Annotated in this window: 54 protein-coding genes (1 of these 54 only partly in view); 37 read left to right on the forward strand and 17 right to left on the reverse strand. The window is 66.7% G+C overall.

The window, feature by feature from the left end; translation table 11 throughout:
* The 8 genes from AC1DGP_RS02945 to AC1DGP_RS02980 all read left to right on the forward strand — a co-directional run.
* Positions 1-219: the end of a cupin domain-containing protein gene (locus AC1DGP_RS02945; RefSeq protein ID WP_441504591.1), read on the forward strand. 291 nt of this gene lie to the left of the window's left edge; only the last 219 of its 510 coding nucleotides appear in the window; its start codon lies beyond the left edge, outside the window; the stop codon is at positions 217-219.
* A gap of 253 nt (positions 220-472) precedes the next feature.
* A complete protein-coding gene (locus AC1DGP_RS02950) occupies positions 473-1177 on the forward strand; it encodes a hypothetical protein (RefSeq protein ID WP_441504592.1) in 705 nt (234 codons plus the stop codon).
* A 301-nt stretch (positions 1178-1478) separates the two neighbouring features.
* The gene (locus AC1DGP_RS02955; RefSeq protein ID WP_476831714.1) at positions 1479-3068 is read left to right on the forward strand and encodes an ABC transporter substrate-binding protein; all 1590 of its coding nucleotides are present in this window, start codon (positions 1479-1481) and stop codon (positions 3066-3068) included.
* 76 nt (positions 3069-3144) lie between these two features.
* A complete protein-coding gene (locus AC1DGP_RS02960) occupies positions 3145-4158 on the forward strand; it encodes an ABC transporter permease (RefSeq protein WP_441504594.1) in 1014 nt (337 codons plus the stop codon).
* 14 nt (positions 4159-4172) lie between these two features.
* Positions 4173-5072, forward strand: coding sequence for an ABC transporter permease (locus tag AC1DGP_RS02965; protein ID WP_441504853.1), 900 nt, complete (start codon positions 4173-4175; stop codon positions 5070-5072).
* Positions 5073-5074: 2 nt separating this feature from the next.
* On the forward strand, positions 5075-6808 hold the full coding sequence (locus tag AC1DGP_RS02970) for a dipeptide ABC transporter ATP-binding protein (RefSeq protein WP_476831715.1): 1734 nt from the start codon (positions 5075-5077) through the stop codon (positions 6806-6808).
* A gap of 63 nt (positions 6809-6871) precedes the next feature.
* Positions 6872-7252 (forward strand): oxalurate catabolism protein HpxZ, encoded by a 381-nt coding sequence (gene hpxZ / locus AC1DGP_RS02975; protein WP_441504596.1) that lies wholly within the window; start codon positions 6872-6874, stop codon positions 7250-7252.
* 96 nt (positions 7253-7348) lie between these two features.
* Positions 7349-8032: a GntR family transcriptional regulator gene (locus tag AC1DGP_RS02980; RefSeq protein ID WP_441504597.1), complete on the forward strand. Its 684-nt coding sequence runs from the start codon at positions 7349-7351 to the stop codon at positions 8030-8032.
* Here AC1DGP_RS02980 and atzF read toward each other — a convergent pair.
* The gene (gene atzF, locus AC1DGP_RS02985; RefSeq protein ID WP_441504598.1) at positions 8014-9804 is read right to left on the reverse strand and encodes an allophanate hydrolase; all 1791 of its coding nucleotides are present in this window, start codon (positions 9802-9804) and stop codon (positions 8014-8016) included. The two genes, AC1DGP_RS02980 and atzF, sit on opposite strands and share 19 nt — an antisense overlap.
* 278 nt (positions 9805-10082) lie before the next feature.
* Here atzF and AC1DGP_RS02990 point away from each other — a divergent pair, with 278 nt between their 5' ends.
* From AC1DGP_RS02990 to AC1DGP_RS03005, 4 genes are all read left to right on the forward strand, one after another.
* Positions 10083-10769, forward strand: coding sequence for a cysteine hydrolase family protein (locus AC1DGP_RS02990; RefSeq protein ID WP_441504599.1), 687 nt, complete (start codon positions 10083-10085; stop codon positions 10767-10769).
* A 130-nt stretch (positions 10770-10899) separates the two neighbouring features.
* The gene (locus AC1DGP_RS02995) at positions 10900-12501 is read left to right on the forward strand and encodes a regulator (RefSeq protein ID WP_441504600.1); all 1602 of its coding nucleotides are present in this window, start codon (positions 10900-10902) and stop codon (positions 12499-12501) included.
* A complete protein-coding gene (locus tag AC1DGP_RS03000) occupies positions 12498-12722 on the forward strand; it encodes a DUF4089 domain-containing protein (RefSeq protein ID WP_441504601.1) in 225 nt (74 codons plus the stop codon). Before AC1DGP_RS02995 ends, AC1DGP_RS03000 begins: the two co-directional genes overlap by 4 nt.
* 56 nt (positions 12723-12778) lie before the next feature.
* On the forward strand, positions 12779-14170 hold the full coding sequence (locus AC1DGP_RS03005; RefSeq protein WP_441504854.1) for an AtzE family amidohydrolase: 1392 nt from the start codon (positions 12779-12781) through the stop codon (positions 14168-14170).
* A gap of 61 nt (positions 14171-14231) precedes the next feature.
* Here AC1DGP_RS03005 and AC1DGP_RS03010 read toward each other — a convergent pair whose 3' ends face one another.
* Entirely contained in the window at positions 14232-15098 is an 867-nt protein-coding gene (locus tag AC1DGP_RS03010) for a LysR family transcriptional regulator (RefSeq protein ID WP_441504602.1), read from the reverse strand.
* A 378-nt stretch (positions 15099-15476) separates the two neighbouring features.
* Between AC1DGP_RS03010 and pcaD the strand changes: the two genes are divergently transcribed.
* The 7 genes from pcaD to AC1DGP_RS03045 all read left to right on the forward strand — a co-directional run bounded on the left by pcaD (position 15477) and on the right by AC1DGP_RS03045 (position 22168).
* Positions 15477-16286: a 3-oxoadipate enol-lactonase gene (gene pcaD, locus AC1DGP_RS03015; RefSeq protein WP_441488506.1), complete on the forward strand. Its 810-nt coding sequence runs from the start codon at positions 15477-15479 to the stop codon at positions 16284-16286.
* Between the two features lie 9 nt (positions 16287-16295).
* Positions 16296-17666 (forward strand): MFS transporter, encoded by a 1371-nt coding sequence (locus tag AC1DGP_RS03020; protein WP_441504603.1) that lies wholly within the window; start codon positions 16296-16298, stop codon positions 17664-17666.
* 238 nt (positions 17667-17904) lie between these two features.
* A complete protein-coding gene (locus tag AC1DGP_RS03025) occupies positions 17905-19077 on the forward strand; it encodes a muconate/chloromuconate family cycloisomerase (protein WP_441504604.1) in 1173 nt (390 codons plus the stop codon).
* A gap of 5 nt (positions 19078-19082) precedes the next feature.
* Complete coding sequence (catC, locus tag AC1DGP_RS03030; protein ID WP_043230486.1) at positions 19083-19373, forward strand: muconolactone Delta-isomerase; 291 nt, start codon at positions 19083-19085, stop codon at positions 19371-19373.
* 56 nt (positions 19374-19429) lie between these two features.
* Positions 19430-20359, forward strand: a complete 930-nt coding sequence (locus tag AC1DGP_RS03035) for a dioxygenase family protein (protein ID WP_441504605.1) — start codon at positions 19430-19432, stop codon at positions 20357-20359.
* A 160-nt stretch (positions 20360-20519) separates the two neighbouring features.
* A complete protein-coding gene (gene benD, locus AC1DGP_RS03040) occupies positions 20520-21323 on the forward strand; it encodes a benzoate diol dehydrogenase BenD (RefSeq protein ID WP_441504606.1) in 804 nt (267 codons plus the stop codon).
* A gap of 8 nt (positions 21324-21331) precedes the next feature.
* A complete protein-coding gene (locus tag AC1DGP_RS03045) occupies positions 21332-22168 on the forward strand; it encodes a 3-oxoadipate:acetyl-CoA acetyltransferase (RefSeq protein ID WP_441504607.1) in 837 nt (278 codons plus the stop codon).
* A gap of 42 nt (positions 22169-22210) precedes the next feature.
* Here the strand turns inward: AC1DGP_RS03045 and AC1DGP_RS03050 are convergent, their stop codons facing one another.
* On the reverse strand, positions 22211-22978 hold the full coding sequence (locus AC1DGP_RS03050) for an SDR family oxidoreductase (protein WP_441504608.1): 768 nt from the start codon (positions 22976-22978) through the stop codon (positions 22211-22213).
* A gap of 11 nt (positions 22979-22989) precedes the next feature.
* Positions 22990-24189 carry a mandelate racemase/muconate lactonizing enzyme family protein gene (locus AC1DGP_RS03055; protein WP_476831716.1) on the reverse strand — a complete coding sequence of 400 codons (1200 nt, stop codon included), beginning with the start codon at positions 24187-24189 and terminating at the stop codon, positions 22990-22992.
* Positions 24190-24394: 205 nt separating this feature from the next.
* Here AC1DGP_RS03055 and AC1DGP_RS03060 point away from each other — a divergent pair, with 205 nt between their 5' ends.
* The 6 genes from AC1DGP_RS03060 to AC1DGP_RS03085 all read left to right on the forward strand — a co-directional run bounded on the left by AC1DGP_RS03060 (position 24395) and on the right by AC1DGP_RS03085 (position 29184).
* Positions 24395-25156 carry a GntR family transcriptional regulator gene (locus tag AC1DGP_RS03060; RefSeq protein ID WP_441504610.1) on the forward strand — a complete coding sequence of 254 codons (762 nt, stop codon included), beginning with the start codon at positions 24395-24397 and terminating at the stop codon, positions 25154-25156.
* Positions 25157-25179: 23 nt separating this feature from the next.
* Complete coding sequence (locus AC1DGP_RS03065) at positions 25180-26166, forward strand: 2-hydroxyacid dehydrogenase (protein ID WP_441504611.1); 987 nt, start codon at positions 25180-25182, stop codon at positions 26164-26166.
* Positions 26167-26250: 84 nt separating this feature from the next.
* Positions 26251-27054 (forward strand): transporter substrate-binding domain-containing protein, encoded by an 804-nt coding sequence (locus tag AC1DGP_RS03070; RefSeq protein ID WP_441504612.1) that lies wholly within the window; start codon positions 26251-26253, stop codon positions 27052-27054.
* A 69-nt stretch (positions 27055-27123) separates the two neighbouring features.
* Positions 27124-27819, forward strand: a complete 696-nt coding sequence (locus tag AC1DGP_RS03075) for an amino acid ABC transporter permease (RefSeq protein ID WP_113516339.1) — start codon at positions 27124-27126, stop codon at positions 27817-27819.
* The gene (locus tag AC1DGP_RS03080) at positions 27819-28472 is read left to right on the forward strand and encodes an amino acid ABC transporter permease (RefSeq protein WP_441488518.1); all 654 of its coding nucleotides are present in this window, start codon (positions 27819-27821) and stop codon (positions 28470-28472) included. Before AC1DGP_RS03075 ends, AC1DGP_RS03080 begins: the two co-directional genes overlap by 1 nt.
* Positions 28453-29184, forward strand: a complete 732-nt coding sequence (locus tag AC1DGP_RS03085) for an amino acid ABC transporter ATP-binding protein (RefSeq protein ID WP_441504613.1) — start codon at positions 28453-28455, stop codon at positions 29182-29184. Before AC1DGP_RS03080 ends, AC1DGP_RS03085 begins: the two co-directional genes overlap by 20 nt.
* Positions 29185-29299: 115 nt before the next feature.
* Here AC1DGP_RS03085 and AC1DGP_RS03090 read toward each other — a convergent pair whose 3' ends face one another.
* Together AC1DGP_RS03090 and AC1DGP_RS03095 are read right to left on the reverse strand one after the other, a co-directional pair.
* The gene (locus AC1DGP_RS03090) at positions 29300-30523 is read right to left on the reverse strand and encodes a mandelate racemase/muconate lactonizing enzyme family protein (RefSeq protein ID WP_441504614.1); all 1224 of its coding nucleotides are present in this window, start codon (positions 30521-30523) and stop codon (positions 29300-29302) included.
* A gap of 41 nt (positions 30524-30564) precedes the next feature.
* The gene (locus AC1DGP_RS03095; RefSeq protein WP_441504615.1) at positions 30565-31518 is read right to left on the reverse strand and encodes a dihydrodipicolinate synthase family protein; all 954 of its coding nucleotides are present in this window, start codon (positions 31516-31518) and stop codon (positions 30565-30567) included.
* 112 nt (positions 31519-31630) lie between these two features.
* On the opposite strand from AC1DGP_RS03095, the gene AC1DGP_RS03100 reads away from it, so the two are divergent.
* The 5 genes from AC1DGP_RS03100 to AC1DGP_RS03120 are packed head-to-tail and all read left to right on the forward strand — an operon-like array spanning position 31631 to position 36805.
* Complete coding sequence (locus AC1DGP_RS03100; protein ID WP_441504616.1) at positions 31631-32356, forward strand: FadR/GntR family transcriptional regulator; 726 nt, start codon at positions 31631-31633, stop codon at positions 32354-32356.
* A 12-nt stretch (positions 32357-32368) separates the two neighbouring features.
* On the forward strand, positions 32369-33946 hold the full coding sequence (locus AC1DGP_RS03105) for an ABC transporter substrate-binding protein (protein WP_441504617.1): 1578 nt from the start codon (positions 32369-32371) through the stop codon (positions 33944-33946).
* Between the two features lie 55 nt (positions 33947-34001).
* Entirely contained in the window at positions 34002-34961 is a 960-nt protein-coding gene (locus AC1DGP_RS03110; RefSeq protein WP_441504618.1) for an ABC transporter permease, read from the forward strand.
* On the forward strand, positions 34961-35863 hold the full coding sequence (locus AC1DGP_RS03115; protein ID WP_441504619.1) for an ABC transporter permease: 903 nt from the start codon (positions 34961-34963) through the stop codon (positions 35861-35863). The genes AC1DGP_RS03110 and AC1DGP_RS03115 overlap by 1 nt, the downstream gene beginning before the upstream one ends.
* A gap of 24 nt (positions 35864-35887) precedes the next feature.
* Positions 35888-36805 (forward strand): dihydrodipicolinate synthase family protein, encoded by a 918-nt coding sequence (locus tag AC1DGP_RS03120; RefSeq protein WP_441504620.1) that lies wholly within the window; start codon positions 35888-35890, stop codon positions 36803-36805.
* 154 nt (positions 36806-36959) lie between these two features.
* Here AC1DGP_RS03120 and AC1DGP_RS03125 read toward each other — a convergent pair whose 3' ends face one another.
* Together AC1DGP_RS03125 and AC1DGP_RS03130 are read right to left on the reverse strand one after the other, a co-directional pair.
* Positions 36960-40733, reverse strand: coding sequence for a DUF2339 domain-containing protein (locus tag AC1DGP_RS03125; RefSeq protein ID WP_441504621.1), 3774 nt, complete (start codon positions 40731-40733; stop codon positions 36960-36962).
* A gap of 323 nt (positions 40734-41056) precedes the next feature.
* On the reverse strand, positions 41057-41431 hold the full coding sequence (locus tag AC1DGP_RS03130; protein ID WP_441504622.1) for a hypothetical protein: 375 nt from the start codon (positions 41429-41431) through the stop codon (positions 41057-41059).
* Positions 41432-41635: 204 nt separating this feature from the next.
* On the opposite strand from AC1DGP_RS03130, the gene AC1DGP_RS03135 reads away from it, so the two are divergent.
* Entirely contained in the window at positions 41636-41761 is a 126-nt protein-coding gene (locus AC1DGP_RS03135; RefSeq protein WP_441504623.1) for a hypothetical protein, read from the forward strand.
* A gap of 294 nt (positions 41762-42055) precedes the next feature.
* On the opposite strand, the gene AC1DGP_RS03140 is transcribed toward AC1DGP_RS03135, so the two are convergent.
* A complete protein-coding gene (locus tag AC1DGP_RS03140; protein ID WP_441504624.1) occupies positions 42056-42637 on the reverse strand; it encodes a hypothetical protein in 582 nt (193 codons plus the stop codon).
* A gap of 62 nt (positions 42638-42699) precedes the next feature.
* Here AC1DGP_RS03140 and AC1DGP_RS03145 point away from each other — a divergent pair, with 62 nt between their 5' ends.
* Positions 42700-43239 (forward strand): Crp/Fnr family transcriptional regulator, encoded by a 540-nt coding sequence (locus AC1DGP_RS03145; protein WP_441504625.1) that lies wholly within the window; start codon positions 42700-42702, stop codon positions 43237-43239.
* 127 nt (positions 43240-43366) lie between these two features.
* Here AC1DGP_RS03145 and AC1DGP_RS03150 read toward each other — a convergent pair whose 3' ends face one another.
* Complete coding sequence (locus tag AC1DGP_RS03150; RefSeq protein ID WP_441504626.1) at positions 43367-44725, reverse strand: sensor histidine kinase; 1359 nt, start codon at positions 44723-44725, stop codon at positions 43367-43369.
* On the reverse strand, positions 44722-45411 hold the full coding sequence (locus AC1DGP_RS03155) for a response regulator (protein ID WP_441504627.1): 690 nt from the start codon (positions 45409-45411) through the stop codon (positions 44722-44724). Before AC1DGP_RS03155 ends, AC1DGP_RS03150 begins: the two co-directional genes overlap by 4 nt.
* Before the next feature lie 148 nt (positions 45412-45559).
* On the opposite strand from AC1DGP_RS03155, the gene AC1DGP_RS03160 reads away from it, so the two are divergent.
* The 3 genes from AC1DGP_RS03160 to AC1DGP_RS03170 all read left to right on the forward strand — a co-directional run bounded on the left by AC1DGP_RS03160 (position 45560) and on the right by AC1DGP_RS03170 (position 47178).
* Positions 45560-45835, forward strand: coding sequence for a PepSY domain-containing protein (locus AC1DGP_RS03160; protein WP_441504628.1), 276 nt, complete (start codon positions 45560-45562; stop codon positions 45833-45835).
* A gap of 65 nt (positions 45836-45900) precedes the next feature.
* Positions 45901-46452, forward strand: coding sequence for a cytochrome b (locus tag AC1DGP_RS03165; RefSeq protein WP_441504629.1), 552 nt, complete (start codon positions 45901-45903; stop codon positions 46450-46452).
* A gap of 30 nt (positions 46453-46482) precedes the next feature.
* Positions 46483-47178: a VIT1/CCC1 transporter family protein gene (locus AC1DGP_RS03170; protein WP_441504630.1), complete on the forward strand. Its 696-nt coding sequence runs from the start codon at positions 46483-46485 to the stop codon at positions 47176-47178.
* A gap of 41 nt (positions 47179-47219) precedes the next feature.
* On the opposite strand, the gene AC1DGP_RS03175 is transcribed toward AC1DGP_RS03170, so the two are convergent.
* On the reverse strand, positions 47220-49235 hold the full coding sequence (locus AC1DGP_RS03175) for a heavy metal translocating P-type ATPase (RefSeq protein WP_476831717.1): 2016 nt from the start codon (positions 49233-49235) through the stop codon (positions 47220-47222).
* A gap of 168 nt (positions 49236-49403) precedes the next feature.
* On the opposite strand from AC1DGP_RS03175, the gene AC1DGP_RS03180 reads away from it, so the two are divergent.
* Entirely contained in the window at positions 49404-49730 is a 327-nt protein-coding gene (locus AC1DGP_RS03180; RefSeq protein ID WP_441504632.1) for a hypothetical protein, read from the forward strand.
* A gap of 246 nt (positions 49731-49976) precedes the next feature.
* Here the strand turns inward: AC1DGP_RS03180 and AC1DGP_RS03185 are convergent, their stop codons facing one another.
* The 5 genes from AC1DGP_RS03185 to AC1DGP_RS03205 all read right to left on the reverse strand — a co-directional run bounded on the left by AC1DGP_RS03185 (position 49977) and on the right by AC1DGP_RS03205 (position 55081).
* Positions 49977-50639: a phosphoribosyltransferase gene (locus tag AC1DGP_RS03185; protein ID WP_441504633.1), complete on the reverse strand. Its 663-nt coding sequence runs from the start codon at positions 50637-50639 to the stop codon at positions 49977-49979.
* 177 nt (positions 50640-50816) lie between these two features.
* On the reverse strand, positions 50817-51254 hold the full coding sequence (locus AC1DGP_RS03190; protein WP_441504634.1) for a universal stress protein: 438 nt from the start codon (positions 51252-51254) through the stop codon (positions 50817-50819).
* 247 nt (positions 51255-51501) lie between these two features.
* Entirely contained in the window at positions 51502-52041 is a 540-nt protein-coding gene (locus AC1DGP_RS03195; protein ID WP_441504635.1) for an Hsp20/alpha crystallin family protein, read from the reverse strand.
* A gap of 437 nt (positions 52042-52478) precedes the next feature.
* A complete protein-coding gene (locus AC1DGP_RS03200) occupies positions 52479-53126 on the reverse strand; it encodes a BON domain-containing protein (RefSeq protein ID WP_441504636.1) in 648 nt (215 codons plus the stop codon).
* A 449-nt stretch (positions 53127-53575) separates the two neighbouring features.
* On the reverse strand, positions 53576-55081 hold the full coding sequence (locus tag AC1DGP_RS03205) for a phosphorylase family protein (RefSeq protein WP_441504637.1): 1506 nt from the start codon (positions 55079-55081) through the stop codon (positions 53576-53578).
* A 711-nt stretch (positions 55082-55792) separates the two neighbouring features.
* On the opposite strand from AC1DGP_RS03205, the gene AC1DGP_RS03210 reads away from it, so the two are divergent.
* A complete protein-coding gene (locus AC1DGP_RS03210) occupies positions 55793-55981 on the forward strand; it encodes a hypothetical protein (RefSeq protein WP_441504639.1) in 189 nt (62 codons plus the stop codon).
* The last annotated feature ends 109 nt before the right edge of the window (positions 55982-56090 follow it).

The raw sequence follows: 56090 nt of genomic DNA on the forward strand, positions 1-56090 counted from the left end.
GTCGTCCTGCTGCCGGCGGGAACGGGACATCGATGCTTGCGGGCATCGCAGGACTTACTGGTGATCGGCGCCTATCCCCCGGGGCAGTCGGGGGACATCGTGCGGACCGAAGCAACAGCGCCGATCCGCCGGGCAATCGCCCGCCTGGCGTTTCCGGCGAGCGATCCGGTGGCCGGGTATGATGGCCCGGTTTCGTACCACTGGAGCGAGAGTATGTGAGACCGGAGTTGTTTGTCGTGCCCATTTGCGAATATCGCCCGCTCGCCCTGCCTGTCGCAGGCTCCCGCCCGCGCGCCGGGCGCAACGCTTGACGCAAGCCCTGCTAGCCCTGGCGCGACGGGCATCGAGGCAATCCCTCTTGTGGTCAGCGGGACCGGTGACTGATGGCCAAGGCGCGCAACGAGGCTTTACTTTCCGGCCATGAGCCCGGACGCTGATCGCCCCCGCTCCCGTCGGAAACGCGCTGCCTGCCATGCCCGAGACTGCTTCCGCGCGCCGCGCCATCGGCCTGATCGTTCCCTCCTCCAACCGGGTCGTCGAGCGCGTGGCGGCCCGTCTGCTGGCTGGAACTCCGGAGATAGATTGCTGCATCGCCCGGGTGCCCTATGACGGCATCGTCGCGGCCGCGCCGGCTGCCGGCTACAGGCTCGAACCCTTCGACACCGCTGCGATGCTGCTGGAAGAGGCCCGCGTCGATACGATCTGCTGGAACGCGACGCGGGGCGCGGCGCTGGGCTTTGCCGCCGATCGCGACCTGTGCCGGCGGATCGAGGACAAGACGGGCATCCCGGCGGTCACCACCGCTCTCGCGACCCTTGCGCTCCTCGGGGCAGAGCCGGGCCGGCGCGTCGGCCTGATCACGCAGGGCGACGAAGCGGAATCGCTGCATGTCGCCGGGCAGTTTCGCCGTGGGGATGTCGACATCCGCGAGCATCTCTGGCTCGGCATCACCAATAATCTCGATGCCGCGCATCTTACCGGCGACAGGCTGCTCGCCGAGGCAAGGACCCTGGCCGCGCGATCGCGCCTCGACACCATCCTGGTCTGGAGCACCAATCTATCCGGCTACGCCGCAGGCCTGGCCGCCGATCCGGCATCGGATCCGGCCATCCTCGACGCGGCCGAGATCGGCATCAACGCTGCGCTGATAAGCACAAGTGCGCGGCAGCAGAGATAATTGCCCACTAAATAGCCTGAATACCAGTCATTGCATGCAACATGACGAGGGCGGCTGCCCACGCCGGCATTTTACAAGAGATTTCAATCGCCTAAGTCTTGGCACGCTACGTGCTTGACTGGCGCCCATGTGCGCCTTTGCTGACCCGCATCCAGGACAGAGCACCATCCGAGCCGCGACAGGCGCGGAACGGATTGCCCTCGCGGCCCGGCCGCAGGGCGCTCTGCCCCGCCCGCCGGCCTGTTCCCGGCGGGCCGGCGCGCCGCGACATCCCGACTGGCAAAACAAGGATCTCTCGCCGATGCTCACTCGCCGCACCGCCATCGCAGCCGGCCTTGCTGCCCCCTTCGTCGCGCAGGGCAAGCTCGGGGCACAGACACCCAGCCGGGCCGAGACATTGCTGCTGGTGCAGGAATATGGGCCCAACAGCCTGGACATGCAGGGCATCGGCTCGTCGCAGCCGGTCAATGGCGTCGCGCTGAACTGCTATGACCGGCTGCTGCGCTTCAAGCCGGTGCCGATCCCGGGCGGCGGCGGCAACACGATCGCGATGGGCGAGCTCGAGGGCGAACTGGCCGAGAGCTGGCAGGTCGCCTCGGACGGCATGAGCTGCACCTTCAAGCTGCGCGACGCCACCTTCCATTCCGGCCGCAAGGTCACGGCGGCCGATGTGAAATGGTCGCTCGACCGCGCCTGCACGATCGGGGGGTTCGCCACCACGCAGATGAATGCCGGCTCGCTCGAGAAGCCAGAGCAGTTCGTCGTCGTCGACGACAAGACCTTCCGAGTCGACTTCGTCCGCAAGGACAAGATGACGCTGCCGAACCTCGCGGTCACCATCCCCTTCGTGTTCGACTCCGAGCTCGCGATCAAGAATGGCGGCGGCGATCCCCATGCGAAGGAGTGGCTGAAGAACAACGTCGCCGGCTCCGGCGCCTACAAGGTCGAGAGCTGGAAACCCGGCGTCGAGACGATCTATGTCCGGAACGATGCCTGGACCTCCGGCAAGCTGCCGCAGCTTCGCCGCATCATTGCGCGCGACATCGCCTCGCCTTCGACCCGCCGGGCCCTGATGGAGCGCGGCGATGCCGATGTCTCCTACGGGCTGCCACCGAAGGACTTCAAGGACCTGCTCGATGCCGGCAAGGTCAATGTCGTCGGCGTGCCGATCCCCAACGGTGTCTGGGGCTGCTACCTCAACACGCAGGTCGGGCCGTTCAAGGATGTGCGCCTGCGCCAGGCCGTGGCCTGGGTGATGCCCTATGAGAAGCTGCTGCAGGCCTCGCTGTTCGGCCGCGGCGTCGACATGTCGGGCGGGCCCGAGACGCCCAAGGTCACCTGGCCGCAGCCCTTTCCCTACACATCCAACGTCGCCAAGGCCAAGGCGCTGGTCGATGCAGCCGGCGGCGGCTTCTCGACCACGCTGTATTTCGACGCCGGCAATGCGACGGTCGCCGAACCGATGGCGGTGCTGATCAAGGAGGCGCTCGGCGCGATCGGAATCACCGTCGAGATCAACAAGGTGCCGGGCGCGAATTTCCGTACCGAGATCGCCAAGAAGACCAATCCGATGGTGCTGAACCGCTTCGCCGGCTGGCTCGACTATCCCGATTACYACCTGTTCTGGACGATGCACGGCAATAATTCGATCTTCAACATCGCCGCCTATCAGAACCCGGAACTCGACAAGCTGATCGACGCCGCGCGCTTCGCGCCCGACAAGGCAGCCTATGACGCTAATGTCGTCGACTTCATCAAGCTGGTGAACCGCGAGGTGCCGATGGTGCCGATCGCGCAGCCGACCCATGACGTGGCGCTCCAGAAGGCGATCGGCGGCTATCAGTTCCAGCCCTGCCGCGAGCCCGATTTCCGCTACCTGACCAAGGGCTGAGCGCCCAGCGCACCGCCGCCCCGCACGCAACGGCGGCGGCGGCGACTTCGCCGGATTTCGGCAAGGAGGCTGCACAATGCTTCGCATGATCGGCGGGCGGCTGATGACGACGATCCCGTCGGTCATCGGCGTGATCATCGTCACCTTCCTGCTGACGCGGGTGTTGCCGGGGGACACGGCAGCCTATTTCGCCGGGCCCGCAGCGACGCCGCAGGCCATTGCCGAAATCCGCAGCAAGCTGGGGCTCGACCAGCCCTTGCCGGTGCAGTTCGTCTCCTATGTCACGGCGCTGGCCAAGGGCGATCTCGGCCAGTCCCTGACCACCGGCCAGCCGGTGACGGCCGACCTGGCGGCGCGGCTGCCCGCCTCCGCCGAGCTGACGCTTGCGGGTCTGCTGCTGGCCATGTCGGTCGCCCTGCCGCTCGGCGTACTGGCCGCGGTGAAGCAGGGCTCCTGGATCGACCATCTCTGCCGCGTGGTGGCGACGGCCGGCGTCTCGCTGCCGGTGTTCTTCACCGGGCTCCTGCTGGTCTATGCCTTCTATTTCCTGCTCGGCTGGTCGCCGGCGCCTCTCGGGCGGCTCGATGTCTTCGCCTCGGAACCGCCGCGCATCACCGGGCTGTTCTTGATCGACAGCCTGCTTGCCGGGCATGTCGAAACCTTTCGTGCCGCGCTGGCGCAACTGATCCTGCCGGCGGTCACGCTCGGCATCTTCTCGCTGGCGCCGATCACGCGGATGACCCGCGCCTCGATGCTGGCTGTGCTCGGCGCCGATTTCGTCCGCACCGCGCGCGCCAGCGGGCTGACCAATGCCAAGGTCATCGGCACCTATGCCTTTCGCAACGCCATGCTGCCCGTCGTGACCACGCTCGGCATGGTGTTCTCCTTCCTGCTCGGCGCCAATGTCCTGGTCGAGAAGGTCTTCGCCTGGCCGGGCGTCGGCTCCTATGCGGTCGAGGCGCTGATCGCCTCGGATTACGCGCCGATCCAGGGCTTCGTGCTGACCATGGCGATCCTCTACGTCGTGCTGAACCTGCTGATCGACCTGCTCTACGGCGTCATCGATCCCCGCGTCAGGCTGGAAGGGTGAGGCCCGTGAACGACATGAGCAAGCTCGACCCCGCCGCCACGCCCGCCCTGCGCTTCGAGGCGCCGCCCGCGACGAGCCTGTGGGCCCATGCGCGCCATGTCGTCTCGGAAAACCCGATCACCGGCTTCGCCTTCCTGCTGTTCGGGCTGATCGTGCTCGCGGCGATCTTCGGTCCCTCGCTCGTGCCCTACGACCCGCTGGCGAGCAACACCAATGCGGCACTCCAGGCCCCGAGCGCGGCGCATTGGTTCGGCACCGACCAGCTCGGGCGGGACATCTTCAGCCGGGTCATCGCCGCGACGCGGCTCGATTTCACCATTGCGGTCGCCTCGGTCGCGCTCGTTTTCCTGCTCGGCGGGCTCGCCGGCGTCAGCGCCGGCTTCTTCGGCGGCTGGGTCGACAAGCTGGTCGGTCGCATCGCCGACACGATCATGGCCTTCCCGCTCTTCGTACTGGCGATGGGCATCGTCGCGGCGCTCGGCAACAGCGTCACCAATATCGTGATTGCGACCGCCATCATCAATTTCCCGCTCTATGCGCGGGTGGCGCGGGCCGAGGCGAATGTGCGGCGCGAGGCGGGTTTCGTGCAGGCGGCGCGGCTCTCGGGCAATTCCGACTGGCGGCTGCTCCTCACCCAGATCGTGCCCAACATCATGCCGATCATGGCTGTGCAGATGTCGCTGACCATGGGCTACGCGATCCTGAACGCGGCCGGCCTCTCCTTCATCGGCCTTGGCGTACGCCCGCCGACGCCGGAATGGGGGATCATGGTGGCCGAGGGTGCGAGCTTCATCGTCTCCGGCGAATGGTGGATCGCCTTCTTCCCCGGCCTGGCGCTGATGATCGCGGTGTTCTGCTTCAACCTGCTCGGCGACGGCGTGCGCGATCTCGTCGATCCCCAGCGGAGGAATTGACCTTGGCCACGATCCCGCTGCTCGAGATCCGGAACCTCACCGTCGAATTCGCCACGCGCCGTGGGGCGGTGCAGGCGGTGAAATCGATCGATATCAGCGTCGCCAAGGGCGAGACGGTCGCGATCGTCGGCGAGTCCGGCTCGGGCAAATCGGTGACCTCCTATGCCGTGGTGCGCATTCTCGACCGGGCCGGCCGGGTCGCAGAGGGTTCGATCTCGTTCTCAGGCGTCGATCTCGTCGCCGCCGACGAGGCGCAGATGCGCGACCTGCGCGGGCGCGAGATCTCGATGGTCTTCCAGAACCCGCGCGCCGCGCTCAACCCGATCCGCAAGGTCGGACGGCAGATCGAGGACGTGCTGCTGCAACATGTCCAGGCGACGCGCGCGACCGCCAGGGAGAAGGCGATCGAGGCCCTGACGCGCGTCAGGATCGCAAGGCCCGAAGAGCGCTACGATGCCTACCCGTTCGAGCTTTCGGGCGGCATGTGCCAGCGCGTGGTGATCGCGCTCGCCATCACCTGCCAGCCGCAGCTGCTGATCGCCGACGAGCCGACCACGGGGCTCGACGTCACCACGCAGAAGGCGGTGATGGATCTCATCGTCGAGCTCACCCGCKAGCGCGGCATGTCGACGATCCTGATCACCCATGATCTCGGGCTGGCTGCCGCCTATTGCGACAAGGTCGTGGTCATGGAGAAGGGCCGCGTCGTCGAGACGGCCGCGGCCAGTGAGATCTTCCGCAATCCGCAGCACCCCTATACCCGCCGGCTGATGCAGGCGACGCCGCGCATCGGCATGTCGCTCGCCGATCTGCTGACCGAACCGCCGAAGGCGGAGCCGGTGCCCAAGACAGCGCCCGCCCCCTCGCCTGTCCCCACCTCCTCTGGCGCGGCGCGAGGCGAAGCGGCCCCTGGGCCGCTGCTCAGCGTCGAGGCGCTGGTGAAGGAGTATCCGCGCCCGGCTACGGGGGCGTTCCTCGCCAGGCTGATGGGCAAGGCGGAGCCTGGGAAGCCCGGCTTCCGCGCCGTCGACGGTATCAGCTTCTCAATTGCGCGCGGCGAGACGCTCGGGCTCGTCGGCGAATCCGGCTGCGGCAAGTCGACGACCTCGATGATGATCACGCGGCTGATCGACCCGAGTGGCGGCAGGATCGTCTTTGACGGCAGCGATATCGGCGCGATCCCCGCCCGGCAGTTTGCGGCCTCGCCCCAGCGCCGGCGCATCCAGATGGTGTTCCAGGACCCGACCGACAGCCTCAACCCGCGCTTCACTGCCGAGCGGGCGATTGCCGACCCGATCATGCGGATGGGCGCGATCCGCGGCCGCGATGCGCTGCGGGCGCGCTGCGAGGACCTGGCGCGGCTTGTCGGCCTGCCGGCCGAGCTGATCGACCGGTTCCCGCATCAGCTCTCGGGCGGGCAGAAGGCGCGCGTCGGCATCGGCCGCGCGATCGCGCTCGACCCCGACCTCGTCATCCTGGACGAGCCGACAGCGGCGCTCGACGTTTCCGTCCAGGCGGTCGTCCTGAACCTGCTGGAGGAGTTGAAGGGGCGGCTCGGCATGAGCTATCTCTTCGTCTCGCACGACCTGAATGTGGTGCGGCTGCTCTGCGACCGGGTGATCGTGATGCGCAGCGGCGCGATCGTCGAGGAAGGTACCGCAGAAGAGGTTCTGGGCAACCCGAGAGCCGAGTACACCAGAGAGCTGCTGACCGCGATTCCGCATCCGCCGATGTGACGGTGCAAGATGCCGTTGCGCATGCAGCGCCGAAACCGGCCATGGCCTTTGGAGACGCCTTTCATGAAGATCAACGACCCTGCCGTGCTTGCCGAAGTCGAGGCCGCCTTCGCGACCTATGAAAAGGCGCTGACGAGCAACGACGTGGCCACGCTGGACGCGCTGTTCAGGGACAGCCCGCTGACGCTGCGCTATGGCGTGGCCGAGAACCTCTACGGCCATCATCAGATCGCCGCGTTCCGCTCGGCGCGCTCGCCCGTCGGGATCGAGCGCGCGCTCGAACGCACCGTCATCACCAGCTATGGCGATGCGATGGCGACCGCCAACACGATGTTCCGCCGCGCCAGCATGCAGGGCAAGGTCGGCCGGCAAAGCCAGACCTGGGTCAAGTTTCCCGAAGGCTGGCGGGTCGTCGCCGCCCATGTCAGCGTCATCGCGGAATGAGTCTTTCGCGTCGGGCCATGACCTTGGCCATGACCGTCGCGTCGATGCCTGTCATGCAGGCGCCTGCGCCCCTGCCCGTTCTCCGGTGCTGATGCCATGCCGCCCCGCGCCCTCCCCGTCAGAGCCAAGCCCGCAGCCCCGGCGCCGACGCGCACGGAGGCGCTGCGCCTTCAGATCGCCGACGAGATCGTCTCCGGTGCGCTCGAACCGGGGACGCCGCTCGACGAGCAGGATCTGGCGGCGCGGTTCGGCGTCTCGCGGACACCCGTGCGCGAGGCGATCCGCCAATTGTCCGCCTCGGGCCTCGTCAGCGTCCGGCCGCACCGCGGGGCGGTTGTCGCCTTGCCGACCCCGCGGCAGCTCGACGACATGTTCGAAGCCATGGCCGAGCTGGAGGCGCTCTGCGCCGGGCTCGCCGCCCGCAACATGACCGTGCCCGAACGGCGCGGGCTCGAAGGGCTGCACCAGGCCCTGCGCGCGCTGGTGCATGAGGGCGATCCCGCGCGCTATCACGAGACCAACGAGGCCTTTCACGCCGCGATCTATGCCGGATCGCATAATGGCTATCTGGCGGAGCTGACGCTGATGACGCGCGCCCGGGTCGCGCCGTTCCGCAGGGCGCAGTTCCGGGCGACCGGGCGGCTCGGCGGCTCCTATCGCGAGCACGACCTGATCGTCCAGGCGATCCTGCGCGGCGACCAGCCCGGCGCGAGCGAGGCGATGCGCGCCCATATCGGCATCGTGCGCGATGCGTTCAGGAGCTATGCGGGCGCGCCCTGACGCGCGCCCTGCGCTGCGACATAGGCCCGCCAGCCCCCGAACTCGCTGACGTCGCGCGCCGCCTCGGTCGCGATCTGCTCGCAGAGAAAGCCCTTGACCCGCGTGCCGTCGGCCAGCGCCAGCGTGCCGATGCCGAGCGGCGAAGGAATGCCGGCAACGAAACGGCCAAAGCCTTCGGGAGGCAGCGCCCAGACCTCGAGCGCGATCGGAGTTCCCCCTTGCCCGACCCGGATCAGGCCCGGCCGCGCCGGCGGTCCGCCCGGCAGGGCAAAGAGGCGGTATTCGGCGCTTGTACTCGTCGCGCGCTGGAAGATCGCGCCGAGCGCGGTCAATTCTCCGTTCAGGGGCATGCCCGAGAGATGCGCGCCGACAACGGCGATCTCAAGCATGCCAGGCGCGGCAGTGGCCGGCTCGTTCGCCGGCGGCAGCGGCAGGCCGGTCGCGCCCAGCGTCAGTCCCGACGCCTGATGGAAGGCCCGCCCGAGGCTGGCCAGCGACGCATCCTGGCCGGACGGCGCGATCAAGGTGACGCCGGCTGCGGTGCCGTCCTCCATCAGGCTCACCGGCACGGCGAGCGCGCACATATCGAGCAGGTTGACGAAATTGGTGTAGCGGCCGAGCAGCGAATTCCGGCCGATCGGGTCTGTCGCCATCTCGGCCAGCGTGACCGGCCGCGGCACGGTCGGCACCATCATGGCATCGATGCCCTTCAGAGCGGCCCGGGCGCAGAGAGCAAGCCCGGCCAGCCGGTATTGCGCCGCGAAGGCCTCGGCCGCATCCGGCAGCGGCCGCCCCGTGATGACCTGCCGGATCACCGGCAGGATCGCCTCGGGTTCGGCCATCAGCAGGTCGCGGATGGCGAGATAGCGCTCCGCCACCCAGGGCCCGTCATAGAGCAGCCGGGCGGTCTCGTAGAATGGCGTCATGTCGATGGGGACGATGATCGCGCCCAGCGCTCGCGCCCGTTCGACCGCAAGGGCAAAGCTCGCCGCCGCCGCCGGAGCGCCGTCGAAATCGAGATCGGCTGGGCGCGGGATGGCGAGCCGCGGATGCGGCGCCAGTGCGCCCGGCCGCCCGAACGGTATGGAACGGGAGAACGGGTCGGTCGCATCGGGGCCGGCGATCACCTCCAGGACGGCCGATGCGTCATCGACGGTCAGCGCGAACACCGAAACGCAGTCGAGCGTGCGGCAGGCCGGAACGACGCCCGCCGTCGAGACCAGGCCGAGGCTCGGCTTGAGGCCGACGAGGTTCTGCAGGCCGGCGGGCACCCGGCCCGACCCCGCGGTGTCGGTGCCGAGCGCGACAGGAACGATGCCGGCCGCAACCGCGCAGGCGGAGCCGGAGCTCGAGCCTCCCGGCACGAGATCGGGGCGCAAGGCGTTGCGCGGCACGCCATAGGGCGAACGCGTGCCGTTCAGGCCGGTGGCGAACTGGTCGAGATTGGTCTTGCCGATGATGATCGCGCCCTCTTCCCGCAACCGCGCAACCACGCCGGCATCCGCGACGGGGAGATAGGAGAAAGCCGGACATGCCGCGCTGGTGGCGAGCCCGGCGACATCGATATTGTCCTTGACCGCGATGGGCACGCCCCAGAGCCTGCGACCCCGTGGGCCCTCGGCCTGCAGGCGCGCCGCCTCGGCCAGCGCTTCCGTTTCGAGCCGCAGGCTGATGAAGATCGCTTCGTCGTCATGGTCGCGATAGCGCGCATAGGCTGCCGCAATCGTCTCCGGGATCGTGCGCCGGCCGGCAAGATGATCAGCGAGAAGCATGGTCATTGTGCTCACGAGATAGCCCCTCTTCTTTCCAGCCTATGAAATGAGCAATTGCTTGCGAGATGCATGCGAAGATTATGCATGCCGCCACCTGCATCGGCCGCGCTGCGCAGCCGGACCCGTGCGATCCGCCGATCGCGCCCCTCTGACGCTCAAATTGATCAAGCGATTTCAAATCCTTAGCTGGAACCGCCCGCAACTCCGGGGCCGCAACCCGCGCTCAGGCACAGCCCTTGCAAAGCTTGTTCCGTTCGCCAGCGACGGGAGCGCCTTTCGTGAGCCGGTCCGAGATTGCAGCCCAGCCCTTCCCGATCAGCGTCGATTTCGCGCGAACCGCGCTCGTGATCATCGACATGCAGCGGGATTTCCTGGAGCCGGGCGGCTTTGGCGCCGCGCTCGGCAATGATGTCGCCCTGCTCGGCGCGGCGCTCCTGCCCTGCAAGGCCATGCTCGCAGGAGCCCGCGCCGCCGGCATGCTGGTAATCCACACGCGCGAGGGCCACCGGCCCGATCTCTCGGACGCGCCGCCGGCCAAGGTGCTGCGCGGCGATCCGGCCACACGCATCGGCGCGGCGGGGCCGATGGGGCGTATCCTCGTCCGCGGCGAGGCCGGCCATGACATCGTGCCGGCGCTGGCGCCGCTGCCCGGCGAACCGGTGATCGACAAGCCCGGCAAGGGCGCCTTCTACCAGACCGATCTCGACCTGATGCTGCGCAATCGCGGCATCGAGACGCTGCTCGTCAGTGGCGTGACGACCGAGGTCTGCGTCCACACCACCGTGCGCGAGGCGAATGACCGGGGCTATCGCTGTCTCGTCCTCGGCGACGCCTGCGCCTCGTACTTTCCGGAATTCCACAGAGTGGGCCTGGCGATGATCGCAGCCCAGGGCGGCATTTTCGGCTGGGTCTCGTCCACGGATGCGGTGCTGGCCGCCCTCGCAGCCAAGGACCGGGCTGCCTAGAGCAAGCTGCGGAAAAGCGGCAACGGTTTTTCGCGTTAAGAATGCCCTAAACTATTAGATTTGTTCACGTTTTCCGCGTTTTGACGATTTCTTCCAAACGCAGCGTGATCCAAGCGCGGAGGTGAAGACCATGACGAGCGCGACAAGCAGGCCACAATTGTGGACGCCGGGCGACTGGAACGCCCTGTTCGGTTTCGGTACCAATATCCTAGTCAATCTGCTGGTGCTGACCGGGCTTCTGCAATTCGTGCTGAAGATGCCTGCTGAGATCGTCTTCGGCCGCATCCTGCCCGCGCTTGGTCTGATGATGCTGCTCTCGACCGGTTATTACGCCTGGCTCGCCTACCGGCTCGCCAGGGAAACCGGCCGCGACGATGTCTGCGCCCTGCCCTCGGGCATCAGCGTGCCGCATATGTTCGTCGTCACCTTCGTGATCATGCTGCCGATCGCGAGCATGACCGGCGATCCGATCAAGGGCTGGGAGGCCGGGCTCGTCTGGGTGTTCTTCCAGAGCTTCATCCTGATGGCCGGCGGCTTCATCGCGCCCTATATCCGCAAGGTCACGCCGCGCGCGGCGCTGCTCGGCACGCTGGCCGGCGTCTCGATCGCCTTCATTTCGATGCGCCCGGCACTCGAGATTTTCCTGACACCGGCGATCGGTCTCACCTGCCTTGCGATCATCCTGGTCAGCTGGTTCGGCGGCGTGCGCTATCCCCGCAGCATCCCGGCGGGGCTGGTCGCCATCGCCTTCGGCATGGTCATCGCCTGGGGGTCGGCGCTGCTCGGGCTCGATGTCGGGGGCCTGAGCCTCGCCAAGCTGGGCGCCGCCTTCTCGACCTTCGGTTTCTCGCTGCCGCTGCCGGCAGTCGACCATGTCTTCTCCGGCTTCTCCTATCTCGGCATCATCCTCGTCACGGCGATCCCCTTCGGCATCTATGATCTCGTCGAGGCCATGGACAATGTCGAGAGCGCGGAAGCGGCCGGTGACCATTACCCGACGACGCGGGTACTGACCGCCGACGGCGTCGTCAGCCTGATCGGCTGCCTGATGGGCAACCCCTTCATCAACGCCGTCTATATCGGCCACCCCGGCTGGAAGGCGATGGGCGGGCGCATCGGCTATTCCGCCGCGACCGGGCTGATCGTGATCGTGCTGTGCTGGTTCGGCGTCATCGCCCTGCTGCTGGCGCTGATCCCGCTCGTCGCGATCTCGCCGATCCTGCTCTATATCGGCATGCTGATCGGCGCGCAGGCCTTCCAGACCACGCCGGCAAGCCATGCGCCTGCCATCGTCCTGGCGCTGACGCCGCATCTCGCGGCCTGGGCCAAGGTGCTGATCGACGGGGCACTCGGCGCGGCGGGGACCAATGCGGCCGCTGTCGGCATCGACAAGATGGCCAATATGGGCGTGCTCTATCACGGGCTCGAACTGATGGGCGGTGGCGCGATCCTGTCCGGGCTGGTGCTCGGCGCCATCGCCGTCTTCGTCATCGAGAAGCAGTTCCTCCACGCCGCAGGCTTTGCGGCCGCGGGCGCCGTCCTGACCTATTTCGGCCTGATGCATGGCGAGGCGATCGGCATCGGCAAGGGGTTCGGCGTCACACCCTCGATCAGCCTCGCCTATGCGATCGTCGCGGGCTTCCTCTTCCTCTGCGCGCGCTCGCTCTCCGTCGTGACCGCGGCGAAGACGATGACCACCGAGCCCCGCGGCAAGCTGGAGCCGGCGGAATGAGCGAACCGAAACCCGTCTTCGATGCGGCGCGCCATTGCGATGCGATGGCGCCCGCGCTCGGCCTGGCGATCAGCGAGGAGCAGCGTCCGGTCGTCCTGCAATTCCTGGCAGTGGCGAAGGCCATGTCCGAGATCGTCTTCGCCGCGCCCGTCGACGAGGCCAGCTTCGAGCCGGCCGGCGTGTTCCGCGCCGGGCGCCCGCATGACGGAGAGCCCGCGTGAGCTTCGATGCCTTCGCACCGGCCCACCGTATCGCGGCCGATATCAGGGAGGGCGTGATGACCGCGGAAGCGGTCATCACCGGCTTCCTCCAGCGGATCGAACGCCTGAACCCGGCGATCAATGCCTTCACCGACGTCACCGCCGGGAGGGCCTTGGCGCAGGCACGCGCGACCGATGCCAGCCACGCAGCCGGCGCGCCCCTCGGCCCCCTCGCCGGCGTGCCCTTCGCCGCCAAGAACCTGTTCGACATTGCCGGCCTGCCGACACGGGCCGGCTCGAAGATCAACCGCGAGCGCCCGCCCGCCTCGCGCGATGCCGTGCTGATCGAGCGCCTGACGGAAGCCGGCGCCGTGCTGCTCGGCGGCCTGAACATGGGCGAATACGCCTATGACTTCACCGGCGAGAACGCGCATGACGGCCCCTGCCGCAATCCGCATGACCTCAGCCGCGTGGCCGGAGGTTCATCCTCCGGATCAGGCGCCGCGACGGCCGCGGGGCTCGCCCCGATCTCGCTCGGCTCCGACACGAACGGGTCGATCCGCGTGCCGAGTTCGCTTTGCGGCGTCTTCGGGCTCAAGCCGACCTATGGCCGGCTGCCGCGCACGCGCAGCTTTCCGTTCTGCGACTCGCTCGACCATCTCGGCCCCTTCGCCCGGGACGTGACCGACCTCGCGATGGCCTATGACCTGATGCTGGGCCATGATGCGGGAGATCCGGCCTGTGCGCGACAGGCGGCCGAGGCGACCCTGCCGACGCTGAAGCAGGGCGTCGACGGCCTGCGTATCGCGGTCGCCGGCGGCTATTTCTCGACCGATGGGATGCCCGAAGCGGAAGCTGCCGTCGCCGCAGTCGCGCAGGCGCTGGGTGCGACGCGGGCGCTCGATATCGCCGGAGCGGGCATCGCCCGGGCGGCTGCCTTCCTGATCACCAATGGCGAGAGTTCGGCCTTCCATCTCACGCGGCTGCAGCAGCGCGCCGATGATTTCGACCCGGAGACCCGCGACCGCTTCCTCGCCGGCGCGCTGCAGCCGACGGCCTGGTATCTCCAGGCGCAGCGGGCACGGCGCTGGTTCCATGACGAGATGATGCAGCTGTTTCAAACGGTCGACCTGATCATCGCGCCGGCCACGCCCTGCGTCGCACCGGAAATCGGCAGCAAGACCATGGTGCTGCGGGGCGAGACGGTCGCGCTGCGGCCCAATCTCGGCCTGTTCACCCAACCGATCTCCTGCATCGGCCTGCCGGTCGCAGCCGTGCCGGTCTTCGGGGCCGGCCTGCCGGTCGGCGTGCAGTTGATCGCCCCGCCCTGGCGCGAGGATCTTTGCCTGCGCGCAGCCTATACCGTCGCGCAGGCCGGCGTCGCGACCGCCAGGCAGGCACGGCTGGATGACGCGTGGCGCCCTGAAGCACGAGGATTGAAAGCTGTCTCGGAGGCTCAACCCCTGTGAAGCCAGGAACGCCCGCCCCTCAGGGGGCAGGATGCCGGGCGGATGCGCCTCTCGCGCTCCCTCAGCCCGCCAGTCCGATGATCTGCTGCAGCAGGAGCGAGGTGTCGTTCCGGCGATAGCTGACGATGATGGGGCTGGTGAATCTCTCGTCGAGATCGAGGAACTGGACATCGTCGCGGCCGAAGCGCCGGACCGAGGCCGGAACGACGCAAATCCCGACGCCCGAGGCGACCAGGCCGAGCGCGGTCTGCACGTCCCGGACCTCCATGCCGATGCGCGGCCTGACCCCCGCCTCGCGATAGAAGGACAGGACCTGATCGGCATAGCTCGGCCGGGGCGCCTTCGGATACAGGATCAGAGGTTCCGCCTCGAGATCGGCCAGCTTCGGCTTCCGGCCGCTTGCCAGCAGCGCATGGGCCCCGCCGACCGCCACGCATAATCCTTCCTCGCGTAGCACCTTTCGCACCAGCATGTCGTCATCGAAGCGCAGGCGTCCGAAGCCGACATCGATGCGACCGTCCTTCAGGGCCGAGATCTGCTCCAGCGTCGTCATCTCGAGGAGCTGGACCTCGACATCCGGCACCAGGATGCGAAAATCGCGGATCAGTTGCGGCAGCGTGTCGTAGAGCGTCGAGGCGACGAAGCCGACATTGAACTGCAGCACCAGGCGCTTGCCGATGCGCGTCGTCATGGCGCTCATCTCCTCGACGCGCTGCAGCACCTGTTGCCCCTGCTCGAAGAGATAGCGCCCGGCCTCGGTCATCGTGATCGGCCGGCCACGATCGAGCAGGCGCACGCCAAGCTCCTCCTCCAGCTGCTGAATCTGCCGGCTCAGCGGCGGCTGGGCGATATGGAGCTTCTCGGCGGCGCGGCTGAACGAGCCTTCGGCGGCGACGGTCGTGAAATAGCGCAGATGACGCAGATCCATCGCTGCCTGCTCCTCCCGCTCTCCGATCGATGCAGGGCGGCTGCACCCCGGAGACCGCCATCGCGGCGGTTGTCACATGCTCGCGGGCGACTGCCCGGCTTCCCCACCGCATCGGCAGGGAAGCGGGCTTCCATACCGTAGGGGTATTAATTTACACCAAAACGATCCTGTCCAGCGACACCATGCCTGCCTAGCCTGACAAGCAGGGAAGAAGCGTTCGCGCAGGAGGAACACTCCGCCGCGAACCTGAGCTGGCCGTCAGAGCCGCCGGAGAGCCATGTCTGAGACCGAACCGTTGCGGCCCGCGCCAGCGCGGCTTGCGAAACGCGCGCCGGCTGCCCTGTCGGGGCGCCGCGGCCGAAGCCGGCGAGCCTGATCATGCCCTATCTCGAAACCGGACCGGGCCTGCGCCTGTTCTACACGGTCACCGGGCCGGGCTCCGCGCCGGCCCTGGTCTTCTCGAATTCGCTCGGCACCACGCATCGGATGTGGGACGCCATCGCCAGCGAGCTCTCGGCCGAATATCGCTGCGTGCGTTACGACACGCGCGGCCATGGCGGCTCGAACCACGGCCCCTCGCCCTTCGAGATCGCCGATCTTGCCGATGATCTCGCCGCCCTGCTCGATCATCTCGACCTGACGCGCGCCCATGTCGCCGGCCTCTCGCTTGGCGGGATGATCGGCCAGGCCTTTGCCGCGCGGCACCCGGCGCGTCTGGCCGGCCTGACCCTGATGGCGACGACGGCCTATATGCCGACGCGCGAGGCCTGGGAGGAGCGTGCCGGGCTGGTGCGGCGCGACGGCACGCGAGCGATCCTCGCGGCCACGATGGAGCGCTGGTTCACGCCGGGCTTCCGCGACGCCCATCGCAGCGCCACGGACGCGGTGGCTGGCGAATTCGCCGCCATCGACCGGGACGGCTACGCCGCCTGCTGCGAGGCGATCGGCCGGATGGATCTGCGCCCGCTGCTGCACCGGGTGATTGCTCCCACGACCGTGATCGCCGGCCGCGAGGATCCCGCGACGCCGCTCGCGATGGCTGAAGCCCTGTACACGGGCATCGCCGGCTCACGCCTCGTCGTGCTCTCGCCCGCAGCCCATCTGCTCGCCATCGAGCAGGCCGAGCGCGTCGCTGCCGAGCTACGGCGCGATCTTTCCCGTTCATACCCACAAAAAACACAGATCTGAGGAACGCCCATGTCCAGTCCACCCGCCGGCACACAAGACATCAAGGACATCATCGATGCAGGTTCGATGACGGGCCGCAGATGGGCCGTGGTCGCACTCTGCTTCGTCATCGCCCTGCTCGACGGCTTCGACACCCAGTCGATCGCCTTCATCGGACCCGCGATCGCGCAGGATTTCGGCATGAAGGCCGCCGACCTGACCTGGGTCATCACCGCCAGCACGATCGGCATGACGCTCGGTGCGATCGGCCTCGGCAGCTTCGGGGACCGCTATGGCCGGCGCAAGGCGATCCTGATCGCCATCTTCCTATTCGGGGTGTTCTCCCTGATGGGCGCCTACGCGACATCGCCGACGCAGATCATCGTACTGCGCTTCCTGATCGGCCTCGGCATGGGCGGGGCCACGCCCTCGCTCCTGGCGCTGGCGGGTGAATACAGCCCCGCTTCCCGGCGCGGCACGATGATCACCGGGGTGCTGCTCGGCCTGCCGGCCGGCGCCATGCTCGGCGGCCTGATCGCGGCGAGCTGGCTGCCGATCCTGGGCTGGCGCGGGATTTTCCTGGTCGGAGGCCTCCTGCCGCTCGGGCTGATGGTCATCACCTATTTCCTCCTGCCGGAATCGCCCGCCTATCTCGTCTCGCGCAAGCAGAACGACAGGCAGGACGAGGCCCGCCGCCTGCTCCGGCAGATGACCGGCCAGCCGATCCCCGACCAGATGCGCCTCGTCAGCGCCGGCAGGGTCGTGCATGGCGGCTCCATCGCCGGCCTGTTCGAGGCGGGCTATCGCCGCGTCACCGTCGCGATCTCCGCCATCTACCTGTTCAACTGGATCGCCTGGTTCCTGCTGCTGCTCTGGCTGCCGACCGCGCTCACAACGCTCGGCCTGGAAAAGGCCCAGGCCGCCTATGGTACCGTCGTCGTCAACGCCGCCTTCATCATCATGGCCCTGCCGCTTTCGTCCTTCCTGCCGAAGGTCGACCCGCGAAAGCTCCTGATCGGCATGTTCGCCGTCGGGATCGCGGTTGCGCTCGGGCTGGGCTTCGCGGGCGACCGCTGGCCGCTGGTCTTCTCCCTCATCGCCCTTGCCGGCTTCGGCATCGGTGGCCAGCAACTCGTGCTGAACTATCTGATCTCGAATACCTACCCGACGCAGCTGCGCGCAACGGCCACGGGCTGGGGCATCGGCGTCGGTCGCTCGGGAGCGATCATCGGCTCCGCGATCGGCGGCACATTGCTGACCGGCGTGGGTCCGTCCGGCTACTTCATGACGCTTGCCATTCCGCTGGTGATCGCGGCGCTGGCGACGCTGATGGTTCGGCCGGCAGTCGGCGCCGCCCTCGCCTCGCCCGCACCGGCCGCCGCCGCTCCGGCGATCCGGTGAGCCTCATGCGGCTGCATCAGGCATAGGCGAAGCCGGGAGAACAACCCGGGACGCGACCGCCGAAAGGCCGGTCGCGTCCCTCTTTTTTGTGCCCGATGCGAGGCGCAGGCGGGGCCGCCCCGCTAATCACGCCCTCGCGGGGCTCCATACCCTTCGGGTATCAAAATACACCCAATCGATCCTGTTCCCCGGGAATGGCGCGTTCTAGCCTTTGCTTCAATGAATATGGGAGCGAAACGTGTCTGAAGGTCCGCGGATTCAACAGGTCGAGACGATTCTGGTCGATCTGCCGACCATCCGCCCGCACCAGCTGGCGATGACGACGATGCATCGCCAGACATTGATGATCGTGCGGCTGCATCTGTCGGACGGCGTGGTCGGGATTGGCGAAGGCACCACGATCGGCGGGCTGGCCTATGGTCCCGAGAGCCCGGAGGGCATGCAGCTCGCGATCGATACCTATCTCGCGCCGATCCTGCTCGCCAGCGATCCAAGCCGCATCGCCCGGACGATGGCGACCATCGCCATGTCGGTCCAGGGCAATCATTTCGCCAAATGCGCCGTCGAGACGGCCCTGCTCGATGCGCTCGGCCAGCGCGTCGGCCTGCCGATTTCCGAACTGCTCGGCGGGCGCCAGCATGACCGGCTGCCCGTGGCCTGGACGCTGGCCAGCGGCGACACCGGCCGCGACATCGCGGAAGCCGAGGAGATGCTGGCGCGCCGCCGCCACAACATCTTCAAGCTCAAGATCGGCAAGGGCGATCCCGGCGCCAATGTCGCCCATGTCGCTGCGATCAAGCGCGCGCTCGGTGACCGCGCCTCGGTGCGCGTCGACATCAACCAGGCCTGGTCGGAAGCCACCGCGTCGGCGATGCTGCCGGCGCTCGCCGCCGCCGGTGTCGAGCTCATCGAACAACCCGTCGCCTTCCGCAATCTCGGCGCGCTCGCCCGGCTGGCCCGCGAGACGCCGGTCGCGATCATGGCGGACGAGGCGCTGAACGGCCCGGAAACCGCCTTCGCCATCGCTGCCCTCGCCGCCGCCGACGTGTTCGCGCTGAAGATCGAACAATCCGGCGGGCTCTTCGCCGCGGCCAAGGTGGCCGCGATCGCGGAAGCCGCCGGCATCGGACTCTATGGCGGCACGATGCTGGAAGGCGGCATCGGCACTGCGGCCTCGGCCCATCTCTTCTCGACCATCGGCAAGCTGGAATGGGGTACGGAGCTGTTCGGCCCGCTGCTGCTGACCGAGGAGATCCTTGAGACGCCGCTCGACTATGCCGATTTCGGCCTCACCGTGCCGACGGCGCCGGGACTCGGCGTGACGCTGTCCGAAGCTCAACTGAGCCGCTTCCGGCGCGACCGCACCGAGCGCTCGGTCCATGTGCTGCCACGCGCCAAGACGGGGTTCTAGAGATCATGCTGTTCCAGGTTGAAATGGATGTCCGGATCCCGCCCGACCTGCCGGTCGAGACGGCGACCGCGCTGAAGGCGAGCGAACGCAAGCGTGCGCAGGAGCTGCAGCGGGCCGGGCTCTGGCGCCATCTCTGGCGTCATGCCGGGCGCTATGCCAACACCAGCATCTTCGACGTCGAGAGCCCGCAGGCGCTGCACGACATTCTCTCGGAGCTGCCCCTCTTCCCCTACATGGACGTGAAGGTCACGGCACTCTGCCGCCACCCGTCGTCCGTGCATGACGACGACCGCTGACAAACAACGGCTGCGGCCTGAAATGGCCGCCAATCACCAGAACACGAGGAACCGCCATGCCCATCAACCTGATCTCCGACGAGGACAAGAAGGATCTCGCCGCCCGTGCGGCCGGGATGGACAATGACAAGGGCGACCCGCGCACCAAGGCCGTCACGGCCCAGCTGCTCTACCGGATCATGCAGGTGATCGACGAGTGCGACGTCTCGATGGACGAATTCTGGGCAGCGGTCGCCTTCATCGGCAGGGCCGCGAAGAATGACGAGCTCGGCCTGCTCGTCCCCGGCATCGTGCTCGAGCATTTCCTCGACCTGCGGCTCGACGAGGCCGAACGGCTTGCCGGTCTCAAGGGCGGCACGATGCGCACCATCGAAGGGCCGCTCTATGTGCCCGGCGCGCCGCTCTCCAAGGGCGAGGCCCGCATGGATGACGGCACCGATCCCGGCGAGATCTTCATCATCGAAGGCCAGGTCACGGACGAGGACGGCAAGCCGATTGCCGGCGCGATCGTCGACCTCTGGCACGCCAATTCCAAGGGCGGATATTCCTTCATCGATGGCGAGCAGGCGCCCTACAATCTGCGCCGTCGCATCGAGACGGATGAACAGGGCCACTATCGCGCCCGCACGATCGTGCCGAATGGCTATGGTTGCCCGCCGGAAAGCGCGACGCGCCAATTGATGACCGCACTCGGCCGACATGCTGAGCGCCCGGCCCATGTCCATTACTTCATTTCGGCGCCGGGCCACCGCCAGCTGACGACGCAGTTCAACTTCACCGGCGACAAATACCTCTACACGGACTTCGCCTTCGGCACCCGCGACGAGCTCGTCGTCACGCTGGACCGCGTCGTCGACGCGGACGCGATCCGCAATGCCGGTCTGAACCGCCCGTTCGCCCGCACGACCTTCGACATCGTGCTGACCAAGGAGCGCGAGGGCGTGCCGCAGACGCAGGTCAGCCGCACCCACGTCACCGCCGGCTGAGGCCCTCGCTCACCGGCCTGGCACCCGGCCAGGGTGCCCCGCCATAGACTGTCACGGACAGCGCCAAGCGGCGCGGCGGCCTTCGCCGCCCGCCCGACCGGCGACGGTGCCAAACCGTCCAGTCCCCGCCCTCGTGGCGGCATAATCCCGGAGATCGACCATGTCCCAGCCATCCACGCGCGGCCGCCGGTTCGAAGGGCGCAGCCTTGTCGTCACCGGCGCGGCCCAGGGCGTCGGCAAGCAGGTGGCGCTGGATGCGGCCGCCGAAGGGGCAAGACTGACGATCGTCGACCGCTCGGCCATCGTCCAGGAGGTCGCGCAGGAGATCACCTCGGCCTTCGGGCCAGGGCGCGTCATCGCGCTGGAGGAGGATCTCGAGACCTTCGCCGGGAATGAGCGGGTGATGGCGCGCGCGCAGGAGAGCTTCGGCGCCATCGACGTGCTGGTGACCAATGTCGGCGGCGCGATCTGGATGCGGCCCTTCCAGGAATTCGACGAACGCCAGATCGCCGCGGAGATCAGCCGTTCGCTGTTTCCGACGCTGTGGGGCTGCCGCACCGTGCTGCCCTATATGCTGGAGCAGGGACGCGGCGCGATCGTCAATGTCTCCTCGATCGCGACCAAGGGCATCAACCGCATTCCCTATTCCGCGGCCAAGGGCGGCGTGAACGCGCTGACCGCCTCGCTCGCCTTCGAGCTTGCGGGCACGAATATCCGCGTCAACGCCGTGGCGTCGGGTGGCGTGGATGCGCCGCCCCGCCGGATTCCACGGGGAACCGACGTGCAGACCGAGGCCGACAAGCAGTGGATGCAGCAGGTCGTCGACCAGACGCTCAGCGCCTCGCATCTCGGCCGCTACGGACAGCTCGGCGAGATCGCAGCCGCCATCCTGTTCCTGGCCTCGGACGATGCGTCCTATATCAACGGAACCGTGCTGCCGGCCGGCGGCGGAGACCAGGGATGACAGATGCCATGACCACTCGTCCCGTCGTGGTGGCGGTCGCCATCACCGGCTCCGTGCCGCGCAAGAAGGACAATCCGAACCTGCCCGTGCTGCCGGCCGAGCAGGTCGCCTCGACCCGCGCCGCCTTCGAGGCGGGCGCCAGTCTCGTCCATATCCATGTCCGCCATGACGACGAGACGCCTTCGTCCGATCCGGAGCGTTTCGCTGAGGTGCAGGACGGCATTCGCCGGGCCTGCCCGGGCATGATCGTCCAGTTCTCGACCGGAGGCCGCGGGCGCGACCCGGCGGCGCGCGGCCTGAGCCTGGTGCATCGTCCGGACATGGCCTCGCTCTCGACCGGCTCGGTGAATTTTCCGACGATCGTCTACGAGAACCCGACGAGCCTGGTGAACGATCTCGCGGCGCGGATGCTGGAGCATCGGATCGCACCCGAGATCGAGATCTTCGACCTCTCGCATATCCACGCCGCGCGCCGCCTCGTTGACGAGGGGCTGATCGGACCGCGCCCGCATATCCAGTTCGTGATGGGCGTCCGGAATGCGATGCCGGCCGACGAGGTGCTGCTCGACATCCTGCTCGCCGAGACCAGGCGGGTCATCCCGGGCGCCACCTGGACGGCCGCCGGCATCGGGCGCGACCAAATGCGGGTGATGGACTGGGCGCTCGCCCGCGGCGCTGACGCGGTCCGCACCGGGCTGGAGGACAATATCCGCATCAGCAAGGACCGGCTGGCGAGCGGCAATGCCGAGCTGATCAGCCTCGCCGTCGAGCTGATCCGCCGCCACGGCCGCCGACCGGCCACGCCCGCCGAGGCGCGCGCCGCGCTGAACCTCGCGCCGGTCTGAAGCGGCGGGGCGAGTGGCGCGGCGACAAACGCCTGGTGTCCATCACAGAACCGATGACATCCCGCCATCGACATAGATGATCTGGCCGTTGACGTAGTCCGATGCCGATGAGGCCAGAAACACGGCGGCCCCGACAAGCTCCTCCGGCCTGCCCCAGCGCCTGGCCGGCGTGCGGCCCTTGACCCAGGCGTCGAAGCTCGGGTTCTCGATCAGGGCCTGGTTCATGTCGGTGATCATGTAGCCCGGGCCGATCGCATTGGCCTGGATGCCATGCTCGGCCCATTCCGCCGCCATGGCCCGCGTCAGCATCTTGATGCCGCCCTTGGCAACCGTATAGGGCGCGACCGTCGCGCGGGCGAGTTCGCTCGTCAGCGATCCGATATTGACGACCTTGCCATGGCCGCGCGCGATCATGCGCTTGGCCGCCTCGCGCCCGATCATGAAGGCCGAGGTCAGGTTGGTGTCGATGACGCGCTGCCAGTCCGCCGTGGCGAGCTCGACCATCGGCTTGCGGAACTGAATGCCGGCATTGTTGACGAGGATATCGACCGCAATACCTGCGGCATCGAAGCCCTCGAAGGCCCGCAGAATCTCGGGCTCGTTGGTCACGTCGAATGGCGCCGCATCCGTCTGGTGGCCCGCCGCCCGGAACTCCGCGACGGCCTGTGCGACGCGCTCAGGGTCCGTGCCGTTGATCAGGATGCGAGCACCTGCAACAGCCAGTCCTTCCGCCATGGCGCGGCCGAGCCCACGCGAGGAGCCTGTCACCAGCGCGGTCTTGCCGGTGAGATCGAAAAGAGGGTTGGTCATGGGCATCGTCCTTACAGGCTGGAGCGACGAACGATGAGGTCCGAGCGTTCGAAGACGGCGGGCAGGAGTTCGACGCCGAGCCCCGGCCCTTCCATCGGCAGGACATAACCGTCCTTGATCACCGGCATGGTGTCGACGAGTTCCTTGTACCAGCCGGTGTAGAAGGCCCGCACCGATTCCTGGATCAGCGTGTTGGGCTGGCTGAAGGAGGCATGGATCGCGGCGATAAAGCCGACCGGGCCGATGCAGTCATGCGGGGCGAAGGGGCGGTGATAGGTCTCCGCCATGGCGGCGATCTTGCGCCCTTCGGTCRGCCCCCCGGTCCAGCACAGGTCGGCCATGACAATGTGCATGGCGTCGTGGTCGAGCATGTCCTTATAGGGGAAACGCGAGCCCAGCGTCTCGCTGGCGCAGACCGAAACCGTGGTCGAACGGGCGAATTCGGCCAGCGCCTGTGGCGAGTTCATCCGGATCGGATCCTCGTACCAGGTCGGGCTGTAGGGTTCGAGCGCACGGGCGATCTTGATCGCGGTCGGCAGATTCCAGAGCGAATGGAACTCGACCATGATCTCGATCTTGTCGCCTACCGCCTTGCGGATCTTCTCGAACGGCTCGATCGCCTTCCGCATCTGGTCGGGGCTGATGAAAAGCCCCTGATTTTCGATCGCGGCCGGGTCGAAGGGCCAGATCTTCATGGCCGTGATGCCGCTTTCGAGCAGGCTCTCGGCGACGGCATCGGCACGGTTCATGAAGCCGTCGAGGTCCTCATAGGGACCTGATGCATCCCCCAGATTCCAGGTCGAGACCGGCTTGATGTTCTGCGAGCGGACATATTTGTACCCCGCACAGGTATTGTAGATGCGCTGCTTGTCACGGCAGAGGCCGCCGAGCATCTGGTGCACCGGCTGGCCGCAAACCTTTCCGAAGACATCCCACAAGGCGATATCGACCGCCGAGGTCGCACGCGACTCGACGCCGGTCGAGGCCTGCGCCATCGGCAGGTTCGTCATCTCTCTGTGCAATGCCTCGATGTGCAGCGGGTTCTTTCCGAGCAGCCGCATGGCGAGCGTGTCGTGCAGATGCGCCTCGACCGCCCCTGCCCCATAGAAGGTCTCGCCGAGACCGATGATGCCCGCATCGGTATGCACGCGAACCCACAGGACATTGGCGAATTCTTCGGTCCGCAACGTCTCGATGGCGGTGATCTTCACGGCCTGCCTCCCTGGCGGCTGGCGTTCTTCACCGGGTTTCTTGCCGGGGAACGCCTTGGTTGAGTGCGAAACAGGCGAGCCCGATGACAGCCTCGCCCCCTCGAAACGAGGCGACCATAGGAGTGCTTGTAAAATATCACAACATGTTTATGGTCGACGCCAAGATGGATCCGTTCAACGAGTTCCACGACTGAGGAGACGGGACATGGCCAAGCGCCCAAGCCGCCCGCGGCTGGTCGCAGAGGGTGAGACGAGCGTGCCGCCACGGCGCAATCGCATCAATCTCTTCGAACTCGCCTATCACCGGATCGAGGAACTGCTCGTCAAATGCGAGCTCGCGCCCGGCCGTTTTCTCGCCATGCAGGACCTGCAGGACCTGACCGGCTTCGGCCGCACCCCGGTGCATCATGCCGTCAACCGTCTCGCCGCCGACACGCTGATCATCATCCGCCCGCGTCATGGCCTGCAAATCGCGCCGATCGACCTCGCCCGGGAACGCGTGCTGCTGCATCTGCGCCGCGACATCGAACGCTTCGTCATTCGCCTCGCGGCAGAACGCGCCGGCCCCTCGCATCGCAACCAGATGCTGCACATGGAACGCCTGCTGCGCGAGAAGCGCGACGGGCTGACGCTTGCCGAGTTCAATGCGCTCGATCGCAGGATCGACCAGATGGTGCTGGCCGCCGCGGGCGAGCCGTTTCTCGAACACACGCTGCGCCCGCTGCACACCATCTTCCGGCGCATCGGCTTCATTTACCACAGCTACATGGCCGAGAAGACCACGCTCGACGGCACGATCGACCACCATCTCGCCGTGCTGAACGCGATCGCGACCCGCCATGCCGAACGCGCAGTCGCGGCCTCCGACGCGCTGATCGAATTCGTCGACAGTATGTTCGACGAGATGGAGGCCCGCATCGACCCTTCTTTACTCGATTGCAGCGTCGAGCCCCTGCTCGGCGCCTGAAACGCAACAGGCCAGTGGACCCCATGCGCATCATCTTCCATGGCGAGAACGCCGCCTCCTTCAGCTCCGGCTTTGCCGAACTCGTCGGCCCCGGGGCCGAAATTCGCATTCTGCCGGACGGGCTCGGCGTCGGCGCCGACCAGCAGGCCTATGCGCAGGCGGATGTCATCATCGGCGTGAAGTTCGATGCCAGCCTGCCGGTCCCGTCCGGGCTCAAGCTCTTCCATGTGCCAGGTGCCGGCTATGACGCGGTCGACCTTGCTTTGCTTCCGCCTGTGGCCAATGTCTGTAACTGCTTCGGCCATGAACAGGCGATAGCGGAATATGTCATGAGCGCGCTGCTGGCCCGGCATATCCCCCTGGCGGATGCCGACGCGAAGCTGCGCCGCGGCGACTGGGCCTATTGGGCCGGCTCACCTGCGCGCGTCCATGGCGAGATCGTCGGCAAGACCATCGGCCTGCTCGGCTTCGGCCATATCGGCAAGGCGATCGCGCGGCGCGCCAAGGCCTTCGAGATGAAGGTCCATGTCGCCAATCGCAGCGCTGTCCCGGTCTCCGATCTCGTCGACCGCGCCTTCACGCTCGATCGGCTGGAGGAATTCTGGGGCTCGGCTGACGCCATCGTAGTCTCCGTGCCGCTGACGCCGGAAACGAATGGCCTCGTCGGCGCCGCAGCCTTCGCGGCGATGCGCCGCGACGCGCTGATCTTCAATGTCGGGCGCGGCCCGACGATCGACGAGACGGCGCTGTTCGAGGCCCTGAAGGGCAAGCGCATCGGCGGGGCGGTGATCGACACCTGGTATCGCTACCCGGGCCCGGCCTCCGCCAATCCGCTGCCCTCCGAGCTGCCTTTTCACGAGCTGCCGAACATCGTGATGACCCCGCATATGTCGGGTTGGACGAGCGGGACGATCCGGCGCCGCCAGCAGACCATCGCCGACAACATCAAGCGCAGCTTCGCCGGGGAACCCCTCATCAATCTCGTACGGGAGGCGCGCCAGACTGCCTGAACGACCACGCCTGCTCTCCTCTCAACGAACCGGACGCCACGAAGCCGGTCGCCAATGAAGCAGATCGCAACAAGGAAACGCACCATGAGCCTGTTCAAGAATCTCAGAATGATCGGGATGCTGTTCGCGCTGGGCGCCGGCGCGCTCCCGGCCGCTCATGCCTCGGCCCAGTCGGTCACGGAAATCGTCAAGCGCGGCAAGGTCCGCGTCGGCGTGCTGATCGGCGCGCCGCCCTATGGCTCCGTCGACTCGCAAGGCAATGCGATCGGCTATGATGCCGACGTCACCGCCCTGATCGGCAAGTATCTCGGATTGCCGGTCGAGATCGTCCAGCTGACGCCGCCGGCCCGCATTCCCGCCCTCGAGGCCGGCAAGGTCGACTTCCTCGTCGCGACGCTGGCGCCGACACCGGAACGCGCGAAGGCGGTGATGTTCACCATCCCCTACAGCGCCTTCCAGACCGGCATCTACGCCAAGAAGGGCACGCCCATCAAAGACTGGGCCGATCTCAAGGGCCGCAAGGTCGGCGTCAATCGCGGATCCAGCGTCGAGCGGGAATTCACCAATCGCGAGAAAGAGCTCAACCTCACGATCCTGCGCTTCGAGGATGACGCGACCACGATGCAGGCGCTGTTCTCCGGCCAGGTCGAAGCCATCGCCGGGCCAGACGCCCAGGCGAACGCCGCGATCAAGGCGCGCGGCGAAACCGAGACCGAGCTCAAGTTCGTCTTCGGCATGCAGCCGAACTCGATGACCGTTCGCAAGGACGCCTATGAGCTGAAGCAGTGGCTCAACAACATGATCTACTACATCAAGCAGAACGGCGAACTGAACGCGATCTCCGAGAAGTGGGTCGGCGGTCCGCTGCCGCCGCTGCCAACCTTCTGATCCGTTTTGCATCGTCCCCGCTGCGCAGATCCTGCGCGGCGGGGCCTCGCGCCAGACTGACGAGGGATCATGTCGCTCCAGTTCGAATCCGTACTCGCCGAAACCGACATCATCCTTGACGGGATCATGCTGACGATCGGCCTGTCTGCCAGCGCGATCGTGCTGGGCCTGATCTTCGCGGTGCTGCTTGTCGCGCTGCGCACGCTGGCAGGCCGCTGGGCCGGCATTGCCGTCGATTGCTATGTCGAACTGATGCGCAACACACCGTTCCTGGTGCAGCTCTTCATGATCTTCTTCGGCCTGCCGCTGGTCGGCATCCGCATGTCGGGCACCCAGGCCGCCCTGTTGGCCATGACGCTCAACCTTGCCGCCTATGCGACGGAGATCATCCGCGCCGGCGTCGACTCCATTCACAAATCGCAGCTCGAGGCCGGCCTGTCGCTCGCGCTCAGCAAACGCCAGGTCTTCCAGTATGTCGTGCTGCAACCGGCCTTCGCCCGGGTCTGGCCCGCGCTGTCGAGCCAGTTCGTCCTGATGATGCTGGCATCGAGCATCTGCTCCTTCATCTCGGTGCAGGAGCTCTCGGGCGCCGCGGCCATCATCGAACAGCGGACCTTCCGCAGTTTCGAGACCTATATCATCGTCACCGTGATCTACCTCCTCCTGGCGCTGAGCTTGAAGGTCTTCCTGCTCTGGCTCGGCCAGCGGCTCTTCGCGCCGGTCTCCGGGCTCGCCCGCGTCGATGTCAAGGCGGAGGCAGCCTGATGACCACATTCGGGCTTCCCGAAGCGCTTTTCATCCTGCGCGCTGCCGGCTGGACGCTGGTTCTGACCAGCGTCGCCTTCATCCTCGGCGGGCTGATCGGCGGTGTCTTCGCGATCATGCGGCTCTCCCAAGTCGCCGCGCTGCGCCGCTTCGCGGCCGGCTACATCCTGGTCATCCAGTCGATTCCGGTGCTGATGGTTCTGTTCATGAGCTATTACGGGCTTTCGGCGATGGGCGTGGAACTGCCGCCCTTCCTCGCAGCGTCCGCCTCGCTCTCGATCTATGTCTCGGCCTATCTGGCCGAGATCTGGCGCGGCTCGATCCAGTCCGTCCCCTTCCAGCAATGGGAGGCATCGGCCTCGCTCGCGCTGACGCGCGGGCAGCAATACCGCTACATCATCCTGCCGCAGGCGATCCGCATCTCGCTGCCGCCCACCGTCGGCTTTCTCGTCCAGCTCGTGAAGAACACCTCGATCGTCTCGGTCGTCGGCTTCGTCGAACTCTCGCGTGCCGGCCAGCTCGTCAACAACGCGACCTTCCAGCCTTTCCAGATCTTCACGCTGGTCGCGCTGATCTATTTCGCGATCTGCTTCCCCTTGTCCCGGCTCAGCCGCCATCTCGAACAGGTGATGAATGCCAGCCGTCCTCATTGACGACGTCCACAAGCGCTTCGGCAACCTCGAGGTTCTCAAGGGCGTCTCCCTCGCCGTCGAACCCGGGCAGGTCGTCGCCCTGATCGGCCGCTCCGGCTCGGGCAAGAGCACGCTGCTGCGCTGCATCAACGGGCTGGAGGCGATCCAGTCCGGCCGCATCGAGGTTGCCGGACATGTCGTCGACCAGGATCCGAAACACTTGCGCGAATTGCGCAAGGATGTCGGCATCGTCTTCCAGAGCTACAACCTGTTCCCGCACCTGACCGTCTCCCAGAACATCACGCTCTCGCCGCGGATCACGCAGAACGTGCCCCAGGCGCAGGCCGAGACGCTGGCCCGCGAGGTGCTGGCGCAGGTCGGCCTGTCCGAGAAATTCGACAGCTATCCCGACAATCTCTCCGGGGGGCAGCAACAGCGCGTCGCCATCGCCCGCTCACTTGCGATGCGGCCGAAGGTGATGCTGTTCGACGAGGTGACATCCGCGCTCGATCCGGAACTGACCGGCGAGGTTCTGCTGGTGATGGAAAAACTCGCCAAGGGCGGCATGACCATGCTGCTCGTCACTCATGAGATGAACTTCGCGCGCAATGTCGCCAGCACGACCATCTTCATGCATCAGGGCAAGATCTGGGAGAGCGGGCCGTCACGGGAGCTCTTCGCCAACCCGCAGACGCCGGAGCTGCGCAATTTCGTCAGCGCAGGCGCGCATTGATCGGCCGGTCCCAGCGCCCGTCCCCATCTCTCGCGGAAGGGGCCAGGGCCGGACGATCCCTGCCGGAGGAAAAGCTCTGCTTGCGGCGGATATCCGCAGGGTCTGACGCCTCCCATCAAGCGGACCCACCAGACGCGCCACAGTCTTTCCAGTCCTCGTCCGGCGGCGGGCCCCAGTCCTTCAGGACGCAGCTATAGACGGCGCTCGCCTCAAAAGGATAGCGCGCCTCCATCTCCGGCGTCAGCGTCAGGCCGAGGCCGGGCGCAGTCGGGAGCAGGAGCCGACCGTTTTCGATCCGGCCCTGATCGCCGATCATCTCCCGGCCGAGCGGGAAATCGAGCATGGGGAATTCCACCAGCTTGCCACCACCGGCAAAGGCGGCGTGGTAATTCGCCATGATCGCGGCCGCTCCGCCCCAGGCGTGCACGACGACCTCCGTCGCGAGTTCATCTGCCGCGGCAAAGATCTCCATCACCGCGCTGATACCGCCGATCACCGAGGCGTCGGGCTGGACGAAGGCATAGGAGCCGGCACGCATGCGCTCGATCATTTCCTTCGGCGTCGTGATGATCTCGCCGCCGCAGACGGGAACGTCGATGCGCCGGCGCAGCTCGCGAAAGGCCTCGGGGCTGTCGGGGCCGACGGCCTCTTCGAGGAAGAGCATGCGCTCAGCCGTCCTGCCATGCACGGCCTCGACGAAGGCGACGACATCGTCGACGGGCTGCGGCGGATCGGCCAGATTCTGGCACATGTCGACGCCGACCCTTATGCCGCGCCTGGCCGCTTCCTCCAGCACCCAGACGGTCCGCCAGATGTCGGCCTTGAGCGAGCGGATCTTGTAGATCGCGATGCCCTTCGCGCCGAGCAAGTCGAGTTCGCGGATGAACTGGTGCCTCGCGTCGCAGCAGCCGCCGCTGCCATAGATCGGGATGGCATCGCATTGGGCGCCGCCGAGCAGTTCATGGACGGGCAGACCGAGGCTCTTGCCCCTGGCGTCCTGCAAGGCGCTCTCGAACGCGCTGATGACATGGCGCGCCGCGCCCTGGAGCGACCAGTAATCGCAGAGCGAGCGCAGGTCCCTGACCCGGCGCGGAATGTCGAAGCCATCCTTGCCCAGCATCAGCGGCGCGCAGAGATCGACGATCGATTTGAACACCAGCGGTGCGAACACGGCGATATAGCCTTCGCCGAGGCCAGTCACGCCATTGTCCAGCGTCACCTCGACCATGCCGATCGTCCGCTTCGGTCCGTTCGGGAAACAGGCCCTGATCTCGCGCTCATCGGCATCGGCATAGGGCGAACTCAGCAGGACGCAGCGAACCCCGGTAATCCTAGGCATGGCACTCCCTCGCTTCGCTACCGGTCAGGGCATGGTTAGGTTCAGCGCGCGTCCATGATCTCGGGCAGCATGCGCCGGGCGATCGGCCTCAGCCGCTCCGCCTCGGCCGCGTCGATCCAGCGATAGGGCCGGCGCAGGCGCGGCCCGACCGGCGCCCAGTTGCCGATGGCGGCGAGCAGCTTGTCGAGCGCGGCGTTGGAATAGCCGTGGTCGCGCCGGAACGGCAGAATATGCGCATCCATGAAAGCGCAGATGCGCTGCTCGATCTCGCGGGCGGCGCCGATATCGCTCAGCATCATCTCGGTCCAGGCTTGCGCGCCGCGCGGGCTGAGGCAGGCGACATTGGAGAAGGCGCCGGCTGCGACCCCGGCCTCGACACCGGTCGCAAGATGGTGGCCGGGCAGGTAAAGCGCCCAGTCGTCCAGATGCGCCTGCGCTTCGGCGTACCAGTCCGCATCGCCATCGGCGAGCTTGATGCCGACGACCTGCGGCACCTGCTTCAGCACGGCCCCAAGCGTGGCCGGCGACAGGACACGCTTCGCGTGCGGCGGGTTGTAGAGCACGAGCGGGATGTCTCCCGCCGCCTCGGCGGCCATCTGCAGGAAGTCCACGGCCTCGGGATCGCTGACCGGCCACCAATCAGGCAGGATCACCTGGATTCCGTCCGGCGCATGCGCGACGGCGCGTCTCAGCCGGTCAAGTGCGACACTCGGATCGGGCTGGCAGGCGCCAATCACGAAGGGCATGTTCGCGCGGCTGCAGCGCTCGGCCAGGATACGCTGGATCGCGTCGAATTCGGCCTCGGTCTGGTTGTGGCACTCGCCGGCCGTGCCATTCGAATAGATGCCGTCGACCCTGGCGGCGATCAGCACGTCGATCTCGTTGGCGAGCCGCGACAGATCGATCCCTCCATCCGACTCGATCGGCAGCAGCAAGGTTGCCCAATTGCCGCGCAGCGCGCCCCACCTGCCCGCCCGGTCGAGCTTTCCCGACATCGTCGTTTCCCCTCCTGCCGACTTGTTGACTTCACGGATATCCTACAAGTAGATATCGTTCAACAATCGGGCGGAAGCCGCCGGCGCTCTCGGGCGCGGCCGGTGCCACAGGATGAGGTCGAAGACCGTGACCCGGACGATCAGGCCCCTGGTGAAGCCGCAATCGCTGCACGTCTCCGTGCTGGAAAGCGTCAAGGCCTATATCGACGAGAGCGGCCTGCCTCCGGGCAGCCAGCTTCCGCCGGAGAACGACCTCGCCCAGCAGCTCGGCGTCAGCCGCAACTCAGTGCGCGAGGCGGTCAAGGCGCTGGAATCGGTCGGCATCGTCGAGACCAGGCGCGGCATCGGCATCTTCGTCAGCGACTTTTCCTTCGCTCCGCTGCTCGACAACCTCGCCTTCGGCCTGCGCGGCAGGCTCGATGATTTCGAGGAGCTCCTGACCATTCGCCGCGCGCTGGAAGGCGCGCTGATCGGCAGGACGGTGCAGGTGATCGGCGCCGACGACATCGCCGAGTTGCGCGCCCTCACCGCAAAGATGAAGGCCAGGGTCGATGTAGGAGAGAGCTTCCTCGAGGAGGACCGGCGCTTCCACCGCACCTTGTTCCGCTGCCAGAACAACCAGCTGCTGCTGAAGCTGCTCGACATTTTCTGGCAGGCCTTCGTCAAGGCCTCGGATTTCATCAATCTCGAAAATCGCGATCCGGTCGCAACCTGGCGCGATCACCACGAGATCGTCGAGGCCGTCGCGACACGCGACGCCGAGACGGCGCGCGAGCGCCTCGACCACCACTATCACGGCATCTCAAAAATAATCGCAGCCAACAAGGCGGCGAGCTGATGGGAGGTTACGATGACCATGAGGACGTATCGTAGGGCGCTGATCGGCGCCGCGTTGCTGGCCGGCACGATGATGACGCCGGCCATCGCCCAGATGAAGACGATCACCGGCGGCTTCGATGTCGGCCCCGGCGGCCTGCAGGGCAATTTCAACCCGATGACGGCGCCGGCCGGCTACACTTGGCTGAGCACCTATTTCGAGCCGCTGGTGACCTATGATGCCGGCTTGACCAAGCTCGTGCCGGCCCTGGCGACGAGCTGGGAGATCAGCGACGACAAGCTGAGCTACACGTTCAAGCTGGCGCAGGAGACCTGGCATGACGGCCAGGCCTTCACGGCCGACGACGTCAAGTTCACCATCGCGCTCAACAAGAACCCGAAGACCGCGAGCCTGCTGTCGGCGCGCCTGGCGGCCATCGACAGCGTTGAGGTCAAGGACCCGCGCACGGTCGTCGTCAGGCTCTCCAGGCCCGACAACGCGCTGATCGTCAGCCTGACCAAGATGATGATCCTGCCGGCGCATGCGCTTTCGGCGATCGCACCGGAGGACATGGCGAAGAACGTGCTCTGGTCGACGAAGCCGATCGGCACCGGCCCGTTCAAATTCGTGCGCTACGAGACCGATCGCTTCGTCGAACTCGCCGCCCATGAGAGCTATCGCGGCGGCAAGCCCAAGGTCGACCGGCTGATCAACCGCTATTTCGCCAATGCGGCCGCGGCGATCTCGGCGCTGCGGGCCGGCGAAATCCAGTTCACCTATATCGAGTCCGACGACGTCCCGACCTTCAAGGGCAACAAGGATTTCACGGTCATCGAAGGCGCCTCCTATGTCGCCAACTATATCGGCTTCAACAACCAGGTGCCGCTCTGGAACGACATCCGCGTCCGCCAGGCGGTGATGCATGCGATCGACCGCAACGCGATCATCGACAGCCTCTACAAGGGTGCCGCCAAGAAGGCCGATTGCGGCTATGTCGAAGGCAGCCTGATCCCGAAGGGGCTCGACGCCTATGCCTACGACCCGGCCAAGGCGACGCAGTTGCTCAAGGAAGCCGGCTGGGACAAGATCAACGGCACGAAGCCGATCACCTGGCTGACCTATTACAACAACCCGCTGACCGCCAATGTCATGGCCGCCGTCCAGTCCATGCTCGCCCAGGTCGGCATAAATGTCGTGCCGCGCGCCCTGGACCCCGCGGGCTATAACGCCATCGCCATGTCGCGAACGTCGAACCCGGCCGATTTCCCGCTGGTCTATGCCGGCCTGCAGAACGGCCCCGACCCCGGAACGCTCAATCTCGGGCTGAACGAGAGCCAGATCCCGCCCGTCGGCCAGAACTTCCTGCAGATCAAGATCCCCGAGCTCAATTCCGCGCTGAACGCAGCCGTCGCCGAGACCGATCAGGCCAAGGCGACGACGAAATACCAGGACGTCTGCGCCGTCATGAACAAGACCCTGCCCTGGGGCACGATGTGGGTCGCCAATCGCTATGGCGTCGCCTCGGTCAAGCTCAAGGATTTCGTCTGGACGCCGGCGCCGGGCGGCGGGCCGTTCGCGGCCACGCCGGAAAAATGGTCGATCGCGCCCTGAGCCGGCGGGAGGGACGAAAAGGCCCTCCCTCGTCCCTTCGACGACGGACTGACCCATGCTTGGCTTCTATCTGAAACGGCTCGCCGCCGGCCTGATGATGCTGATCGCGCTCAGCATCCTGGTCTTCGTGCTGCTGCGCCTGGCCCCCGGCGACCCGGTCGACGCCTATGTCAATCCGCTGGCGCCGCTGAGCCAGACCGAGATGGACGCGCTGCGCCAGCGGCTCGGCCTCGACCGGTCCTGGCCGGTGCAATATTTCGCCTGGCTCAGCGCGGCGCTCGGAGGGGATCTCGGCTACTCCATCGACAGGGCCGGCGTGCGCGTGCTGCCGCTGCTGGTCGAACGCACCGGGCCCACCTTGCTGCTGATGCTGAGCGGCCTCGCCATGGCGATCGTGTTCGGCATCACGGCTGGCGTCATTGGGGCGGTCAAGCGCAACTCCGCCATCGATATCGGGCTCGGCCTGGTCGCCTTCGTCACGATCTCGACGCCGGCCTTCCTCAGCGCCCTGCTCGGCCTCTATGTCTTCGCGGTCGTGCTGCGCTGGGCTCCCTCGGGCGGGATGCTGACGCCGGGCGCGCCCTTCTCGCTCTCCGACCTGCTGGCCCATCTCATCCTGCCGGCTTCCCTGCTGGCGGTGGTCTATTCCGCGCTGTTCATGCGCTACATGCGCTCCTCGATGATCGAGGTGTTGAACCAGGATTATCTGCGCACGGCGCGTGCCAAGGGCGTCGGCGAATTTGCGGTCATCGTCAGGCATGCCCTGCGCAACGCCATCCTGCCCGTCATCACCCTGATCGGCTCGACCATCGGCATCGCCATCGGCGGCGCGATCTTCATCGAAAGCGTTTTTGACTGGCCGGGCATGGGGCTCCTGATGGTCAAGGCCGTCGAGACCCGCGACTACCCCGTGATCATGGGCGCGACGCTGCTGATCGGTGCCGGCGTCATCCTGGTCAACCTTCTGACCGACCTTGCCTATGCGGTGGTCGATCCGCGCATCCAGGTGAGATAATGAACGCGGATGCGCCGATCGCCGCGAGCGCGGTCCCTCTGCGAGGCAGCAGCCGGAGCCCGCTCCAGCGCGCGCTCGGGCGCTTTCTTCGCAATCGCGCGGCGATCGCGGGAGTGCTCATCCTGGCGCCCGTCCTGCTCGCCGTGCTGACCTACCCGCTCTGGTGGCGCCATGCGCCCAACAGCATCGATCTGCGGGCGCTGAACTCCGGGCCGACGGCTTCCCATTGGCTCGGCACCGACGGCGTCGGCCGCGATACGCTGGCCCGCCTGCTGCAGGGTGGGCGGATCTCGCTGCTGATCGCCTCGGTCTCGGTCGCGATCTCGCTTTGCGTCGGCTTCGTCGTCGGCGCGGTTGCGGCGTTCGGCGGGCGGGCCCTCGACGGCGTGATCATGCGCCTTGTCGATCTCGCGATGACTCTGCCGCCGGTCATCCTGCTTCTGGTGCTCGCCTCGATCACCGGCACGGGCATCCTGCCGACGATCTTCGTGATCTCCCTGCTCTCCTGGCCGGTGCTCTCGCGCATGGTGCGGGCGCGCCTGCTCGAGCTGCGCGAACGCGATTTCGTCGTCGCCTCGCGCGGCTTCGGGGCCGGTCTCGGGCACCTGCTCTGGCGCCATGCCCTGCCGAACTCGCTCGATATCCTCGTGGTCTACGCCACCGTGCAGGTCGCCAATGCGATCCTGCTCGAAGCCGGCCTCTCCTTTCTCGGCATGGGCATCGTCCCGCCCGAAGCGAGCTGGGGCAACATGCTGAGGGCCGCGCGCTCGACCGTCGTGCTGGAACTGCACCCCTGGCAATGGATGCCGGCAGGCGCCGCGCTGGTCGCCACCGTACTCGCCATCAATTTCATCGGAGACGGGCTTCGCGACGCCTTCGATCCCCGCGCCGACATCACCTGATCAACGCAGAGAAAGTTTCGGTCCATGGCACGTTTCCACGGTGTGGTTCCCCCGGTCGTCACCCCGCTGACGCGAGATTTCCGGGTCGATTACCCCTCCTTCACCCGGGTGATCGAGCATCTACTCGAGGGTGGCGTCGACGGGCTCTTCGTGCTCGGATCGACCAGCGAGGTCGTCTTCCACGGCGATGACGAGCGCCGCAGGATCATCGAGCATGCCGTGAAGATCAATAACGGCCGCGTCCCGATCTTTGCCGGGGCGATCGACCCGACGACCGACCGCGTCATCCAGCACGCCAGGGCGGCTCAATCGGCCGGCGCCGATGCGCTGGTCGTGACCGCCCCCTTCTACACCCGCACCAACCAGGCCGAGACGATCGACCATTTCCGCTATGTGCGCGAGGCGGTCGACTGCCCGGTGATCGCCTACGACATTCCCGTCTGCGTCCATATCAAGCTGGAGCGCGCGACGACCGTCACACTCGCCCGCGAAGGCACCGTGGCCGGCCTGAAGGATTCCAGCGGCGATGACGGCAATTTCCGTTTCGTCCGGCAGGATCTCGCCGACATGCCGGATTTCTTCGCGATGACGGGCTCCGAGATCGTTGTCGACAACGCCGCGCTGATGGGCGCCCAGGGCGTGGTCCCCGGTCTCGCCAATGTCGACCCCAAAGGCTACGTCAAGCTCTGGCGGCTCACTCAGGCAGGCCAATGGGACGAGGCCCGCAACGAGCAGGAACGGCTCTGCCGCCTGTTCGAGATGGTCTGGATCTCGCTCGGCCGGACCAGCGCCGGCTCGGCCGGCGTCGGCGCGTTCAAGACGGCGATGCAGCTTCTCGGCATCATCGACACCAACACGATGGCCCGCCCGCAACGCTCCCTCAACGCCGAGGAAGCGGCGGCGATCAAGGTCATCCTCAGCGAGACCGGCCTTCTCGGCTGATCCGAGGACGGTCGCAGCTCTCCCCAGGAATGCGGCTGCGGCAGCAACCGCGTTACATCATCGGACAGGAAATCGTATCCGATCCGATGATGTGATCCTTTGTGTTTGCATCGGCTTTTCCGAAAAAGCGCAATCCACTTTTGGGGCTGATGCTTTAGCCCCCTTCCGTTGCGGCCCCGCTTTCCCGGATCGCCGCGCCCTGCTGCGCATTCTCCCGCTGCAGCAAGCGCTGATAGGCGAGCCCGATGCCGACCAGGCTGGCGCCGAGGCCGATGAAGGAGAGCGCCCGCAACAGGCCTTCCAGCCCGGACATGTCGACCAGAAAGGCCTTGCAGATCGCGATGGTGACGACCGCAAGCGAGGCCAGACGCAGATCCTTCGATTGCAAGCGGAAGCCGAGCGCCAGCAGCGCGACGCCATAGAGCAGGATCGCCGCCGAATAGGCGTAGAGTTCGGTCGCACCGATGCCGTCGGCCAGGAGATCGGGGCCGACGAACCAGCGCCGCACCTCGATCAGCACATAGGCGAGCGCCCCGATGATCGCCGTGCCGCCGAAGATCCGTCGCGGCAGGGCCGCCGCAACGAATTCGCGCGTCCAGCGCGCCGCAGCGAAAGCAAGCAGCGCGGGCATGAGATAACCGACCAGGGCATTGTCGAGGATGAACAGGCCCGCCAACGGAACCTCGCTCAGCAGCGGATTGGCGACGACGCCCGAGAGAACCGCGAAGACGGCGCAGGAGGCGATCGCCGCGCTCTCCGGGCGCAAGGGGACAGCGCGGCCCTGGATCGTCACCGTGCCGGCGATCATCGCCGCAATGGCCATGATGAAAGCGATCGCGGCGTAGCAGCCGGCCTCGGCCAGCGTGACCGGCTCGCCTGAGACCAGCAGCGGACCATGGAAGCCGTGGCGCAGCAGCAGGAAGGCGCAGAGCGCCGTGCCCGCCCATGCCGTCCACGCGAAGGCCCGGCTGATTCTGGGCCGCGCATCGCGCAACCAGAAGGCTGCGCCGGCAAAGGCGAGCACAACCGCGCCATAGCCCCAGAGGATGCGGTTGAAGATGATGGGGCCGGAGACGCCGCTCTGGTCGAACAGCGGATTGCGGACGATGCCGAGCGCCAGGGCAGCCCAGCCGACGGCGGCGAAAGCGAGCACGCGCAGGACCCAACGGGTGACGCGGTTCTGCGCCGCCTCGTGCCAGATGCGCGCGGCTGCAGTGAGGGCGAGCAACGTGATCGTCACGATGACTGCCTCGATGAAGCCGACCGTTTCGACCGAGCGCGGCGCCAGTTCCGGGCCGGCAAAACCCTGCCGGACGATCAGGACGGCGCCAAGCGAGACCAGCACCGCTGCGCAGGCGGTCAGGCATTCGCCGATGCGCGAGCGCGCCTGCCCGCGATCGAGCCGGAAGCCGAGCAGGCCGAGCGCGCCGCCGGCAAGGACATAGAAAAGGAGCCGGTTGAAGATCGGAGGCCCGAGCACCGCCGTGCCGTCGAAGAGCGGATTGAGCAGGCCGCAGAGCCCAGCGAGGCTGAGCAGAAGCAGGAGGGCCGCCGTGATATCGGCCGCCGGCCGCAAGACGCGCCCGCCCAGGCGGCGCGCCAGGACCTGCAGTCCAGCGCCGATCAGGCCGAGCGCCACGACATGGGCGACAGCCTCCTCGAACAGGCGGTTTCGCGGCAGGCCGGAATAATGGCCGGCGATCAGCCTGATGTCCGGGACGAGCTCGGGGCCGGCAAAGAACTGCCGGATCTCGAGCAGGATGAAGGCCGCGCCGAAGAAGGCCGCCAGGGCCTCAAAGACGCTGCGCGGCCGGTCCTGCTTGCCACGCAGCGCCAGCGCGCCGATCGCAAAGCACAGGGCCGGCCCGGCATAGGCCGGGATGACCCAGTTGACGAGCGGCCAGGAGCCCATGTCGGAGACGATCGGCTGCCAGACCAGGCGCGCGAGCGCCGCTGTCGCCAGGGCGGCAGACATGCTGCGCAGAAGCGGGATCGGCCGCAGGCTGGCGATGATCGCGACGCCGGCCGCCGCGACCGCAAGCCCGACGACGAGCCAGGTCTCGCGCAGGGCAAAGGCGACGGCGAGGCCAAGTGCGATCGCGCCGCCGGCGGCATAGGCGGCCGAGCCGATCAATGCCAGCGGGTTTGTCCGGGAGCGCGTGCTGCGCCGCTCGACCGGCAGCAGCAATTCGGAGGCGGCGAACAGGGCGGCAGCAAGCAGAAGCGAGAGCGCCGCAAAGCCCGTCGAGCGCTCGAAACCGTTGCTCCGGAGCGCCGTCGCCAGCAGCAGGCAGATCGGCCCGAGCGCGGAGGCGAAGCCGAGGCAGCCGCGGATGATGAAGCCGCCGGCGCCGGCGCCCTTGCGCAGGAGCAGTGCGTAAAAGGGCAAGCCGCCCACGATCAGGGCGAGTAGCGCCGCCGTCCACCGGATGCCCGGCCCGGCATTGCCGGTGATGCTCAGCCTGACGATGTCGAGGACGATGTCCGGCGAGAGCCCGAAGGTGCCCTGCACGTTGGGCCAGAGCAGAACCATGCCGGAAGCGGCGGCCGCGGCGAGCGGCGCCAGCGGGGCAAGATCGCCGTACCGGACGGCTGAGATGCTGGCGACCAGCACGGTCGTCAGGATGGCGAGATGCAGCATGACGGGCCCGCCATCGGCAGTCCACAGCACCCCGGACAGGACCAGCGGCGTGGCGATCGCGGCAAGGCCGATGCCGTCGAAGCCGGCGACCGGCCAGGCGCTTCTGGCTGTGCCGCCCTTCAGTTTCGGCCATTCCTTCAGAAGCACGAGCGCCAGCACAGCCCCGACGACGAGCAGGAGGGATGACCAGGTCGGGCTCTCCCCGGACAGCCCGATCAGGGCTGTCCAGATGCCATGGCCGGCGATGGCGCCAAGCGTCACCACGCGGCTCGGCTGCCACGCATGGATGAGAAAGGCGACGGCCGTGACGAGGGCGAGGAACACGGATAGCGCCGGAAAGTTCGGCGCGCTGCTCGCGACCAGCAGCGGCGTCGCGTAGGAACCGACCAGGCCGAACAGGCCGAGTACCGGGCCGTGGAGCAAGGACGCGGCGAGCGCCGCGAGCCCGATCAGTCCCATCAGCGTGAAAGCCAGGGCCGGCCCGATGAAGCCGTGGATCGCATGGGCCGCGTAGACGACGCCGAAGCCGCTGAGCACGCTGACGCCGGCGAGAACCGCAGGGATATTGGCCCCGCCGAGCCGGCCGAGCGCGCCCGGCCTCTCGCCGAGATGGGCAAGTCGATCGCTCCGCCTGAGATACTCGCTGGCCACGGCTGCAATGAGGGAGAAGGCTGCGCCCATCAGCAGCCGCATGCCGGGGCCGAAGACGCCGGCCTCGATGGAATAGCGGACCAGGAAGAGCCCGCCGAAGGCGAGCGCAATGCCGCCGACCCAGACGGCCCAGCGCGAACCGATGGCCTGCTCGAAATCGCGGCGGGGCGCGGATGGCACAGGTTCAGGCGTTGCAAAGGCATCGAGCGACGGCGGGGCCTCGGCCTCCGCGTCCCGCGCCAGCTCCGTCATCGCGGCGGCCTGTTCCAGCGCCAGCGCGTCGGCTGCGAATGCGTCGGCAGGCTGCGGGGCGGCGAGCATGGGATCCGCCGCGGTCTCCAGTGGCGTCGGCGGCACGGCCTCGGCCGTGAAGGTTGGATCCTCTGCCGGGGCAAGCTCGCGATGCAGCCATTCCGCAGGGACGGCCTCGTCCTCTGCCTCGGCCTCCGCCTGACCGGTTTCGCCGTGGGCTTCGCGGAGCGTGGAGAGGGCAAGCCGGAGCTGGTCGATCTCTTCCTGCTGCTTTGCGACCAGGGCCAGCGCGCGATTGGCGCGCGAGAGGGAGGAGAAGGCGGCCCAGGGAATGGCGATGAGGAAGCCAATGACGGCAAGGCCGAGAATCACCAGAGCTTCCAAGGCAGGCCCTCAACCTAAAGTCGTTCGCCCCCGACACTTAGGGCACCGGGCCGGGAATTGTCTAATCTTCGGCGGTTAACCTGCCAGCCGGCCAGGCTCGCCCTCCAGATCGACCGCCATGTCAGCATTCCGAGTGCCACGCCGATCACGAATCCCACGGTGCTGGCAGCGAACCCGCCCCCTCCCTGCAGCCAAGGCCCGGACATGAAAGGCCCGCCATTCCCTTCGAAACGGCGGGCCACGATCGGCAAGGCAGACAGGGAAATTCCCCCTGGAGGATGATCAGGCCTGGCCGGGCCATGCGTGTCCGGACAGGCTTTGGATCACCAGCGTTCGTAATATCCGGGACGGGGGCCATAACCAGGGCGCGGGCCGTAGCCGGGGCGCGGGCCATAGCCGGGGCCATAACCAGGGCGTGGTCCATAGCCAGGCCGCGGGCCGTAGCCAGGGCGCGGCCCGTAGCCGGGGCGCGGGCCATATCCGCCGCGACCATAGCGCTGCTGGCGATTGGCTTCCTGCATCATCATCAACCGGCGCTCCTTGGCGGCGGTCATGCTGTATTCGGCCGGCTGCCGGTCGAGGCCGGCGGCCAGGCCAGCGGGCAAAGCTTCGGCACTGGCGGGCGTGGGAGAGGCAACGGCTGCACCTGCGATCGCGATCGCACCCAGCACGCTCGCAAGGAAGGTCTTTCGGTTCATCTCGGATCCAATCTTCAAGGCCGCGTCGCGGCAAAACACAACAACTCCGCATTGCGGGGGAATCATAGCAACACGGTTGTAACTGATTTGTTCCCGCGCTGGACGCATGCGGGGCGCACCGCCTTTGTCTTGTGCGATGCAGCATAAATGGTCATATAGGGACTGCCTAAGCACCCTCCCTCACAATCTGAAAGGAGAGATTCGATGCTGGACAGGCACGTTTCCGACTGCACAGTCGAGACAGAACGCGAGCCCCAAGAGGACCACGAGGAGCAGCAGGACGAGACGGATTTCTCGCCCCGCGCCTATCAGGAAGGCTTCTGGAGCTAGACCGAAACAAGGACGTTACAGAGAGATCGGCGGCGGGCGGCCATTGGGCTCAGCCTGCCGCCCGCGAGGGCCGAAACGCCCATGCTGCGCCTGCACAAAGCAGCAGGGCCAGCCCGGCACCGAAGGCGGCAGCGCCGTTCAGCCCGGCGACAAAACCACTTCGGCAGCGTATCGGCTGGAACCAGCCCAGTCATATTCAGGCGATACAGCCCGACAGGCCCCCGACCGCACGCAAGACGAGCCCTGCGTCGTCGTCCCAAGGCCGGTACCGCTTCTGGTCCGGATCGCTGCGGCTCACTGGTGTGGGCGGTCACCCCTGGCGATCATGAGATGATGTTCCTGATGATGCATGCCCCGCGTCATGACGCCCAGGAAACCCAGTCCCTTGAGCTTGGCTGCATCCTTGGCGGGAACGCGCACCGTGATGGTCGCCCCGTTCTCGATAGGCGCCGCCTCGAAGCGCCAACCCTCCCGGTCATTCATCGTGGCGGCGTGCGCGAGCACCATGCGTCGCACGGCATCTCGCACGGGCGGAGTTCCGGTGACGGTAAACCGCCTCCCCCCTTCGACCGCCTCGGCCTTGACCTCGGACGACAATGTCACGGCGCTCATGTCGGCAAGGTGCTGCCGCAGCGCTTCGATGTCAACCTTGGACCAATCGGTCCTGGGGTCCTGTTCCAGGATTTCGACGATCTCCTGAATCGCGGCGAACGCCCCCTGCCCCGGTTGCGTCGGACGCAGGCCAGGCCCACCGGAGTCTTGCGTCATCGGCTGGCTCGCAGCAGGGGTTGCTCCGCCGCCGTGATGGCCGGAATGCGTTTGCGCCAGCACGGCTGCGGGAAGCAGGCAGGCGAGGAAAGCAATGGAGCGGATCATGCTGGTCTCCTTGTGTGGAATACGCTTGCCATGCCGCCAAGACGCTGAACATGATAGCGATCATGCCCGAACCAGCAATTGCGCTCCTGAAGGGGCTTTCCACGCAGACATGCGAATTTTGCGCGGGGGACGCCGTTTTCCATCGCGGTGACCCCGTCCGGCTGGTTCATGTCGTCCATTCCGGCTGCCTCCATCTCATCCGGCACCAGGATGATGGGGCCGCGCTGATCCTTCAGCGCGCGCTGCCTGGGGCCATTCTGGCCGAAGCCTCGCTCTATTCCGAGCAATATCATTGTGACGGGCGCGCCGAGACCGCGGCTGTCACGCAGGCGGTCTCGCGGCGCGATCTGAAGCAGGCCCTGGCGCATGATCCGGTGCTTGCCGAAACCTGGGCCAGCCATCTCGCTCATGAAGTGCAGCGGGCACGACTGCATGCCGAGATAGCCTCCCTGAAGACGGTCAAGGCCAGGCTCGACGCATGGATCGCCTGGAACGGCCCTCTGCCGGCCAAGGGAGGTTGGCGCCATATCGCGACCGAGATCGGGGTGTCGCCAGAGGCGCTGTATCGGGAAATTGCGCGAGCGCGCGCTGCGCGAAGGTGACAGGCAGCGGAGCTCCAGGGCCCCGATCGCCGGAAACGGCTCCCATTCACGCCTGTCGATAGGGGCAACCGAGGGTTGCCGCTCCGCACCGCCCGGGCCGCGTCCTGGCGACGGGACCGAAGGGCGCTCAGCCGGCTGTCGGCTTCAGGCCGGGGAGTTGCACCTGGACCTCGAGGCCATCCGCCTGTCCCGGGGCGGGCGAGCAGAAGGCGAGCTCGCCGCCGACACCGCGCATGATCGTCTGCACGATCGAGAGGCCGAGCCCCGAACCGTCGGCCATCGTCGTGCCGCGCGTGAAGCGGTGCGTCATGCCGTCGAGGACCTCCTGCGACAGCACCGGCCCGGCGCTGGTCACACTGAAACTCCCGTCCTGCGTCAAGCTCACCCGCACCACCCGGGTCGGGGAGCCATGTTTCAGCGCATTCTCGATCAGGTTGCGCGCGAGGATCGCAAAGGCGTCGATGTCGAGGGTCGAGACGAACCGCTCCTCTGCCGGCAGCGAGAGCTCGACCCTGCCCTGGTCCTCAAGGTGATGCAGAACGAGAGCGAGCACGGGCACGAGGTCCTGGGGCACTTCCGAAAGCAACCCGCCCCCCTCGGCCTTGGCGAGCTGGAGCAACTTCTCGGACAGGCGCGCCAGCCGTTGCAGCGCCGTCTCGATCTCCTTCGTGCGGGCGCGGGCCGGCCCCTCCGGAAGCTCGGCCCTGAGGCGCTGGGTCTGCGCGAGGGCGGCAGCGACCGGCGTGCGCAATTCATGGGCGCTGTTGGCGGTGAAGCTGCGCTCGGCATCCAGCAGCCGCCGCATCCGCGCCATCAGCGCATTCACGGCCTCTGCCACCGGTGCGATCTCCGAGGGCAGTGCCGCGACCGCGACCGGCGCCAGATGACCATCGCCGCGCGCCTCGATCTCGCGCCTGAAGGCCACGACCGGCCGCAGGGAGAAGGCGACCAGCGCCCAGGTTCCGGCGATGCCGAGAGGCAGAAGCAGCAGCAGCGGCCAGGCCAGCACCTTGATGGCGTCGCGCACCGCGTTCTGGCGGTGGCCCGGTCGCTCGGCGGCGGTGACGACAAGTGTGCCGCTGACGGCGACCTCCGTGTAGAGACGCGAACTCGGTCCGTCGCTGAAGCCATGCGCGGGGTTCGGCGGAAACTGCGCCGGGTCTGCGTCATGCGACTGCAGCAGGCTCCGCCCGGCCGCATCGCGCACGACATAGGTGATGTATTCGCGATGTGCGCCGACCGATGCGATCTGCTGGGGCCCGGGCTCTGCATCCGCATCGCGGTTGAGAACCTCGGTATAGGCGAGCGGCAGCACGCGCTGGACCACCTCCTGCAAGGCACTGTCGAAGACCTCGTCGATCTCATGGCGCAGGAGCAAGCCGGCGCCCAGCGTTGCCAGGAGCCACAGCGCCATGACGCCGCCGGTCAGGGACAAGGCGAGCCGGCGTTGCAGGCTGCCCCTGGGCGGCAACGCGAATCTCGTCATGGCCTCGCCTTGCCCGATCCTGCGACGGCTGTCGCACCGAGACGATAGCCCATGCCACGCACGGTCTCGATCACATGGGCGCCGAGCTTCTTGCGCAGACGCCCGACATAGACCTCGATCGTGTTGCTCTCGACCTCGGAATCGAAGGCGTAGAGCCGCTCTTCGAGCAGCGCCTTGGAGCAAAGCATGGCCGGGCGCTGGAGGAAGGCGTCGAACAGGGCCCATTCGCGCGCGGTCAGGGCGATGCTGCGGCCATCCCTGGCGATGGTGCGCGCCGCAAGATCGAGCGTCAGATCTCCGATCCGCAGCAGGGGATTGGGATTGCCGCCATAGCGGCGCGCCACGGCGCTAAGGCGTGCGGAGAGCTCCGCCAGATCGAACGGCTTGACGAGATAATCGTCCGCCCCGGCGTTCAGCCCCGCGATCCGATCGGAGACCTGGTCGCGCGCGGTCAGGACGATCACCGGGGTCGCGTCGCCGGCCTGCCGTCTGGCGCGGAGCAGGTCGAGCCCACGCCCGTCCGGCAGCATCAGGTCGAGAAGGATCAGGTCGTAGCTCGCAAGCCGGATGAACTCCGTGGCATCCGCAATCCGGCTCGCCCAATCCACGCCATGTCCGTCGGCTGCGACCTGGTCGCGCACCGCTGGACCCAGGATCGGATCGTCCTCGACGAGAAGCACACGCATGCCGGGTTCCGCAGCCTCCGGGGACCATTCGCCCGTCTATGGCACAAACCTGACAGCGGGCTGAACGCAATCGCATCCGCCGTTCAGGTGGGTGTCAGCTTGGCGTGATGGAAGGGGCCATCGGCCCAACCCGTGGAGGACAGGTTTCATGAAGCGCGCCCTGCCAGCCGCCGCACTCGGCCTCCTCTTCGGGGTGACGGCTCCCGCTTACGCCGGCCAACGCTGCCTTGCTCCGATGACGGAGTGGAAGCCGCGCGAGGCACTGGTCGAAAAGCTCCGGGCCGAAGGCTGGACCACCATGCGGATCAAGACCGACCACGGCTGTTACAAGGTCCGCGCGGCCGACGAAGCCGGCCGCCGCATCAAGGCGAAATTCGATCCTGAAACGCTCGAACGCGTCACGCGGGATGGCGACGACGACTGACCAGCCGTCAGGCCCCCTCTCCAGCCCCTGCTCTCAGTTTCAGCTCCTGCCATGAGGATTTCCCGATGCCGACACGCCGATACGACAGGTTCACCATCAGCCTTCACTGGGTCATCGCGCTCGCCGTCGTCGCGGCCTACGGAATAGGGCTCGTGCGCGACGAATTCCCGAAGGGCGACCGCCCGTGGCTGCTCACGCTCCATATGTCGATTGGTCTTCTCGTGATCGCATTGACGGTGGTGCGCATCGGCTGGCGCAGCATGACGCCCGCACCCGAGGCGCTGCCGGCCGCGCCGATGGTGGAACTGGCTGCGAAGATCGCACATCTCGGTCTTTACGCGGCGATGCTGGCGATCCCCCTGATCGGGCTCTTCGCGGCCTGGATGAGGGGCCGTCCCGTCGACTTCTTCTGGCTCGCCACCATTCCATCGCCGGTCGCGCTCGACACCGCTCTGGCAAAGACTCTCAAGGACGCGCATGTCGTGGCCGCCCATCTCTTCATGGTGCTGGCTGGCGTCCATGCGCTGGCGGCGATTGCCCATCACCTCGTCCTGAAGGATGCAACGCTCTCGCGTATGCTGCCCCTGGTCACGCCCCGCGGTTCGCGCTTCGACTGAGCGGCCCGGCCAACCGCAAGGACCGACGCCATGTATCCGCTCCACCGTGAAAATCATCTTGTCGAGCGGATCGGCTGGCTTCGCGCCGCCGTGCTCGGTGCCAATGACGGCATCATCTCGACGGCAAGCCTCGTCGTGGGCGTCGCGGCGGCGGCCAAGAGCGCCAACGAGGTGCTGGTCGCGGGCGTCGCCGGGCTCGTCGCCGGCGCCATGTCGATGGCGGCTGGCGAATATGTTTCCGTCAGTTCCCAGTCGGACACCGAGAAGGCGGACATGGCGCGTGAACGGCGCGAACTCGCCGAGCAGCCCGAGGCGGAACTGGCCGAGCTAACGCAGATCTACGTGGAGCGCGGCGTCGAACCGGCGCTCGCCCGCAAGGTCGCGGAGCAGATGACGGCCAGGGATGCCTTCGAAGCGCATTCACGCGACGAGCTTGGTCTCGCCGGGCACATGATCGCGCGGCCTGTCCAGGCGGCGCTGACTTCGGCCGTCACGTTTGCAACGGGCGCAGCCGTCCCCTTGCTGCTCGCCCTCGTCGTGCCCGCGGGATCGATCGGCTGGGCGGTCTCAGGTGGTTCGCTCGTCTGCCTTGCCCTGCTTGGCTCGATCGGCGCCGTCGTCGGCGGAGCCGGCATCGTCAAGCCGACCCTGCGCGTGACGTTCTGGGGCGCCATCGCGATGGCCGCGACCTGGGCGATCGGCGCGCTCGTCGGGCATCAGGTCTAGGTTCCTCCCCCAAGGATCCGCGGCTGGCGCCGGTCCGGTACTTAAGACTCTCTCCCGGCTGCTGCCGTCACCCGCTTTTCGCCGGCCGGCAGCAGCCGCGCGGAGTTCGAGATGAAGATCAGCTCGGACGAGACGTGGATGAACGCGGCCAGCAACGGATTCAGGAAGCCGAAGGCCGCCATGGCGATGCCCAGGGCATCCACCGCGATTGTGCCTGAAAAGTTCTGCCAGATGACGCCGCGCGTGCGCTGGGCGATGCGAACCGTCTCGACCAGACGCTCCAGGTCGTTGGCCAGCAGCACGATATCCGCGCTCTCCTTGGCGACGTCGGTCCCGGACCCCATCGCGATGCCGACGCTTGCAGCCGTCAGCGCCGGCGCGTCATTGATGCCATCGCCCAGCATGGCGACCTTGGCACCGGAGGCGACCAGGGTCCGCACGCGCTCCAGCTTCTGCTCGGGCAGCATGCCGGCCTCGACCGTGTCGATGCCCAGACTGGCCCCGACGCTGTCGGCAACCCTGGCATTGTCACCGGTCAGCAGAATGGTGCGGATCTTCAAGGCATGCAGGGCGCGAATGGCAGAGGCCGCCTCCGGCCTGACTTCGTCGGCCACTGCGAAGGAGCCCGCATAGAGGCCGTTGATCGCGACGCAGATCTCGGACGAGACGGCGTTGCCGGCCCGACCCGGGGGAGCCTCGATCCCATCGGCCTGCAGCAGCTTGACGCTGCCGATCAGGATACGATCCTCGCCAATCTGCGCCGAGACGCCGCGACCGAGCGTGTAGTCGAAGCGATCGGGCTCCGGCACCGCAATCTCGCGCGCCCGCGCTTCCGCGACGATCGCCTTGGCCAGCGGATGTTCGGAGCGCAGTTMGGCCGAAGCCGCCAGCCTCAGCAACTCCCCTTCGCTACGGCCGGGCGCCGGATGGATCTCGAGAACCCGCGGCTCGCCGAAGGTCAGCGTCCCCGTCTTGTCGAGCACGATCGTGTCGATGCGGCCGAGCATCTCAAGGTGCACGCCACCCTTGATGATCGCGCCGTTGCGCGCGGCACGGCCGATGCCACCCAGTACCGCCAGGGGCGTGCCGGCTGCGACGCCGCAGGCGCCGGCGACGATGATGACCGAGATCGTGTCGCGGATGTTTCCGGTGAGCAGGTAGGTGACGATCGCCGCGGCGAAGGAGAAGTAGACGAGATAGCCGGCGAGCTGGTCGGCGAGGCGCTGGACCGGCGCGCGGGACTGTTCCGCGTTCTCGATCGCGTCAATGATACGCCCGAAGCTGGTGTCGCGTCCGACGCGGTTGACCTGGATATCGAGCGCACCCGACTGGTTGATCGAGCCCGCGAAGACGGCATCGCCTTCGCTGCGCTTGATCGGCATCGACTCGCCGGTGATCCGCGCCTGATCGACATAGGACAGGCCCGACCGGACGAGCCCGTCGACAGGAATATTCTCGCCGGGAGCGACCAGGACGCGGTCGCCAACCACGATACTGTCGATGGGAATGACCGAGATGACGCCGTCGCGGCGCACGGTCGCCTCATGCGGCATCACGTCGATCAGGTCGGCGATCGCGGCCCGCCCACGGTCCACCGTCAGATGCTCCAGCTCCTCGGCCACGAGCACGAAGAAGGTGACGACCAGCGCGGTGAAGAATTCAGAGATCGCGGCGGCCGCCACAATGGCGATCGACATGGAGAGCTCCATGGTCATTCGCCGCTCTTTGATGTTCTCGATCGCCTCGCGGACGATCGGCCAGGCTCCGAACAGCAAGCCGCCGACGCCAACGAGATCCCAGCCTGCCACGGGTCGGACGACCTGAAACCAGATCAGCACGGCCGAGACGGCGACAACCGCGATCCGCAGAACCTCGATGGTCTCGAGGTCGTGACCGAACAGCATCAGCGCGCGCGGCACGCGGCCGCCAAACCAGCCTGGAGCGCGCCTGGCCTGCTCGGCCGCGCTAGCCGAGCAGGAGCGCTCGAACGGGCGAAAGCAGGTGCAAGGCTGCGCGCTGGCAGGACAAAGCGGCGCGGAACCGGTGATGGTCGTCATGGTGGTATCATCCCGATCGGGTCGATGTGAGGATTGCGCCATCCATCTAGTTTAGAATTATTCCAATTACAATCCAAGCTTCACTTTGGCATGGCCTTCCCTCATGGTGGCGGACGGCTGGGATGCAACGCCCCTCTTCACCACCGAGTCATCACGGAGGTAGCGCCGATGCATAGGGGTTGCTTGGCTCTCGCGGCCGCCGCAGCCGTAACGGTCGGGGCGGTGAACCCAGCCCGCGCCGATGCGATCGACGGCGCCTGGTGTTCCGGACATGGGCAGCGCTTCGCCATCGAGGGCCCCTCGGTCACCACCACCAAGGGCCTGACGCTGTCGGGGACCTACACGCGGCACAGGTTCAGCTTCACCTTGCCTCCCGGAGAGGCGGATGCCGGCGCGCCCGTCGATATGGTGCTTCAAGGCGAGACCCAGGTGCGGGTGACGATCGGTTCTGCCGGCGCCGAGATATGGCGCCGCTGTCCGGCAGGCATCAGCTAACCCAAGGTGGCCGTGATGGCGCGGCCGGTCGATCGGGACGACGCCGGTTTGAAGGATCAGTTCATCAGATCATCGGACCGGAAACCGTATCCGGTCCGATGATCTAACCCTTTGTGTTTGCATCGGCTCTCCCGAAAACCGCAATCCACTTTTCGGGCCGATGCTTTAAAACACCTGCTGCGGGTTCATCGCTGGATCAACCAGCAGCACGCAGCCTTGATCAGGCAAACGGACCGAGATGGCGGATCAGCGGCCCGCCTGCCGTTCGCCGGCCGGAAAGCGCGCCAGGATCGAAACGACCTCTTCATCGGAGACTTGCCCGAACTCCCCGTAAAAACTGCTGATGGCGACGAAGGGCTCCGGACTGTCGAGACAAACGAGGTCATCGACCTCGGGGCGCAGCTCCGCGACGACCTCCGCAGGGGCGACGGGGACGGCCAGAACGAGCCTTCCAGGCCTGCGCTGGCGTATGGCCCTCAGCGCGGCCCTCATTGTTGCTCCGGTCGCAATGCCGTCGTCGACGACGATCACGCTCCGGCCGGTGAGCAGCGCACGGGCGCGCGCGCCGAGATAGCGAGCCCTCCTGCGGTCGATCTCGGCGAGTTCGCGAGCGTAGATGCGCTGGAACTCGTCCTCCCCGATGGCCGCACGCCTGATGATCGCCTCGTTGCGCACCATGATCGGCTCCCCGCCATCCACTACGGCACCAACGGCGAGTTCCGGCTGCCAGGGAAGGCCGATCTTGCGAACGAGAACGAGGTCGAGCGGCGCGGCCAGGGCCTGCGCGATCTCGGCTGCGACCGGCACGCCCCCGCGCGGCAGCGCCAGCACGACAGGATGCTGCCCGCGATAATGCAGGAGCGGCGAAGCGAGCCTGCGCCCGGCATCCGTTCGGCTCGAGAAGCGCATCGGATCTCACCCTTCAATCGAACGCGTCACGCACCATTCGGTCTGGGAGGCCAATCCGTATGTCATCGTCGGTGCGCCCGGCTGCCTTCTCGCCCGAGGCACAGAAGCCCGCACCCCATGCCGGTGCATCGCGCCACACCGGACATTGGCCGCAACAGCCACCGACCGGGAGATGCCTCACCTGAAGACCAGAACCGGGATCTTCGAATGGGTCAGCACCTTCGTCGTCACGCTTCCGAGAACAAGGGCGGCGACGCCGCGCCGTCCGTGAGATGCCATTGCGATCAGATCGCAGCCACGCTGTGCGGCCGTCCTGATGATCTCGCGATAGGGATCGTCACTCTCGATCTGGACCACATCGCAGGGTATACCGAAATGCTTCGCCTCGCTCTCTGCAACCGCCAGAACGGCGGCTGTCTCAGCCTTGGCATGCTGCCTGTACCCCTCGCGTGTCGTCTCGAGTTGCTCGCTCGACACCGTGAAGATGTGAAATGGCTCTACGACGGTGAGCACGGTGACCTTCGCGCTCGCGTCGCGGGCAAACTCCATGGCGCTCAGCATGGCAGTCCGAGAGAGCGCAGAGCCGTCGATCGGGACCAGAAGATGGCTGTACATGGTTCCTCCCAATGTTCTTGGATCAGCTGCGCCAGGATCATGCCCGACGCCAGGAACGCATCGCCGCGAGACTTCGCGCTCGACAGGGAGACGCCCGCCAGCGCAAGCGCGGCCGTTCCGGACGTGCGAAGCTTAGCGCGCCGCAGTGTCTGCGCGTCGAGGCCGAGGACCCGATCGGTACACGACCTCGACCGCCCCGGCCGTATGGCGATGTCCACTGACAGGGCAACCGCGGCGACGCCGGGTATCAGGCCGCCTTGATCGAGATCTTCTTTTCGGCCCTCTGCGCTCCGACCGTCTTCGGCAGCCTGACCGTCAGGATGCCCTTGCTGAACGTCGCATCGATCTTGTCGGCATCGACGCCTTCAGGCAGCTGGAAAGCGCGTTGGAAGGAGCCGTAGCGGCGCTCGGACATATAATACTCCTTCTGCTTTTCCTCCTCCTTCTCCTCCTTCTTTTCCCCTTTGATCGTCAAGGTTCGGCCGGAGAGGCCGATTTCGACATCCTTCTCGTCAAGGCCGGGCAACTCGGCCGTGATCTCGTACTGTTTCTCCTTCTCGGCGAGGTCGATGGCCGGCGCGACGGGCCAGCCGGCACCCGACAGGCGGTGAAGCGCGAGGTCGAAGGGCGAACGCGTCACCGGAAGGCGCCAGCCGAACGGGTGGAAGTCGTCGAACAGTCGATCGATTTCGCGCCTGAGATTCTCGAACGGCGTCCAGCCGGTCTGCTGCGCGGGCATGGTTGCTTTGTCGCCCTTGATCGGCAACTTGGTTGCGGGATCAGCCATGACGATCTCCTTTGGAACGTTCGGTGGATCGCAGATACCGCCGCCATGTGCTCAGCCAAGCAGTCTTGCCAGACGGGCCAGGCAGCGGCACCACCCGTCGCATCCCCCAGGACCGCTTGCTTCTCCGCGACGGACCGCTTGGACGGTCCTAGCCCTGCGCCGGTCCGTCCGAGCGAGGCAGGCACTGTATCAAAGCGCGAGGCGCCCGCGATATCCTTGACGCAGCGGAAAGGGCAGCACGCCTGTCCAAAAAATACCGCCATGGCGGCCCCGATGGGCAGGTTTAGTCCAGCACGACGCGCGGGTGCCAGCACGTTGCCCGGCCTCTCCCATCGCCCCCCGTCAGCTTGACCGCTGCCTGCATGGGACTGCAGCGCAACGTCGCCTGATCATAGATGTCGGCCGTTCAGATTGATGCGACGCCGCTCGACATCAGGTCACGCAATGGCCAGGTGATCCTCGACCGCCGTGACGCCGGGTGCAGCCCAGGCCGCCCGCTCAGCGACGCCTCGCTCGTGCCAGGCCTTGACCTTTCCTTCCAGCGTTACCCGCCCGCCCGATACCATGACGCGGATCTGCCCCGCCTCGAGCTCCGCGCTGCGCTTCAGCGCGCTCTCGATCCTGTTCTTGACGTCGCTGGCTTCCACACGTGGCTTGACGGCGATCAGATTGATGACGCCTGCGACGCCGGAGAGCTTGCGCAAGGCGGCCTCTGCGGCATCGCGCTGGAAATACCAGTCGACACTGCCCGTCAGCGTGATCCAGCCATCCTGGACCTTGATCTTGACCTTCTCGTCCGGGATTGTCGTGTCCCAACTGATGAGGTCGACCGCGCGCTGCGCGATCTCGTCATCGTTGGTCTTCTTGTCGCTTGGGAGCCTTACCTCGATTTCCTGAGCGATCGCGCGCACACCCTTCACCCTCTGCACGATATGCTCAGCCGCCAGCTTTTCGGCATAGCTGCCAACATGTCCCGAGAGAGTGACCGTGCCGTTCTCGACCGCGACGCCGATATGGGCCGCGCTCACGCTCGGCTCGAATTCGAGCTCGTTGAGCACATATTCACGAAGCAACAGATCATTCATCGCCACCTCCTGATTGTTTGGAAATGCGTGTCGTCCGAGGCTGACCCCATTCTGGCCAGTTCTCGAAGGGCAACATTGACCTGGATCAAGAGGCCAGCCACGGGCTCGCAGCGCCCATCGTTCCTCCATGCCCGCTGCGTTCGTCGGGCGCCTTCAGAGACGTCCCCCGCGCGCGCCGGTCAGGCCTGATGCCTCAGATCAACATGCCCCCGGGGGCAGTGTCCTCGCCGCGATCGATCGCGCGGGCCTTGCAAATCCCAACGGCTGCCTAAGCGGAAGGCCACGCAGAGAGCCTCTGGTTTGGCCCGACCGCGTCGCGGTGCGAGACCGCGCTGACCGAAAACCGACCTCCGCGCATCGGAGAGGAACCAGGAACGAGCCCTCGGCGCGGAGCGGCTCTTCGATAAGCACCGGGACAAGGCGTCGTGCGCCGATGAACGCGGCCCGGCTCAGACGCGGCTCGAGACAAAGACCCTGAGATTTGGACCAGCGTACTGGCTCAGCTCCCCCTCGAAATCCTGAACCTGATCCTGATTGCGGCAGGCAATGAACAGCCCCCTGCCCTCCTCGAGCAGATCACACAGCTCCTGCGTAACAACTATGCTCTTGGACCGCATATAGAGCTCAGTCGCATCATAATAGAGCCATTCACAATCGGCATTGAACGCAAATCGACTGCCCAGATGGTTTCCGTAGCTCCCGGAACGAACCAACATGCAGTTTTCACGAGCATAGCGTATCGCCTTGGAAAGCTTCTTCATTTCGAATCTGTAATTGTTACCTCTGCGCCCACCGAATTTCTGACTGAAATCGATCAGGTCGCTGCCGGGATAGCGCTTCCGGTAGTGTTCCCACGCAATGGCTCCCCCGCGCTTGCCCGCCAGCATCGTCAGGTCGAACGCCCGCCCATCGTCGCTCACCGTTACGGATGTTTCGGTGAAGGCGCAGGTCACATGGGAGGCTCCGCCATGGACAATCGCGTTCTGCGCAATTTCCATGATGAGCACTCCCAGGCATTCCGGAAGGCCGCCATCGGCGTCCGCATCGGAGGTATAGCGCGACAGCCTCCTGACAATTCGGGGGCCGATGGTGTCGTTGATGTGATCGGTAATCGCGTCGCGGTCCTGGCTGGGCGGGGAAATTCGTATGGCTTGACCGATCACCGCATCGGTCAGGCGCTCTGCGTCCCGGCTCTCGGCAGGCGGCGGGATGGCTCCCTGCGCCTCAAGATCAACGATCAGAGGAAGCAGCAGGCCGGCCGCAGCCGCAGCTGCGGAGCGCTGCCGGTCTCGCTTGACCCCGTTGCCGGCATCATCGGAAATCCCCTTGATGAGGAACCAGGGCACTCCGAGGTCGGCGACGAAGTCATAGGCTTCCATCTCGCCGCCCAACACCTCCGGATACTGCGCGAGGACCCGGTCCCGGGCTTCATCCTGGCTAAAATAGGTTTCGCAGGAGGCGAGAATCCCCGCTCGAACCCCGGTCAGCCCCCTCTCCAGGAGCCGCTCGACGTGATCACTCAGGTCGCCGAGCGGACTTTCGCGGGGCGTGCGAAGCCTTTCCTCGCCCTGCTCCGTCATTCTCACGCGATTGATCGCCCAGACTTCCCTGGAGATGACGACCTCGCCAGGGGCCACCTTCGCCGGGTTTCCCCAGGCAAAACCGACGATCACCACGAGAACCGGCTTCGGAAGGAACGAGCCTGTGACGTACCGCGCCAGGCGCCCGATCGATTTGTCCCCCTGGGCACCAGCTTCGCCGGTCAGGTGAAGACAGAAACGATTTCCGATCCGGCCGAGCGTCGCTCCGTTATGGGGATGTTCAACTCTGGCGACCGTGCGTTCCTGGAACAGTCGCTCGACCGCCGTTCGCTCGACGGAGTTCGTCGTCAGGACCAGTACATAATTGTCGTCGAGGGCGGCCTTCGCACTCAGGAGATTGACCGGGTTCGACATTCACCACCGCGAGCAGCAACGGACATGCCAACTCTACGCGATCCGGGAAGGACGCCTCAAGTCGCTCTCCGCGCGGCATCGACGCGCCCGACCGGCAGGAACAGGGTCGCCGCCCATCGGGCGCATTCCCCACCTGCAAGGGACGAACCACAAGCCCTGCCGACCGGACGGCACGAGGATGCCCCTCCTTCAGGCCAGCGTCCCGGACCGCCCGAGAGTCGACGCGTTGCGCTGGCGCGGCAATCAATTGGGCTTCGTGGCGCCCCCGACAGGGTTGCTTTGGTGCATAGGCTGCCCGTCAGGGCTCATGTCCCGGCCGTAGTCGCGGTTCTGCTGGCTGTCGGCAGCAGAGGGCGGCCTGTTCGGCTCGGGGCGATTGGCGCCCGGCGCATACTGTGTCGCGCCGCTGCCAGTGCCCTGCTGCGGCGCCATTCCCGACGATCCCGAGCCAGTCCCGGTGCCCTCCTTGTGTTCCGGCCCGGCCATCGAGGGGGATGGTGCCGGCTGGGCCTGTGCATGAGCCGCGCACAGCAAGGCAGTCAGTGCCGTCCCGAAGAGGAACGCTCGCATGGGGTTTGAACTCATCGGATTCCTCCAGCGCGATTTCGCCTCACACGGAGGACCACAATCAGCTAACGTCAGCGCCGCGAGCAGGGTTCCAGCGGCCCGGAACCTGACATCGAGGCATGCAGAGGGCCGGAGGTTCAGCCAATGCCTGAGAACGCGTCCAAGCAGGATCTCGACGATCAGATTGCGATCGCCCGACGGAATATCGCCGATCTGATGGAGCAAGCCACCGCGACCTCGGGATCGGGCGCGGAAGAGGCCATCGCGAACCGGATCGAGGAACAACAGGACCGGCTCAACACATTGCTGAAGCAGCGCGAGGCGATGGGATAGGACGGCGTTCCAAGGGCTTGTGCTGAAGGGCGGTTCGTTGCCACGCCGCTCCCAGTGCATTTTCAGCCACGGCCAGGGGCTGCTTCTCCCAATGCGGCACGCAGATCAC

The organism is Allobosea sp. 05T433 (assembly GCF_056396065.1).

Bases quoted from the DNA above. Each gene is read 5' to 3' on its own strand.
- AC1DGP_RS02950 (WP_441504592.1), top strand. From the start codon at position 473: ATGCCCGAGACTGCTTCCGCGCGCCGCGCCATCGGCCTGATCGTTCCC.
- AC1DGP_RS02960 (WP_441504594.1), top strand. From the start codon at position 3,145: ATGCTTCGCATGATCGGCGGGCGGCTGATGACGACGATCCCGTCGGTC.
- AC1DGP_RS02965 (WP_441504853.1), top strand. From the start codon at position 4,173: ATGAGCAAGCTCGACCCCGCCGCCACGCCCGCCCTGCGCTTCGAGGCG.
- hpxZ (WP_441504596.1), top strand. From the start codon at position 6,872: ATGAAGATCAACGACCCTGCCGTGCTTGCCGAAGTCGAGGCCGCCTTC.
- AC1DGP_RS02980 (WP_441504597.1), top strand. From the start codon at position 7,349: ATGCCGCCCCGCGCCCTCCCCGTCAGAGCCAAGCCCGCAGCCCCGGCG.
- atzF (WP_441504598.1), bottom strand. From the start codon at position 9,804: ATGCTTCTCGCTGATCATCTTGCCGGCCGGCGCACGATCCCGGAGACG.
- AC1DGP_RS02995 (WP_441504600.1), top strand. From the start codon at position 10,900: ATGACGAGCGCGACAAGCAGGCCACAATTGTGGACGCCGGGCGACTGG.
- AC1DGP_RS03000 (WP_441504601.1), top strand. From the start codon at position 12,498: ATGAGCGAACCGAAACCCGTCTTCGATGCGGCGCGCCATTGCGATGCG.
- AC1DGP_RS03005 (WP_441504854.1), top strand. From the start codon at position 12,779: ATGACCGCGGAAGCGGTCATCACCGGCTTCCTCCAGCGGATCGAACGC.
- AC1DGP_RS03010 (WP_441504602.1), bottom strand. From the start codon at position 15,098: ATGGATCTGCGTCATCTGCGCTATTTCACGACCGTCGCCGCCGAAGGC.
- pcaD (WP_441488506.1), top strand. From the start codon at position 15,477: ATGCCCTATCTCGAAACCGGACCGGGCCTGCGCCTGTTCTACACGGTC.
- AC1DGP_RS03020 (WP_441504603.1), top strand. From the start codon at position 16,296: ATGTCCAGTCCACCCGCCGGCACACAAGACATCAAGGACATCATCGAT.
- catC (WP_043230486.1), top strand. From the start codon at position 19,083: ATGCTGTTCCAGGTTGAAATGGATGTCCGGATCCCGCCCGACCTGCCG.
- AC1DGP_RS03035 (WP_441504605.1), top strand. From the start codon at position 19,430: ATGCCCATCAACCTGATCTCCGACGAGGACAAGAAGGATCTCGCCGCC.
- benD (WP_441504606.1), top strand. From the start codon at position 20,520: ATGTCCCAGCCATCCACGCGCGGCCGCCGGTTCGAAGGGCGCAGCCTT.
- AC1DGP_RS03045 (WP_441504607.1), top strand. From the start codon at position 21,332: ATGACCACTCGTCCCGTCGTGGTGGCGGTCGCCATCACCGGCTCCGTG.
- AC1DGP_RS03050 (WP_441504608.1), bottom strand. From the start codon at position 22,978: ATGACCAACCCTCTTTTCGATCTCACCGGCAAGACCGCGCTGGTGACA.
- AC1DGP_RS03060 (WP_441504610.1), top strand. From the start codon at position 24,395: ATGGCCAAGCGCCCAAGCCGCCCGCGGCTGGTCGCAGAGGGTGAGACG.
- AC1DGP_RS03065 (WP_441504611.1), top strand. From the start codon at position 25,180: ATGCGCATCATCTTCCATGGCGAGAACGCCGCCTCCTTCAGCTCCGGC.
- AC1DGP_RS03070 (WP_441504612.1), top strand. From the start codon at position 26,251: ATGAGCCTGTTCAAGAATCTCAGAATGATCGGGATGCTGTTCGCGCTG.
- AC1DGP_RS03075 (WP_113516339.1), top strand. From the start codon at position 27,124: ATGTCGCTCCAGTTCGAATCCGTACTCGCCGAAACCGACATCATCCTT.
- AC1DGP_RS03080 (WP_441488518.1), top strand. From the start codon at position 27,819: ATGACCACATTCGGGCTTCCCGAAGCGCTTTTCATCCTGCGCGCTGCC.
- AC1DGP_RS03085 (WP_441504613.1), top strand. From the start codon at position 28,453: ATGCCAGCCGTCCTCATTGACGACGTCCACAAGCGCTTCGGCAACCTC.
- AC1DGP_RS03090 (WP_441504614.1), bottom strand. From the start codon at position 30,523: ATGCCTAGGATTACCGGGGTTCGCTGCGTCCTGCTGAGTTCGCCCTAT.
- AC1DGP_RS03095 (WP_441504615.1), bottom strand. From the start codon at position 31,518: ATGTCGGGAAAGCTCGACCGGGCGGGCAGGTGGGGCGCGCTGCGCGGC.
- AC1DGP_RS03100 (WP_441504616.1), top strand. From the start codon at position 31,631: ATGAGGTCGAAGACCGTGACCCGGACGATCAGGCCCCTGGTGAAGCCG.
- AC1DGP_RS03105 (WP_441504617.1), top strand. From the start codon at position 32,369: ATGACCATGAGGACGTATCGTAGGGCGCTGATCGGCGCCGCGTTGCTG.
- AC1DGP_RS03110 (WP_441504618.1), top strand. From the start codon at position 34,002: ATGCTTGGCTTCTATCTGAAACGGCTCGCCGCCGGCCTGATGATGCTG.
- AC1DGP_RS03115 (WP_441504619.1), top strand. From the start codon at position 34,961: ATGAACGCGGATGCGCCGATCGCCGCGAGCGCGGTCCCTCTGCGAGGC.
- AC1DGP_RS03120 (WP_441504620.1), top strand. From the start codon at position 35,888: ATGGCACGTTTCCACGGTGTGGTTCCCCCGGTCGTCACCCCGCTGACG.
- AC1DGP_RS03130 (WP_441504622.1), bottom strand. From the start codon at position 41,431: ATGAACCGAAAGACCTTCCTTGCGAGCGTGCTGGGTGCGATCGCGATC.
- AC1DGP_RS03135 (WP_441504623.1), top strand. From the start codon at position 41,636: ATGCTGGACAGGCACGTTTCCGACTGCACAGTCGAGACAGAACGCGAG.
- AC1DGP_RS03140 (WP_441504624.1), bottom strand. From the start codon at position 42,637: ATGATCCGCTCCATTGCTTTCCTCGCCTGCCTGCTTCCCGCAGCCGTG.
- AC1DGP_RS03145 (WP_441504625.1), top strand. From the start codon at position 42,700: ATGCCCGAACCAGCAATTGCGCTCCTGAAGGGGCTTTCCACGCAGACA.
- AC1DGP_RS03150 (WP_441504626.1), bottom strand. From the start codon at position 44,725: ATGACGAGATTCGCGTTGCCGCCCAGGGGCAGCCTGCAACGCCGGCTC.
- AC1DGP_RS03155 (WP_441504627.1), bottom strand. From the start codon at position 45,411: ATGCGTGTGCTTCTCGTCGAGGACGATCCGATCCTGGGTCCAGCGGTG.
- AC1DGP_RS03160 (WP_441504628.1), top strand. From the start codon at position 45,560: ATGAAGCGCGCCCTGCCAGCCGCCGCACTCGGCCTCCTCTTCGGGGTG.
- AC1DGP_RS03165 (WP_441504629.1), top strand. From the start codon at position 45,901: ATGCCGACACGCCGATACGACAGGTTCACCATCAGCCTTCACTGGGTC.
- AC1DGP_RS03170 (WP_441504630.1), top strand. From the start codon at position 46,483: ATGTATCCGCTCCACCGTGAAAATCATCTTGTCGAGCGGATCGGCTGG.
- AC1DGP_RS03180 (WP_441504632.1), top strand. From the start codon at position 49,404: ATGCATAGGGGTTGCTTGGCTCTCGCGGCCGCCGCAGCCGTAACGGTC.
- AC1DGP_RS03185 (WP_441504633.1), bottom strand. From the start codon at position 50,639: ATGCGCTTCTCGAGCCGAACGGATGCCGGGCGCAGGCTCGCTTCGCCG.
- AC1DGP_RS03190 (WP_441504634.1), bottom strand. From the start codon at position 51,254: ATGTACAGCCATCTTCTGGTCCCGATCGACGGCTCTGCGCTCTCTCGG.
- AC1DGP_RS03195 (WP_441504635.1), bottom strand. From the start codon at position 52,041: ATGGCTGATCCCGCAACCAAGTTGCCGATCAAGGGCGACAAAGCAACC.
- AC1DGP_RS03200 (WP_441504636.1), bottom strand. From the start codon at position 53,126: ATGAATGATCTGTTGCTTCGTGAATATGTGCTCAACGAGCTCGAATTC.
- AC1DGP_RS03205 (WP_441504637.1), bottom strand. From the start codon at position 55,081: ATGTCGAACCCGGTCAATCTCCTGAGTGCGAAGGCCGCCCTCGACGAC.
- AC1DGP_RS03210 (WP_441504639.1), top strand. From the start codon at position 55,793: ATGCCTGAGAACGCGTCCAAGCAGGATCTCGACGATCAGATTGCGATC.